This is a genomic window from Aeromonas aquatilis (assembly GCF_054052405.1).
The window spans coordinates 1-54,194 of sequence record NZ_JBSTYP010000012.1 but is presented as its reverse complement, the minus strand read 5'-3'; the positions used below and the strand labels follow the sequence as shown (position 1 = coordinate 54,194).

At 57.0% G+C, this 54,194-nt stretch carries 60 protein-coding genes, 1 tRNA gene, 1 other RNA gene and 1 pseudogene (1 of these 63 running past the window's edge); 49 read left to right on the top strand and 14 right to left on the bottom strand.

Features of this window, described 5'->3' with window-relative positions:
- Positions 1-1,944 carry the 3' portion of a DNA polymerase II gene (locus ACW5W8_RS06485; RefSeq protein ID WP_498626965.1) on the top strand. Its footprint begins 492 nt before the window's first position, so only the last 1,944 of its 2,436 coding nucleotides appear in the window; the start codon falls outside the window, past its left edge; its stop codon occupies positions 1,942-1,944.
- Between the two features lie 74 nt (positions 1,945-2,018).
- Positions 2,019-2,270 (top strand): DinI family protein, encoded by a 252-nt coding sequence (locus ACW5W8_RS06480; protein ID WP_005333426.1) that lies wholly within the window; start codon positions 2,019-2,021, stop codon positions 2,268-2,270.
- 159 nt (positions 2,271-2,429) lie between these two features.
- Here the strand turns inward: ACW5W8_RS06480 and ACW5W8_RS06475 are convergent, their stop codons facing one another.
- The 5 genes from ACW5W8_RS06475 to dcuC all read right to left on the bottom strand — a co-directional run bounded on the left by ACW5W8_RS06475 (position 2,430) and on the right by dcuC (position 8,891).
- Complete coding sequence (locus ACW5W8_RS06475) at positions 2,430-3,293, bottom strand: DUF2927 domain-containing protein (protein WP_498626964.1); 864 nt, start codon at positions 3,291-3,293, stop codon at positions 2,430-2,432.
- Positions 3,294-3,319: 26 nt separating this feature from the next.
- A complete protein-coding gene (locus ACW5W8_RS06470) occupies positions 3,320-3,823 on the bottom strand; it encodes a M48 family metallopeptidase (RefSeq protein WP_042059000.1) in 504 nt (167 codons plus the stop codon).
- 144 nt (positions 3,824-3,967) lie between these two features.
- Positions 3,968-5,611, bottom strand: coding sequence for a hypothetical protein (locus tag ACW5W8_RS06465; RefSeq protein WP_498626963.1), 1,644 nt, complete (start codon positions 5,609-5,611; stop codon positions 3,968-3,970).
- 189 nt (positions 5,612-5,800) lie between these two features.
- The gene (locus ACW5W8_RS06460) at positions 5,801-7,447 is read right to left on the bottom strand and encodes a bifunctional metallophosphatase/5'-nucleotidase (protein ID WP_498626962.1); all 1,647 of its coding nucleotides are present in this window, start codon (positions 7,445-7,447) and stop codon (positions 5,801-5,803) included.
- Between the two features lie 91 nt (positions 7,448-7,538).
- Positions 7,539-8,891, bottom strand: a complete 1,353-nt coding sequence (gene dcuC / locus ACW5W8_RS06455; protein WP_498626961.1) for an anaerobic C4-dicarboxylate transporter DcuC — start codon at positions 8,889-8,891, stop codon at positions 7,539-7,541.
- A 195-nt stretch (positions 8,892-9,086) separates the two neighbouring features.
- On the opposite strand from dcuC, the gene ACW5W8_RS06450 reads away from it, so the two are divergent.
- Together ACW5W8_RS06450 and ACW5W8_RS06445 are read left to right on the top strand one after the other, a co-directional pair.
- Positions 9,087-9,551, top strand: a complete 465-nt coding sequence (locus tag ACW5W8_RS06450) for a hypothetical protein (protein WP_498626960.1) — start codon at positions 9,087-9,089, stop codon at positions 9,549-9,551.
- A 183-nt stretch (positions 9,552-9,734) separates the two neighbouring features.
- The gene (locus ACW5W8_RS06445; RefSeq protein ID WP_498626959.1) at positions 9,735-10,331 is read left to right on the top strand and encodes a DUF922 domain-containing protein; all 597 of its coding nucleotides are present in this window, start codon (positions 9,735-9,737) and stop codon (positions 10,329-10,331) included.
- Positions 10,332-10,439: 108 nt separating this feature from the next.
- Here the strand turns inward: ACW5W8_RS06445 and mnmC are convergent, their stop codons facing one another.
- The gene (mnmC, locus tag ACW5W8_RS06440; RefSeq protein ID WP_498626957.1) at positions 10,440-12,458 is read right to left on the bottom strand and encodes a bifunctional tRNA (5-methylaminomethyl-2-thiouridine)(34)-methyltransferase MnmC2/FAD-dependent 5-carboxymethylaminomethyl-2-thiouridine(34) oxidoreductase MnmC1; all 2,019 of its coding nucleotides are present in this window, start codon (positions 12,456-12,458) and stop codon (positions 10,440-10,442) included.
- 90 nt (positions 12,459-12,548) lie between these two features.
- On the opposite strand from mnmC, the gene fabB reads away from it, so the two are divergent.
- The gene (gene fabB / locus ACW5W8_RS06435) at positions 12,549-13,760 is read left to right on the top strand and encodes a beta-ketoacyl-ACP synthase I (protein ID WP_498626955.1); all 1,212 of its coding nucleotides are present in this window, start codon (positions 12,549-12,551) and stop codon (positions 13,758-13,760) included.
- Between the two features lie 292 nt (positions 13,761-14,052).
- Here the strand turns inward: fabB and ACW5W8_RS06430 are convergent, their stop codons facing one another.
- Positions 14,053-15,738, bottom strand: a complete 1,686-nt coding sequence (locus ACW5W8_RS06430) for an aspartate:alanine antiporter (protein ID WP_498626954.1) — start codon at positions 15,736-15,738, stop codon at positions 14,053-14,055.
- A gap of 536 nt (positions 15,739-16,274) precedes the next feature.
- On the opposite strand from ACW5W8_RS06430, the gene ACW5W8_RS06425 reads away from it, so the two are divergent.
- On the top strand, positions 16,275-16,457 hold the full coding sequence (locus tag ACW5W8_RS06425; protein WP_498626953.1) for a hypothetical protein: 183 nt from the start codon (positions 16,275-16,277) through the stop codon (positions 16,455-16,457).
- Between the two features lie 54 nt (positions 16,458-16,511).
- Here the strand turns inward: ACW5W8_RS06425 and ACW5W8_RS06420 are convergent.
- Positions 16,512-16,587, bottom strand: a tRNA-Asn gene (locus ACW5W8_RS06420).
- Positions 16,588-16,720: 133 nt separating this feature from the next.
- Here ACW5W8_RS06420 and uvrB point away from each other — a divergent pair.
- The 3 genes from uvrB to ACW5W8_RS06405 all read left to right on the top strand — a co-directional run bounded on the left by uvrB (position 16,721) and on the right by ACW5W8_RS06405 (position 19,814).
- Complete coding sequence (uvrB, locus tag ACW5W8_RS06415; protein WP_498626952.1) at positions 16,721-18,733, top strand: excinuclease ABC subunit UvrB; 2,013 nt, start codon at positions 16,721-16,723, stop codon at positions 18,731-18,733.
- Complete coding sequence (locus tag ACW5W8_RS06410; protein ID WP_113739995.1) at positions 18,730-18,987, top strand: YkvA family protein; 258 nt, start codon at positions 18,730-18,732, stop codon at positions 18,985-18,987. The genes uvrB and ACW5W8_RS06410 overlap by 4 nt, the downstream gene beginning before the upstream one ends.
- A 179-nt stretch (positions 18,988-19,166) precedes the next feature.
- Positions 19,167-19,814 carry a DedA family protein gene (locus ACW5W8_RS06405; protein WP_040069761.1) on the top strand — a complete coding sequence of 216 codons (648 nt, stop codon included), beginning with the start codon at positions 19,167-19,169 and terminating at the stop codon, positions 19,812-19,814.
- 78 nt (positions 19,815-19,892) lie between these two features.
- Here the strand turns inward: ACW5W8_RS06405 and dsbB are convergent, their stop codons facing one another.
- Positions 19,893-20,414, bottom strand: coding sequence for a disulfide bond formation protein DsbB (gene dsbB / locus ACW5W8_RS06400; RefSeq protein ID WP_139429851.1), 522 nt, complete (start codon positions 20,412-20,414; stop codon positions 19,893-19,895).
- A 98-nt stretch (positions 20,415-20,512) separates the two neighbouring features.
- Positions 20,513-22,093, bottom strand: a complete 1,581-nt coding sequence (gene nhaB, locus ACW5W8_RS06395; RefSeq protein WP_498626950.1) for a sodium/proton antiporter NhaB — start codon at positions 22,091-22,093, stop codon at positions 20,513-20,515.
- Between the two features lie 333 nt (positions 22,094-22,426).
- On the opposite strand from nhaB, the gene fadR reads away from it, so the two are divergent.
- From fadR to ACW5W8_RS06375, 4 genes and pseudogenes are all read left to right on the top strand, one after another.
- Complete coding sequence (gene fadR / locus ACW5W8_RS06390; RefSeq protein WP_026034983.1) at positions 22,427-23,140, top strand: fatty acid metabolism transcriptional regulator FadR; 714 nt, start codon at positions 22,427-22,429, stop codon at positions 23,138-23,140.
- Between the two features lie 265 nt (positions 23,141-23,405).
- Positions 23,406-23,546, top strand: a complete 141-nt coding sequence (locus ACW5W8_RS06385) for a TIGR02808 family protein (protein ID WP_005345965.1) — start codon at positions 23,406-23,408, stop codon at positions 23,544-23,546.
- A 187-nt stretch (positions 23,547-23,733) separates the two neighbouring features.
- Entirely contained in the window at positions 23,734-24,291 is a 558-nt protein-coding gene (locus ACW5W8_RS06380) for a YaeQ family protein (protein ID WP_005336887.1), read from the top strand.
- A gap of 12 nt (positions 24,292-24,303) precedes the next feature.
- Positions 24,304-24,705 (top strand): annotated as a pseudogene (locus ACW5W8_RS06375) (AEC family transporter); the annotation flags it as partial.
- Between the two features lie 267 nt (positions 24,706-24,972).
- On the opposite strand, the gene ACW5W8_RS06370 reads toward ACW5W8_RS06375, so the two are convergent.
- Positions 24,973-25,719 (bottom strand): LexA family transcriptional regulator, encoded by a 747-nt coding sequence (locus ACW5W8_RS06370; protein ID WP_013723688.1) that lies wholly within the window; start codon positions 25,717-25,719, stop codon positions 24,973-24,975.
- 408 nt (positions 25,720-26,127) lie between these two features.
- Between ACW5W8_RS06370 and ACW5W8_RS06365 the strand changes: the two genes are divergently transcribed.
- The 11 genes from ACW5W8_RS06365 to ACW5W8_RS06315 all read left to right on the top strand — a co-directional run bounded on the left by ACW5W8_RS06365 (position 26,128) and on the right by ACW5W8_RS06315 (position 32,717).
- Positions 26,128-28,341 (top strand): DNA-binding protein, encoded by a 2,214-nt coding sequence (locus ACW5W8_RS06365; RefSeq protein WP_139461450.1) that lies wholly within the window; start codon positions 26,128-26,130, stop codon positions 28,339-28,341.
- 42 nt (positions 28,342-28,383) lie between these two features.
- A complete protein-coding gene (locus ACW5W8_RS06360; RefSeq protein WP_029300291.1) occupies positions 28,384-29,106 on the top strand; it encodes an AAA family ATPase in 723 nt (240 codons plus the stop codon).
- 69 nt (positions 29,107-29,175) lie between these two features.
- Complete coding sequence (locus ACW5W8_RS06355; RefSeq protein WP_498626949.1) at positions 29,176-30,288, top strand: helix-turn-helix domain-containing protein; 1,113 nt, start codon at positions 29,176-29,178, stop codon at positions 30,286-30,288.
- A 56-nt stretch (positions 30,289-30,344) separates the two neighbouring features.
- Positions 30,345-30,593: a Kil protein family gene (locus ACW5W8_RS06350; RefSeq protein WP_005353401.1), complete on the top strand. Its 249-nt coding sequence runs from the start codon at positions 30,345-30,347 to the stop codon at positions 30,591-30,593.
- 19 nt (positions 30,594-30,612) lie between these two features.
- Positions 30,613-30,792, top strand: coding sequence for a hypothetical protein (locus ACW5W8_RS06345; RefSeq protein WP_498626948.1), 180 nt, complete (start codon positions 30,613-30,615; stop codon positions 30,790-30,792).
- Between the two features lie 10 nt (positions 30,793-30,802).
- Positions 30,803-31,423, top strand: coding sequence for a DUF3164 family protein (locus ACW5W8_RS06340; protein ID WP_139461452.1), 621 nt, complete (start codon positions 30,803-30,805; stop codon positions 31,421-31,423).
- A gap of 14 nt (positions 31,424-31,437) precedes the next feature.
- A complete protein-coding gene (locus tag ACW5W8_RS06335) occupies positions 31,438-31,632 on the top strand; it encodes a hypothetical protein (protein ID WP_005345945.1) in 195 nt (64 codons plus the stop codon).
- Positions 31,633-31,639: 7 nt separating this feature from the next.
- Positions 31,640-31,709, top strand: an RNA gene (locus ACW5W8_RS06330) — hammerhead ribozyme type II.
- A gap of 45 nt (positions 31,710-31,754) precedes the next feature.
- Positions 31,755-32,012, top strand: coding sequence for a hypothetical protein (locus ACW5W8_RS06325; protein ID WP_060585863.1), 258 nt, complete (start codon positions 31,755-31,757; stop codon positions 32,010-32,012).
- On the top strand, positions 31,999-32,265 hold the full coding sequence (locus ACW5W8_RS06320) for a hypothetical protein (RefSeq protein ID WP_013723579.1): 267 nt from the start codon (positions 31,999-32,001) through the stop codon (positions 32,263-32,265). The genes ACW5W8_RS06325 and ACW5W8_RS06320 overlap by 14 nt, the downstream gene beginning before the upstream one ends.
- Positions 32,265-32,717: a gp16 family protein gene (locus ACW5W8_RS06315; RefSeq protein ID WP_139461454.1), complete on the top strand. Its 453-nt coding sequence runs from the start codon at positions 32,265-32,267 to the stop codon at positions 32,715-32,717. The genes ACW5W8_RS06320 and ACW5W8_RS06315 overlap by 1 nt, the downstream gene beginning before the upstream one ends.
- A gap of 1 nt (position 32,718) precedes the next feature.
- On the opposite strand, the gene ACW5W8_RS06310 is transcribed toward ACW5W8_RS06315, so the two are convergent.
- A complete protein-coding gene (locus tag ACW5W8_RS06310; RefSeq protein ID WP_139461455.1) occupies positions 32,719-33,012 on the bottom strand; it encodes a hypothetical protein in 294 nt (97 codons plus the stop codon).
- A 113-nt stretch (positions 33,013-33,125) separates the two neighbouring features.
- Between ACW5W8_RS06310 and ACW5W8_RS06305 the strand changes: the two genes are divergently transcribed.
- The 24 genes from ACW5W8_RS06305 (at position 33,126) to ACW5W8_RS06190 (ending at position 49,955) form a co-directional block, all read left to right on the top strand.
- The gene (locus ACW5W8_RS06305) at positions 33,126-33,560 is read left to right on the top strand and encodes a Mor transcription activator family protein (RefSeq protein ID WP_139461456.1); all 435 of its coding nucleotides are present in this window, start codon (positions 33,126-33,128) and stop codon (positions 33,558-33,560) included.
- A 63-nt stretch (positions 33,561-33,623) separates the two neighbouring features.
- Positions 33,624-34,247, top strand: a complete 624-nt coding sequence (locus ACW5W8_RS06300; RefSeq protein WP_139461457.1) for a hypothetical protein — start codon at positions 33,624-33,626, stop codon at positions 34,245-34,247.
- Positions 34,234-35,346 carry an XRE family transcriptional regulator gene (locus ACW5W8_RS06295; protein ID WP_139461458.1) on the top strand — a complete coding sequence of 371 codons (1,113 nt, stop codon included), beginning with the start codon at positions 34,234-34,236 and terminating at the stop codon, positions 35,344-35,346. The genes ACW5W8_RS06300 and ACW5W8_RS06295 overlap by 14 nt, the downstream gene beginning before the upstream one ends.
- A 79-nt stretch (positions 35,347-35,425) precedes the next feature.
- Positions 35,426-36,001, top strand: a complete 576-nt coding sequence (locus ACW5W8_RS06290; protein ID WP_139461459.1) for a glycoside hydrolase family 108 protein — start codon at positions 35,426-35,428, stop codon at positions 35,999-36,001.
- Complete coding sequence (locus ACW5W8_RS06285; RefSeq protein ID WP_139461460.1) at positions 35,998-36,315, top strand: hypothetical protein; 318 nt, start codon at positions 35,998-36,000, stop codon at positions 36,313-36,315. The genes ACW5W8_RS06290 and ACW5W8_RS06285 overlap by 4 nt, the downstream gene beginning before the upstream one ends.
- Positions 36,308-36,529: a hypothetical protein gene (locus ACW5W8_RS06280; RefSeq protein WP_005353373.1), complete on the top strand. Its 222-nt coding sequence runs from the start codon at positions 36,308-36,310 to the stop codon at positions 36,527-36,529. Before ACW5W8_RS06285 ends, ACW5W8_RS06280 begins: the two co-directional genes overlap by 8 nt.
- 21 nt (positions 36,530-36,550) lie before the next feature.
- Entirely contained in the window at positions 36,551-36,778 is a 228-nt protein-coding gene (locus ACW5W8_RS06275; RefSeq protein ID WP_139461461.1) for a TraR/DksA C4-type zinc finger protein, read from the top strand.
- Positions 36,759-37,073, top strand: a complete 315-nt coding sequence (locus ACW5W8_RS06270; RefSeq protein ID WP_005345918.1) for a DUF2730 family protein — start codon at positions 36,759-36,761, stop codon at positions 37,071-37,073. The genes ACW5W8_RS06275 and ACW5W8_RS06270 overlap by 20 nt, the downstream gene beginning before the upstream one ends.
- A complete protein-coding gene (locus tag ACW5W8_RS06265) occupies positions 37,070-37,366 on the top strand; it encodes a VpaChn25_0724 family phage protein (RefSeq protein WP_005345917.1) in 297 nt (98 codons plus the stop codon). The genes ACW5W8_RS06270 and ACW5W8_RS06265 overlap by 4 nt, the downstream gene beginning before the upstream one ends.
- A 2-nt stretch (positions 37,367-37,368) precedes the next feature.
- Positions 37,369-37,944: a DUF3486 family protein gene (locus ACW5W8_RS06260; RefSeq protein WP_498626947.1), complete on the top strand. Its 576-nt coding sequence runs from the start codon at positions 37,369-37,371 to the stop codon at positions 37,942-37,944.
- Entirely contained in the window at positions 37,944-39,503 is a 1,560-nt protein-coding gene (locus tag ACW5W8_RS06255) for a terminase large subunit domain-containing protein (protein WP_139461463.1), read from the top strand. Before ACW5W8_RS06260 ends, ACW5W8_RS06255 begins: the two co-directional genes overlap by 1 nt.
- Positions 39,503-41,086, top strand: a complete 1,584-nt coding sequence (locus tag ACW5W8_RS06250) for a DUF935 domain-containing protein (RefSeq protein WP_498626945.1) — start codon at positions 39,503-39,505, stop codon at positions 41,084-41,086. The genes ACW5W8_RS06255 and ACW5W8_RS06250 overlap by 1 nt, the downstream gene beginning before the upstream one ends.
- Positions 41,086-42,573 (top strand): phage minor head protein, encoded by a 1,488-nt coding sequence (locus ACW5W8_RS06245; protein ID WP_498626944.1) that lies wholly within the window; start codon positions 41,086-41,088, stop codon positions 42,571-42,573. The genes ACW5W8_RS06250 and ACW5W8_RS06245 overlap by 1 nt, the downstream gene beginning before the upstream one ends.
- A gap of 35 nt (positions 42,574-42,608) precedes the next feature.
- Positions 42,609-42,809: a hypothetical protein gene (locus ACW5W8_RS06240; protein ID WP_013723702.1), complete on the top strand. Its 201-nt coding sequence runs from the start codon at positions 42,609-42,611 to the stop codon at positions 42,807-42,809.
- Positions 42,809-43,246 carry a phage virion morphogenesis protein gene (locus ACW5W8_RS06235; RefSeq protein ID WP_498626943.1) on the top strand — a complete coding sequence of 146 codons (438 nt, stop codon included), beginning with the start codon at positions 42,809-42,811 and terminating at the stop codon, positions 43,244-43,246. Before ACW5W8_RS06240 ends, ACW5W8_RS06235 begins: the two co-directional genes overlap by 1 nt.
- A 161-nt stretch (positions 43,247-43,407) precedes the next feature.
- Positions 43,408-44,484, top strand: coding sequence for a hypothetical protein (locus ACW5W8_RS06230; RefSeq protein WP_139461467.1), 1,077 nt, complete (start codon positions 43,408-43,410; stop codon positions 44,482-44,484).
- A gap of 1 nt (position 44,485) precedes the next feature.
- Positions 44,486-44,812: an STAS-like domain-containing protein gene (locus ACW5W8_RS06225; RefSeq protein WP_218972602.1), complete on the top strand. Its 327-nt coding sequence runs from the start codon at positions 44,486-44,488 to the stop codon at positions 44,810-44,812.
- Positions 44,809-45,507: a hypothetical protein gene (locus tag ACW5W8_RS06220; RefSeq protein WP_139461468.1), complete on the top strand. Its 699-nt coding sequence runs from the start codon at positions 44,809-44,811 to the stop codon at positions 45,505-45,507. The genes ACW5W8_RS06225 and ACW5W8_RS06220 overlap by 4 nt, the downstream gene beginning before the upstream one ends.
- Positions 45,508-45,561: 54 nt before the next feature.
- The gene (locus ACW5W8_RS06215; protein WP_498626942.1) at positions 45,562-46,782 is read left to right on the top strand and encodes a phage protease; all 1,221 of its coding nucleotides are present in this window, start codon (positions 45,562-45,564) and stop codon (positions 46,780-46,782) included.
- Between the two features lie 80 nt (positions 46,783-46,862).
- Positions 46,863-47,771 carry a Mu-like prophage major head subunit gpT family protein gene (locus ACW5W8_RS06210; RefSeq protein ID WP_498626941.1) on the top strand — a complete coding sequence of 303 codons (909 nt, stop codon included), beginning with the start codon at positions 46,863-46,865 and terminating at the stop codon, positions 47,769-47,771.
- 103 nt (positions 47,772-47,874) lie between these two features.
- Complete coding sequence (locus tag ACW5W8_RS06205) at positions 47,875-48,336, top strand: Rho termination factor N-terminal domain-containing protein (protein ID WP_498626940.1); 462 nt, start codon at positions 47,875-47,877, stop codon at positions 48,334-48,336.
- Positions 48,302-48,763 carry a gp436 family protein gene (locus tag ACW5W8_RS06200; protein ID WP_498626939.1) on the top strand — a complete coding sequence of 154 codons (462 nt, stop codon included), beginning with the start codon at positions 48,302-48,304 and terminating at the stop codon, positions 48,761-48,763. The genes ACW5W8_RS06205 and ACW5W8_RS06200 overlap by 35 nt, the downstream gene beginning before the upstream one ends.
- Positions 48,760-49,206, top strand: a complete 447-nt coding sequence (locus ACW5W8_RS06195) for a phage tail terminator protein (RefSeq protein ID WP_376890483.1) — start codon at positions 48,760-48,762, stop codon at positions 49,204-49,206. Before ACW5W8_RS06200 ends, ACW5W8_RS06195 begins: the two co-directional genes overlap by 4 nt.
- Positions 49,206-49,955 carry a phage tail tube protein gene (locus tag ACW5W8_RS06190; protein WP_333563163.1) on the top strand — a complete coding sequence of 250 codons (750 nt, stop codon included), beginning with the start codon at positions 49,206-49,208 and terminating at the stop codon, positions 49,953-49,955. Before ACW5W8_RS06195 ends, ACW5W8_RS06190 begins: the two co-directional genes overlap by 1 nt.
- 38 nt (positions 49,956-49,993) lie before the next feature.
- Here the strand turns inward: ACW5W8_RS06190 and ACW5W8_RS06185 are convergent, their stop codons facing one another.
- On the bottom strand, positions 49,994-51,178 hold the full coding sequence (locus ACW5W8_RS06185) for a putative phage abortive infection protein (RefSeq protein ID WP_376890482.1): 1,185 nt from the start codon (positions 51,176-51,178) through the stop codon (positions 49,994-49,996).
- 93 nt (positions 51,179-51,271) lie between these two features.
- Positions 51,272-52,192, bottom strand: coding sequence for an AbiTii domain-containing protein (locus ACW5W8_RS06180; RefSeq protein ID WP_257124855.1), 921 nt, complete (start codon positions 52,190-52,192; stop codon positions 51,272-51,274).
- A 162-nt stretch (positions 52,193-52,354) separates the two neighbouring features.
- Between ACW5W8_RS06180 and ACW5W8_RS06175 the strand changes: the two genes are divergently transcribed.
- On the top strand, positions 52,355-54,194 hold a 1,840-nt coding region (locus ACW5W8_RS06175), incomplete at its 3' end, for a tape measure protein (protein ID WP_498626937.1).

Sequence of the window (54,194 nt, the reverse complement as noted above, 5' to 3'; positions counted from 1 at the left end):
GAGGCACGCTGCGCGCCGCAGGCGGTGATGCCCACCCTCTCCTGGGTGTCGCTGGACGTGGAGTGTGCCATGGACGGGGCGCTGTTCTCGGTGGGGCTCTACAGCGAAGAGGATGCGCGGGTCATCATGATTGGCACCCCGGAGGCCGATGCCGAGAGCTGGGGCACCCAGGTCCAGTGGGTAGAGGACGAGAGCGCCCTGCTGAGTGCGCTGGAGAACTGGTTCAGCCTGCATGACCCCGATCTGGTCATCGGCTGGAACGTGGTCAATTTTGATTTTCGCCTGCTGCTACGCCGCGCCGAGCTTAACAAGCGGCGGCTGCGGCTCGGGCGGGGTCGTGAGCTCTGCTTCTGGCGCTCGTCACGGGGCGATCCCCAAACCGGCAACGTCATCATTCCCGGGCGCATGGTGCTCGACGGCATCGATACCCTGAAAAGCGCCACCTGGCAGTTTGCCAGCTACAGCCTGGATGCGGTGGCGAGCGAACTGCTTGGCCGTGGCAAGGATATCGAGGACGTGGCCAATCGGGGGGAGAAGATCACCGAGCTGTTCCACTCCGACAAGGAGGCGCTGGCCCGCTACAACCTCGAAGATTGCAAGCTGGTGTGGGAGATCTTCGATTACTGCCACCTCATCCCTTTTGCCATCGAGCGCGCTTCCCTTACCGGCCTTGAGCTGGACAGGGTAGGGGGCTCGGTGGCGGCCTTTACCAACCTCTATCTGCCGCGGCTCCATCGCGGCGGCTACGTGGCCCCCAATCTGCCGGCCGACGGTGGGCTCGCAAGCCCTGGCGGCTATGTGATGGACTCCAAACCCGGCCTCTATCGCCACGTGCTGGTGCTCGACTTCAAGAGCCTCTATCCCAGCATCATCCGCACCTTCTGCATCGATCCCATGGGGCTCATCGAGGGACTGCAGCATCCCGACCACGCCATTCCGGGGTTTCGTGGCGCCATGTTCTCCCGCGAGCGCCACTTCTTGCCGGATCTCATCGCTACCCTCTGGGCGGCGCGGGATCGGGCCAAGGCCGCCAGCAACAAGGCGCTCTCCCAGGCCATCAAGATCATCATGAACTCCTTCTACGGCGTGCTGGGGTCGGGGGGCTGCCGTTTCTATGATCCGCGCCTAGCCTCGTCCATTACCCTGCGTGGCCACAGCATCATGCAGCAGACCCGCGAGTGGATTGAGGCGAAGGGGTTCGAGGTGATCTATGGCGACACCGACTCCACCTTTGTCCATCTGGGGCGCGCGACCAGCCCCGATGAGGCGGACGAGATTGGCCAGCGACTGGCTCAAATGATCAACGATAACTGGGCTGCACTGATCAGGCGCGAGTTCGATCTGCCGAGTTATCTCGAGATCCAGTACGAGACCCACTATCGCCGCTTTCTGATGCCCACCATCCGCGGGCTGGAGAAGGGCAGCAAGAAGCGCTATGCGGGGCTGGTTGGCAAGGCCAGTGAGGGGAGTGAACAGCTGGTATTCAAGGGGCTCGAATCGGTGCGCACCGACTGGACCATGCTGGCCAAGCAGTTCCAGACCCGCCTCTATGAGCTGGTGTTTCACGATGAAGATCCCAGCGGCTATGTGCGCACCATGGTGGATGAGACTCGCGCCGGTCGTCACGACGATCTGCTTATCTACCGCAAACGGCTGCGCCAGAAGCTCGAAGAGTATCAGAAGAATGTGCCGCCCCATGTGCGGGCGGCGCGGCTGGCCGATGAGGAGAACCTGCGCCGCGGGCTTCCCCAGCGCTATCAGCATCGGGGCGCCATCGCCTATCTGATGACCCTCAATGGCCCCGAGCCGCTGGAGTACAGGCGCAGTGCCATCGATTACGAACACTATATCGACAAGCAGTTGCGGCCCATTGCCGATGCCATCCTGCCCTTTATTGGCGAGTCGTTCGACCGGATCTGTGGTCAGCAGCTGGATCTTTTCTGATTGGTGCAAGTTGGCACTTTACTTCCCATGAATACTGGATAAAAATACAGTTATAAATCATGGAGAAGTTTCCTATGCGTCTTGAAATCATCATCGACAGAAAACATCAGATCCCGACCTCGACCATGGAGGCGCTGCGTCAGGAGCTGCTCAAGCAGCTTGGTGAAAAATTCCCCGACATCCATGTGCGGGTCGCGCCGGGCAGTGCCATGGCCCTGACCGTCAGCCGTGCCAGCAAGGAAGACAAAGAGCTGGCCGAAGCCATGGTGCAGGAGGTGTGGGAGAACGCCGAGAGCTGGATGCCGGAAGAGAACGTCGCCTCCTGATCCCGCACTGTCAGTGGATAACTCGGGCGTTGGATAAATGGGCATGCCCGCTCACGCACTGCTGATCCCCGGACAACAAAAAACGCAGCCAGGTGGCTGCGTTTTTTGTGGGTGGTGAGAGGCTCGCGGTGGTTTCTGGCTCTGGTTGAGCTAGGCCCGTTACAGCCCTGCCCAGCTTTTCAGGCTCTGCTGTTGCACCCGGCGATTGGCTTCGCGGATCTCCCCCCTAGCGCGCAGATCGGCCAGTGCGATAGGCAGTGCGGCGCGGATCTCGGCACTGCTCATTCCGGCTTTGAGGGCCGGGTGATAGGCCATCTTGAGCAGCACATAGTCCAGCCCGGTCAAAAAGCTGTCGATGCTGTTGTCATTGAAGATGGAGGGAAACACCTTGTCTGAGTCGTTGGGCAGCCCCATCACCTGGGTGAACTCCTCCACCACACAGTCGAGAAAACGCCCCTTGGCTCTGCTGTAGTCTACCGGGATGATGATGGTGGCACGGCTGATCTCGTGTTTCGCATTGGTTGCGAAGTTGGCAAGGCAGAGCCCCTCCTTGAGCGCCATCTTGACTGATGGATCGCCCCCCATGGTGCGGTTGGCCCAGCTCTTCATCTTGCTGTAGTCGGTCATGATCAGGGTCAGGTTGGGCTTTGCGGTCACCATGCTGATGGGGTGGCCGGTGATGCGGGCCAGATGGGCTGCCTGTACCTTCACCACGTCTGCCTGCAGTAGCTTGTCACCCGACTCGTTGATAAGTTGCAGCCGGATCGGCTGCTGCCAGCGGGCAAAACGGGTCTGCCTGGCTTCGCCATACTCCCGCTCCATGGCGATGGCCATAAAGCTCTCTGTGAGATAGCTGTCGCTCTGCCAGCGCTCATCGGCACGGGCGCTGTGGCCCGCGAGCAGAAGCAGCAGGGCCAGCAGCCCGCGTGACGCGCGGCGGGGACGGATAGTGCGGCCCATGTTGGCCATTACCAAAGTGGCAATAAAGTGCGTGGCACCAAAGGGGATGGCGGCAAATGACATGTTTCCTCCCTGAAACGGTTGTCAGCCTAGCGGTTGGCCTTGTCGATATCACGCCAGGTGAGCCAGAGCCTGAGATCAAACTCCAGTTGATGATAGTCGGGCTCCATGTGCTGGCAGAGCTGATAGAAGCTCTTGTTGTGATCCTTTTCTTTGATATGGGCCAGCTCGTGCACCACGATCATTTTCAGGAACGGGGGCGGCGCCTCCTTGAACAGGGCGGCGATGCGGATCTCGTTCTTGGCCTTGAGCTTGCTGCCCTGCACCCGGCTGACGTAGGTGTGCAGGCCGAGGGCATCCTTGATTACGTTGATCTTGCCATCGAACACCACCTTTGACAGGGGCGCCGAGCTCTTGAGGTAGCGGTTCTTCAGCTCCATGGTGTAGGCGAGCAGCGCCTTGTCGCTCTGGATCGGGTGGCTCTCCGGATAGCGTTTGGCTAGCATCTCCCCCAGCTTGCCCGCCGCAATCAGCTGCTGTACCTGTGCCTTGAGAGGGTCGGGATAGCCGCCCAGATAAGTCAGTTCCGCCATGGTGTCACTCGTTACATCAAAAAGAGCGTCATTGTAGTTATCTCGGGCGGGCTTGCCTACTGCGGGCCGCTGCTGCAAGGGGCTCTGGCGCAAGAAAAAGGGCTGCCATTGCAACAATGGCCGCCCTGCAGGGCGTATTGACGATCAGCGTCGGCGATAGAGACCCGGATCCACCTCTTCATAGTGGCTGGTCAGGTATTGATAGAAGGCGAGATGGGAAGGGGAGCTCGGTTTTTTCAGCTCCTCGCTCACCCGATCCGGCTTGGCGATGATGAACTTCGGGCTCTGGTGCTGGATATCGGCCAGCACCCGCTCGCGCACGTCATAGGGCGGATTGACGTTGGCAAAGAAGAGGTAGGCGGAAGCCGGCTGGCGATCGGTCCAGAGATAATATTGCGGCTGAATGCCATCGACCCAGATCTTGTCGCTCGGGCTGGTCTCGGCCTTGATGCGATCGACCCGTACCTGCGCCGCCGGATTGAAGGGGCGACCCTTGAGGGTCCCTTCCCAGGCGTTGTTGATCATCAGCAGCAGCATGGCCAGGGTGGCGAGCCAGGGGGTGGCACTGCGCACATCCCAGGCGCGCCAGAGGGGGATGAGGATCAGCACCGGCAGCGCCCACAGCAGGCTGGTGCCGAGCACCTCGTTGACCCGCTCGAGGGACCACTCCTTGGTGCTCCAGCCAAAGGCGAGCTGCTGGGCCAGCAGCCAGCTGGCGGTGAACACCACCAGCGAGATGCAGAGCAGGCCGATGGCATCTGCCTGCTGTTCGCTGCGATCCAGCAATACCGCCAGCGGCAGCACCGCCAGTTGCAGATAGAGCACGTCGTAGTGATCGAACACATGGCCGGAGACCGAGTTGGCGATCAGAGTAAACAGCACGCCAAAAAGGGTTGCCAGCAGGGCGGGCAGATACCACTCCTGACGGCGGCTCAGCATCAGAATAATGAAGGCGGGCAGCAGCATCACCAGGCCGGTGCGCAGCAGGCCGACGGCGCCCACCATGGGGGAGAAGCCGTTGCCGTAGCTCCCTTCGAAGAAGATGTCGAAGGCGTAGTATTTGAAGGCCGCCAGCAGATCATGCTGCTGGAAGTAGGCGTAAAGCGGGCCGCCAATCAGCGCCAGCCCCAGCAGGCTGGAGATGAGCAGCAAGATGGCGTCACGCCACTTTTCGTGCAGACACCAGTGGCAGAACAGCACCAGATACCAGGCGCCCCAGAAGGCGCCGTTGTTGGTGCGCATCCAGGCAACGATGGCGAAGGTAAGGGCCGCCACCAGTGCCGGCCACCAGCGAAATCCCTTGTCCAGCAGCAGGGTAATGAAGGCCCACTGGGCGATGAGGGCGAGGTGGAAGGTCCAGTCCTCGGTCATGTTGCCGTAGTAGTAACGGGTGCCGTACAGAGCCAGCACCGCCAGCATGGCGCCGAGACGCGCCTTGAACGAGAGGCCAAGCTGGGCAAAGGCCTGCCAGCTGGCCAGCAGTCCGAGCCAGCAGAGCACCCACTCCAGCGCCCAGATCCCGACAAATCCCCCCATTCCATAGCCCAGCGCATCGAGGGCGAAGATCATCGGCCCCTTGATGTCGATCATGTCGCGATAGAGCACACCCCCTTCGCTCCACATCTTGCCCATCACAGCGAACAGCGAGGCATCAAAGCCCGGCGCCATGGCGTGGAAGAGCGGGTTGCGCAGACAGAAGAGCAGCGCCAGCAAGGCGGTCAGCAGCACAATGGCTGGCTTGATACCCGGGTTGACGCGAGGGGGAGTGAAACGGATGGAGTGATTCATGAAGTCGCCTGTTCCTGCAGCTGGTCTTGAAAGCGGGCCTATCTTGCCGAGCTAGTGAGTGTGATGCAATGGGGCGGGCCCGTGTGGGGCAAATATTCTCGAAAAAGCCCGGTTCTTGCAGGGAACCGGGCGCTGGCTGTGGCAATTTTGGCCGTCAGGGGAATGTGGCAAAGCCATTCCCCCTCTGCATCAATGGATGTACTCAACCAGGGGGGGCTGCGCTTCCAGTGTCGGCAGGTGGCGAGCCCAGCGGATAAAGGCGTCGGCCAGGGTGATGCCGAGCTCCTGATTGTGCTGGGTCAGGGTCCGCGCCAGTGCGGTGTAGCCCTCCTTGCCGGAGGCGGTATAGGCGCTCGACACTCCGCGATAGACCTGTTCGGCATTGACCGCTTGCCACTGGCCGGGGGCGGCTTCCCACTCCAGTCGGGTGATGCGCTGGCCCTTGGGCCGATCGGCCTGATAGGTGAATCGCACCCCTGCGGTGTAGGGGAAGCTGCCGTTGCCATTGCCGACCACACCGTTGTTGGTGGCGTTGTCGATGGCATTCTCCAGCGCTTCCGCCAACTCGTGACCGTGCACCCGATAGAGGGTGAGGGGAATGGCAAACGGCAGCAGACGACCGGCAATATCTGCTTCGCTCAGGGGGCCCGGCTCCAGCGAGCAGCGCACGCCGCCAGCATTGTGCAGGGCAAAGTCCACCTCGCCTACCTGTTCACGAGCGGCGGTCAGCATGGCGCGGGCCACCAGCGGGGCGAGCTGGCTGCCGTGGGGCTGGGTGGCATCCGGCAACCGTTGATGGGGCAGTGGCGCTGCCAGCCGGGTGACGATGCGCTGGCTCATGGTTTCAATCTCCGGCCGATAGCGTTTGGCCAGATGTTGTTCAAGCTGTGGGTCCGGCTCACAGAAGGTGAGCCCGACAGGTGGCGTGGAGGCAAATGGCCAGGGCTGCCAGGGGAGCCACTCCAGCTGTCCCTGACTCTGCACGACGCGGCCCGACTGATCGAAGGTGAGCTCGCAGACACCGAGGCAGAGGGCGCTGTGGCCAGCATGCAAAATGGCCACCCCGTTGTTCATCAGCGGATAACTGCCTTCACTTGGCAGACCCAGCGGTGCGAGATCGCCGAGCAGGCTGTGGGTGTGGCCACCGATGATGAGGCTGAGCTCGGGGAATCGCTCGGCCAGCAGCTTGTCCTGATCCAGCCCGAGGTGGCTCAGCAGTACGATATGCTGGATCCCTTCGCGCTTGATCTCCCGCAGCACCCGGGTGAGGGTATCGGCGACCGCGTGGAAACGGGTGTGGGGATCCGGGTTGGCGATGGCGGCCATCTGGGCGAGGGTGATGCCGAGCAGCGCAAAGGGAACCCCGTCGATCACCCGGCGATGCCAGGGTTGATGGGCATCGTAGAGGTGGGGGATATCCCACAGCCCGAGGGTTGTGTCGGCAGGCTCCTGACTGTTGTCCAGATTGGCGGCCAGCACCGGAAAATCGAGCTGGCGCAAGAACTCCACCAGCGGGCCGTTGCCCAGATCGAACTCGTGGTTGCCGAGCACCATGGCATCGGGGGCGAGCATGGCGAGCAGGTCGGCGTTGGCGCGCCCTTTGAAGCGGTTGAAATAGAGAGAGCCCTGAAAGGAGTCGCCACCGTGCAGAAACAGAAAACGCTGGCCGGCTGCTGCGACTTGGGCACGCAGTTGGGTCAGTCGGGTCAGGATCCGGGCATAACCGCCGCACTGGGTACGCCACTGGCCTTCACCGACAGGGGAGAAGCTCATGGGCGCGCCATCGAAGTGGGAGTGGCAATCACTGAAATGGGCAAGTTGAACCGTAATACTCATCTCGGTCCTCCTTAGGGGGGAAATGAGCACCGAGTCTACTGCAAAGGGGGGGGAGGATACCAGCCCGGCAGAGTGCCGGGCTGGTCAGCGATCAGGCGAGAACCATGATCTGGGTGGCGATGATCACCACCAGCAGGCCGACGGCGACCGGCATACTGGTGCGCTTGACCACTTCGAACGGCGAGAGCTTGCCCATCCCGGCACAGGCGACCACCACCCCGGAGACCGGAGAAATGGTGCGACCCAGGTTGGAGGCTTGCAGCATCGGGATCACCAGATAGGCCGGGTTGATGCCAAGGCTGCTGGCCAGGTTGGGGATCAGCTCTACGAAGGCGTAGAAGGGGGCATTGCCCGAACCGGTGGTGAAGGCGGCCAGGGTGGTGATCACCACTAGTGACAGCATCATGATCAGGCCGCCGGAGCCGAGATCCTGCGCGTGAGCCAGCAGGGTATCGATAAAGCCGATGGTCATCAGACCCTGGGCGAAGACACCGGCACCGACCAGCAGCATGACCACACCGGCAAAGGCGTCAGCCATGTTGCGCCAGCAGACCTGCAGACCGTCCAGCAGCTCCTTGCCATTGCGGATCCGCACGAGCTCCAGCAGGCTGGCCAACACCATGCACATGACGATGATGGTGACGATATCCAGTTGTGGGCCCCATTTACCGTCAAACACCAGCACCCCGATGATGGGGGTAAAGGGCAGGATGGCGTAGAAAGCGGGGGCGGTAGTCACCAGATCACCCGGTGCGACCGGCTCGTTGTGTTCACTGGATTTCTGGTCAAGGTAGCGTTGCCAGAAGAAGTGGGTCACCGCCATGCAGGCGATCGCCACCAGCGAGATGGGCAGGGTCAGCTTGAAGGCAAAATCCAGCAGCGGCATGTTGGCGGCCTGAGCGGCCATCACCACGTCCCCTGAGGTCGGTGCCAGAATGATAGCGGCTGGCGAGGCGCACACGGCCGCAGCCGCGCCACGGGAGATCCCCATGTTGACCATCAGCGGGAACAGGGTGGCCATCAGCAGCACGCCGAGGCCGGTAGCGGAGCTGACCGCCAGCGACATGGCGCAGGCCACCAGATAGGCAGCCACCAGCAGGATATAGGGGGACTTGATGATGCCGAGCGGTTTGCTGGCCAGCTTGACCAGAATGGTGTTGGCGCCGATATGGCTCATGTAGCCGGCGAAGCCGCACAGCACCATGATCAGCATCCCCAGTCCACCGCCACGGTCATTGAGCAGGAAGCGGACGTATTCGAAGATATCGGTTGCGATATAACCGGTGCTGACCACCTTGCTCGGCAGTACCGGCTTGCCCATCATGGCGGTGATGACCAGCAGCAGCAAGCCGCCGCTCAGCAGCACCCCGGTCGCGGAGTATCCTTTGAAAATGGCACGACCGACCACCAGGGTGACCAGGGTGCCAACGATGAGTTCCAGCATATGTTGCCTTCTGATTGGATGAGAGTGGAGGGAGTCTATTCCGATAGGGGTAGAGTGGCGACTGGAAACAGGATGTTGTGTGAGCTAAATCAACGTTTAACCCCATGAACAGAATTAAAGAAAGGTAAAGGTACTTTACCCCGCGGGTTTGGCTACCTACCCTTGCCAGCCTTGGCTGTCTTTTTAGGCTTTTATATGGCTATTGGTGGCTTTTTAGGCGCTAAACGCTCTATTTTCCTGCTTGCGATGCTATTTTCACCTACTTGCGTGTTTGCGGTGACCAATGACGGTTTTCATCAAACCGGCCCCCATCAGGCGGTCGCCATGCGGCGTCTCATGGCTCCTCACTCTTACGGCGTACTGGTGGTCGCCGAGGGGAACACCCCCCGTTTTGCCGCGCTGGCATCCAAAACTACTGAAGCGGACTGCCTGGCTCGTCACGCCATTCGGGTTGATGGGGTCGCGTTGCTGGCTACCTCCCGCTTTTATGCCAAAGAGGGAAAATTGGGTCTTTGCGAGCAGTGGCTTAACGAGGGGGCAGATCAGGACTTTTTTGCCAACCGTCTCAAAAATGATCATTTTATTCAGATAGATGGTCACGACATCAATGTGAAAAACTACCACCTCAACTGGCAGCGCATCAGCCGTCATGCTCAATAAAAATACAGTTTTGGCCTTGTGCCATACTTGGCTCACGTAACCTGTGAGCGTGCTCTGATTTCTGGGCCCATCATGGTATTGCGCCGCCTCGTCGTCACACATAGGCTATACCCGTCATCGGTGTGGCGGTGGGTTTCACCAAGGTTGGTACTCCGCCCGTGCAATCAAGGAAGGTAGTCTGGCATGGTCAGCAAGGTCTATGGAGTAGTAGGGGTCGGGTTGTTGCTGTTGCCCCTGATGAGTCAGGCTCAGCCGAGCCGGCCGCAAGTGGTGCCAGAGTCCCGCATCAACGTCCGTTTTTATGAGGTCAATGCAACCAGCCCGGATCAGCTTGCCCGTGCGATTGCCCAGAGTGCCCCCAAAGTAAATGGCAAGCCAGTGCTCGGCAAGGCGAGTTATCAGGTGGACTGGCAGCTGGATACCGAGCAGTTGCCGGGGCGCTGCCAGCTCAACCGGGTGACGGTCACGACCAACGCCACCGTGTTGCTGCCCCGCTGGCGTGAGAGCGCGAGCAGTAACGATCCTGCCCGTCAGCGCTGGGGCCGGTTGCTCTCCAGCATGTTTGACTACGAGTCCCGCTTCAAGGAGATGGTGCTGCAAGGGGCCAATCAGGTGGGCGGGGCGATTGCTGCGCTACCCGACCATGCAGATTGTCAGGCGCTGCGCTATGCCGCGTGGGCGGCGGGCAGCGGTGAGCTGAGCAGGGTCAAGGGGCGACTCGATGATTTTCAGCGTCAGACCGGTTATGGCGAACAGCTCGGGGTGCATTGGCCCAAGTGAGCACTATAGAGGGACCGATATCCTGCCAACACGCCTTTATATTGCATGATTTGATAAATAGAATGGCCGCCCGATGGGCGGCCATTCTATTTGTTTGCAGAGTCCGGTTTAGACCAGTGCTTTGCCCTTGAGCAGTTTACGTACCCAATAACGGGCAGGATGGAGTGCCTCCAGCAGATCGGCAGCTAGCGGCAGGGGATCGCAGCAGATCTCGCTGGCGAGCAGCTCGCCACAGAGCGGCGCCGAGCAGAGACCCCGTGAGCCGAGCGCCCCCAGCACATAGAGGCCGGGGTGAAGAGGCAGCGGCTGGGCGTTGTGCTGATCATGCTGCAGATGCGCATAGTGATCCTCTAGGCCTGCCAATCTGACGATTGGCCCCACCACTGGCAGGTGATCCCGACTGGCACAACGTACCCCCACGCGTGCCTCGTTGTCACTCACATCCACCTCGGCGGGCCAGGTTTGCTCCGGCAGGCAGGCTTGCAACCGCGCCTGATTCTGGATTTGCTCCTCGGCACGAAACTCAAGGCTGCTCTGGTTACGCCCATAGCTGGCGCCAATGCAGTGTTGATCGTTGTGCATTGGCGTGAGGTAGCCATCGTAGCAGAGCACGGTCTTGAGCTGACGCAAGCTGGCTGTGGTCGGCAGATGGCTCACCTGACCGCGCACCGGATAGAGCGGTAGCTCGGCAAAGGGGAGCAGCGCGGGCAACTGGTGACCGGCGGCGACCACCAGATTGGGGACCTGCCAGTGGCGGCCATCCTGGCTTTCTACTTGCCAGCCATCGGCCTGCTCGGCAATGGCGACTACCTCGGTCTTGAACACGACCTCCAGCAGGCCGCTGGCTTGTGCTTCTTTGATAGCGGCGCGGGTGAGATCGGCCGGACAGAGCCAGCCGCCCAGCGGGTAACTGACACCGCTGTGGCCGCAGGGCAGGCCAACCACCTGCTCTACCTCTGCTGTAGAGAGGGGATGCATCAGCTCGGGTGGGAAGGGGCCCTGGCTCATTTTCGCCAGCTTGGCTACCGATTTGTCGTCATAGCCGAGCTGGGTCACTCCACATAATTCGAAAGCGATAGGATGGCGTTCGGCCAACGCTAGCAGCCGTTGGCGGGCATAGCCAAAGGCGAGCGAATAGAAGCGTGACAGTGCATCGTGCTCGCCGTTGAGCAGGGGATAGAGGGCTCCCTGGCGGTTGCCTGAGGCGCCGGTGGCCGGTTCGCCATTTGCACACAGCAACGTCACCTTGCGACCCCGCTCCACCAGAGAGAGCGCCGTCATGGCCGAGGCGATGCCGCCGCCGATGATCACCACCTCGCCAGCGCGTCCGGCAGGACGGGCATACCAGGGGGCGATGGTCTGCTGCGGCTGCTTGTCGGTGCGATCCCCCACCAGCATCTCCCGCTTGCTACCGTGGCCCTTCACCTTCTTCATGGCAAAACCGGCGGCAATCAGGCCGCGACGGACAAAACCGGCACAGGTAAAGGTGGCGATGGAGCAATCGGGACGGGCGAGGCGAGCGAGACCGTCAAACAGCTCCTGTGTCCACATCTCCGGGTTCTTGGCTGGGGAGAAACCATCCAGATACCAGGCATCCACCAGACCTTCAGCCCGGTGAGGCACCTGCGGCAGCATATCCTTGATATCGCCAAACCAGAGATCGAGGCGAATGCGGCCGCCCGCAAAATGCAGGCGGTGGCAACCGGAGACCGGCAGCGGCCATTGGACGATAAGGTCCTGACTCAAGTGGCCAAGTTCAGGCCAGGCCGCCAGCGCCTTGCGCAGATCGTCTTGGGTCAGGGGGTATTTCTCGAAACTGATGAAGTGCAGACGGGAGCCGTTGCCGGATTGGGGCGCCTGTTCCAGGAAGGCTTGCATTGTCGCCAGAAAGTTAAGGCCTGTGCCGAAACCTGTTTCACCTATCACGAAACTGTCGTTATCGTGGTGCGAAAATCGCGCAGGTAGCCGGTTTTGCTGCAAAAAGACGTAGCGGGTTTCACTTAGACCGTTATCATTGGAAAAGTACACATCCCCGAAGTCACTGGAGACCGGAGTTCCCGCTTCATTCCAGTCCAATCGGGCATGATGTAAGGATGTTTGACTCACGTTTTCCTCGGCTCGCGTCACAAAATCGCGGGCATTCTACGTGAAAGCAGACCAGTTTGGCAGCCGAAAGCGGGTAGACTTGGCGCCAGTTTTTCCAGACGAGATGAATTAATGAGAAGAGCAGTGATCACCGGTATCGGCGTCATCTCCAGTATCGGCAACAACAAGGAAGAAGTGCTGGCCTCCCTGAAAGCAGGTAAATCCGGCATCACCTATTCCGAGCAGTTCGAGCAGCACAACCTGCGTAGCCGTGTCTGGGGTAACATCAAACTCGATCCGTCTGAACTGATCGACCGTAAAGTCATGCGTTTCATGGGTGACGCTGCGGCCTACGCCTACCTCTCCATGCAGCAGGCCATTGAAGATGCCGGTCTGGCGGAAGATCAGGTCTCCAACGAGCGTACCGGCCTGGTGGTCGGTTCAGGTGGTGCCTCCGGCAAGAACACCGCGGAATCTGTGGAGATCGCCCGTGAAAAAGGGGTCAAGCGTGTGGGCCCTTACATGGTGCCGCGCACCATGTCCTCCACCACTTCCGCTTGCCTCGCGACCCCGTTCCAGATCAAGGGTGTCAACTACTCCATCAGCTCAGCCTGCGCCACCTCTGCGCACTGCATCGGTCACGCGCTTGAGCTGATCCAGCTTGGCAAACAGGATGTGGTCTTCGCCGGTGGCGGTGAAGAGCTGGACTGGTCCTCTACCATCCAGTTTGACGCCATGGGCGCGCTCTCTACCAAGTACAACGATACGCCGGAAAAAGCGTCCCGTACCTATGATGCGAACCGCGACGGTTTCGTTATCTCCGGTGGCGGCGGTATTCTGGTAATTGAAGAGCTGGAACATGCGCTGGCCCGTGGTGCTCACATCTATGCCGAGTTAACCGGTTACGGTGCCACCTCCGATGGCTACGACATGGTCGCCCCGAGCGGTGAAGGCGCGGTGCGTTGCATGAAGATGGCAATGCAGGATGTGGGCAAGGTTGACTACATCAACACCCACGGCACCTCCACTCCGGTGGGTGATACCAAAGAGCTGGAAGCTATCCAGACGCTGTTTGGCGCCAACGGTCCCAAGATCTCTGCCACCAAGGCGATGACCGGCCATGCGCTGGGCGCTGCGGGCGTGCACGAGGCTGTCTACTCCCTGCTGATGATGGAACACGGCTTTATCGCCCCCAGCATCAACATCGAGACCCTGGACGAGAAGGCAGAAGGTCTGCCCATCGTGCGCGAGTACGAAGCGGCCGAACTCAACACCGTCATGTCCAACAGCTTCGGCTTTGGCGGTACCAACGCCTCCTTGGTGTTCAGCAAGTTCAAAGGCTGATATCCGGTTGATATGAAAAAGCGCCTCAGGGCGCTTTTTTTGTCTTCGGGATCTGCCATCACTCATTGCAGAGCAGAGCAGAGCAGAGCAGAGCAGAGCAGAGCAGAGCAGAGCAGAGCAGAGCAGAGCAGAGATCGACCATTGTGGAATAGGGGGGCAGATTTCAGTGCAGATGGTGGGGGGGAGGTGATACCACACCAATGAGCCGGGTCTACATCTCTCTAGTGGAGTAGATAGCAAGAAGGGAGCCTGAGGCTCCCTTCTTTGTTAGCGGTAATGTGATGGCGGCTGGCTAGAACCAGAAGCCGATGATAAAGGAGCCCGCCAGGGTCAGCATCACGTTGGCCACCGCATAGGTACCGGCATAGCCAAGCGCCGGAATGGAGCTGTTGGCTGCCTCGTTGACCACATCCATCGCCGGGGCACAGGTCCGGGCACCTGTGATGGCGCCGAGCAGCAGCGCCGGGTTCATCTTGAGCACCCAGACCCCGAACAGATAGCCAACCAGCACCGGCAAGGTGGTCACCAGCATGCCGGAGAAGAGCACTACCATACCCACTTCGCTGAGGTGGTCGAGGATGCCGCCACCGGCTTTCAGGCCCGTGCTCACCATAAAGACCGCCAGACCGAGATCTTTGGCCAATCTGAGCGCGCCGGGCGGCACATAGCCTACCGTCGGGTGGTTGGCCCGCAGATACCCCATCAGAATGCCTGCCAGCAGCAGACCGACCGCGTTGCCGAGGCCAAATTCAATCTGGCCGAACACCAGCGAGACGGAACCGATCAGCAGCCCCAGCACGAAGAAGGTGGTGAAAGCCACCAGATCCGTGGTCTGGCTATGGATGCTGATAAAGCCGATCTTGTTGGCCAGCAGTTTGACCCGCTGCTTTTCGCCGCTGATCTGCAGTACGTCGCCTTTTTGCAGCATGATGTTGCGATCGAACGGCATCTCGATCTGGGAGCGCACCACCCGGTTGAGGAAGCACCCTTTCTCGGTGAGGTTGAGCTCCACCAGATGGCGACCGACTACGGAGTCATTCTTTACCACTATCTCTTCGGTGACGATCTGCAGGTCGAGCAGGTTGCGATCAAACACCTCTTTACCGTTGCGATAGTTGACGTCCAGCTTCTCGTGGCTCTCGGGATAGCCCACCAGAGCGATCTCATCCCCTTCCTGAATAACGGCATCGCCGTCGGGACTGGCCAGAATGCCGTTGCGGCGGATCCGCTCTACATAGCAACCGGTATGGGGATAGATGCCGGTCTCTCGCAGGGTACGACCACCAATCCATGCCGCCAGCTCGGGGCCAACCCGATAGGCGCGGATGATGGGCAGATAGGTCTTGCGACTCTCGCTGTCGGAGAGCCCACGCTCGCGGGCGATTTTTTGTGCCTCGGTATTGAGGTCGAGGCGAGCCAGCGAGGGGAGGTAGCGCACCACCAGCATCAGGCCTACCAGACCCACCAGATAGGTCAGGGCGTAGCCGATGCCCATATTGTCGAGCACCGCCTGCATATCGGTCTGATGGGGCAGGTTGAGCAGACCACTGCGCAAGGCATCCTGGGCACCCACCAGCGCCGGGGTCGAGGTGAGGGAACCCGCCAGGATCCCCGCCGCCATACCAGGTCCCAGATTGAAGAACTTGGCCAGCCCCACCGTCAGCAGCAGGGCGGTCAGCAAGATCACCAGGGTCAGGGTGATGTAGTGGATGCCGTCGCGCAGGAAGACGCTGAAGAAGTGAGGGCCAGCCTCGATCCCTACACAGAAGATGAACAGCATAAAGCCGACGTTTTCTGTGGTGGCAGTAAACTCGAAGCCCATCTGGCCGAACAGCAGGGCGGTAAACAGCACACCTATGGTGTTGCCAATCTGGAAGTTGCCAATTCGCACCTTGCCAAGCAGCAGGCCGAAGGCCAATACCACGAACAGCAGCAGGGAGTCGCTTTGATGTAGCAGTGTCACGAAATCTATGGTCATGCCCGGAAAAACCGAGGAAAAAAGTGGGGTCGATATTGTGCCGGATCTATCCCCAATAAAGAAGCGCAAGGGAGCGATTAATCTGACGTTATCGGACGCTATTTGCGGGCCCGGCGGCGGGATAGGGAGACAATCAGATGAAATCAGGGAATTTTTGCTGCCACAGCGCATGTCAATTAGTGAAAAATGCTACTTGCTACCGAAGCGCTTGGGCGCTGGCCGATATTTTAGATTCTGCTGTATAGCCGGTCACCGGAGCGCCGTTTCGGCATATTCAACCACAGATGAGCCGCCGTGCTAACCATGCAAATATCGCTTGATTTTATCCGCTTGCTCACGGGAAAAGGGCTGGCAAAAAGATGCCTCAGGAAAGTGCCAATAGAGCCTGTTGTCGGTCTGTTACAGCGTCCGTGGCAAAACAGCATAAAATCAGGTTTGCCGGCAAAACGGACTCTTGCCGATGACAACAACGGGCAATCCCGCGTCCTGACAGGGCTTGCTGCACTTACCCACAGAATCTGTGGATAACCCTGTTTATGAAACTTGTTCATTGCCCTGAAAGCCGCGCCAGTACTGGGATGCAAGGGCTGTTCAAAAAATACCGGAAGAAAAATGTTTGTATAAAAATCAAATGGTTAGGTGCGACAGGAGAAAACTCTGTCGAGCCGGAACGGGTTACAAAAGGGAGCATCAGCAGCAAGAAGGATCTTGTGCATTAAAATTGGCAGGAGAGGGCACTAAAGTGGATAACTTGCACCGAGATGGTGAGGAATTGGCTCCCCCGACTGGACTTGAACCAGTGACATACGGATTAACAGTCCGCCGTTCTACCGACTGAACTACGGGGGAACATCAGGCAAGGAGGAGCATCATACAGAAGGTGTCCGGGGTGGTCAAGCCATTCGCGGGATGATGGCACGGGTGTACCGCTGCCAAACCCTCGGTTACACTGCTCCTCTGCTGTCTTGTGTCGGGAGTGTTCATGAGCAAATTGTTCAAGTTAGCCAGCCAGTTTCAACCCGCCGGGGATCAGCCCACGGCGATTGCCCAACTGCTGGATGGCATCGAGTCGGGGCTGGCCCACCAGACCCTGCTCGGGGTGACCGGTTCGGGCAAGACCTTCACCATGGCCAACGTCATCGCCACCCTGAACCGCCCGACCATGATCCTGGCTCCCAACAAGACCCTGGCCGCCCAGCTCTATGGCGAGATGAAGGAGTTCTTCCCCGACAACGCGGTGGAGTATTTCGTCTCCTATTACGACTACTACCAGCCCGAAGCCTATGTGCCAACCACCGACACCTTTATAGAGAAGGATGCCTCCATCAACGATCACATCGAGCAGATGCGATTGTCGGCCACCAAGGCGCTGCTGGAGCGGCGCGACGTGGTGATCGTTGCTTCGGTGTCGGCCATCTATGGTCTGGGGGATCCCCAAGCTTATCTGAGCATGATGCTGCACTTGAAAGTGGGGGATGTGATCAACCAGCGGGATATCCTGCGTCGCCTTGCCGAATTGCAGTACACCCGCAACGACATGGCGTTTCAACGCGGTACCTTCCGGGTGCGTGGTGAAGTGATCGACATCTACCCTGCCGAATCGGACAAGCTGGCGCTGCGGGTGGAGCTGTTTGATGAGGAGGTGGAGCGCCTCTCCCTGTTCGATCCTCTGACCGGCGCCATAGAGCAGACGGTAGTACGCTATACCATCTATCCCAAGACCCACTACGCCACCCCGCGCGAAACCATTCTGGGTGCTATCGAGCATATCAAGGAGGAGCTGCGCAGTCGCCGCGAGCAGCTGTTGTCCCTCAACAAGCTGGTGGAAGAGCAGCGCATCAGTCAGCGCACCCAGTTTGATATGGAGATGATGCAGGAGCTGGGTTACTGCTCCGGCATAGAGAACTACAGCCGCTACCTCTCCGGCCGTGCGCCGGGGGAGCCGCCGCCCACCCTGTTTGACTACCTGCCGGGGGATGGTTTGCTCATCATCGACGAGTCCCACGTCACGGTGCCGCAGATCGGCGCCATGTTCAAAGGGGACCGCTCCCGCAAGGAGACCCTGGTGGAGTACGGTTTCCGGCTCCCCTCTGCGCTGGACAACCGGCCGCTCAAGTTTGACGAATTTGAAGCGCTGATGCCGCAGACGGTGTTTGTCTCGGCGACCCCCGGCCCCTACGAGCTGGAGAAATCTGGCTGCGATGTGGTGCAGCAGGTGGTGCGCCCAACCGGCCTGCTCGATCCACAGATCGAGGTGCGTCCGGTGACTACTCAGGTGGACGATCTGCTCTCCGAGATCCGCAAACGGGTCGCGGTGGAGGAGCGGGTGCTGGTCACGACCCTGACCAAGCGGATGGCGGAAGACTTGACCGAGTATCTGGCGGAGCACGACGTCAAGGTGCGCTACCTCCACTCCGATATCGACACGGTCGAGCGGGTGGAGATCATCCGCGATCTGCGCCTCGGCAAGTTCGATGTACTGGTGGGCATCAACCTGCTGCGGGAAGGTCTCGACATGCCGGAGGTGTCGCTGGTGGCGATTCTGGATGCGGATAAAGAGGGCTTCCTGCGTTCGACCCGCTCGCTGATCCAGACCATCGGCCGGGCGGCGCGTAACCTCAACGGCAAGGTCATTCTCTACGGCGATACCATCACCAACTCGATGAAGGTAGCCATTGAGGAGACCGAGCGGCGCCGCGCCTTGCAGCATGCCCATAACCTCAAGCATGGGATCACCCCCAAAGGGCTCAACAAATCCATTGGCGATGTGATGGACATGGGGGGCAGCCGCACGGCAGGTAAACCAGGCAAGGGGATGCGCAAGGCAGCCGAGCCGCAAGGGGAGTACCATGTCCGCTCTGCCAGCGAGATTGCCAAAGAGATCAAACGGATGGAGGAGCAGATGTTCCAACATGCCCGGGATCTGGAGTTCGAACAGGCGGCGGCACTGCGGGATCAGATCCAGCGGTTGCGTGGCGAGTTGATCGAATCATGAGCCGTAAACGCTGGCTTGTTTGGCAACGACTTCGTCGTCTCTATCAGGGCTTTCGCCATCCCGGTACTCCCTGGTGGGCGAGGGGCCTGGTGATCCTTATCCTGCTCTATGGCATCAGTCCGGTGGATCTTATCCCTGACGTGGTGCCCTTGCTGGGTTGGTTCGATGATGTGACCCTGCTGCTGGTGTTGCTATGGGGCTGGGAGCGTTGTCTTCCCCCCGCAGTGCGCAGCGATCTGGAACAGGCCCCTTAGTTCACCTTTTCAAGACCATGCTCGATATCTCTCTTTGTGCCCTCACCCTCGAAGGAAGCGGAAAAACGGTTTCATTTGAAGGTGGGGGCTGCGGGACAAAAAAGAGGCTGCCCCGGTGATTGTCGCCCGGATGGCATTGGCGTAGACTCCACGCCGTTCACTTTATGGGTATGGAAAAAATGGATCTGATCCTCTTTGCAATCGACTTTATCCTGCACGTTGACGTGCATTTGAAAGAGCTGTTCGAGAACTATGGCGTCTGGGTTTACGCCATCCTGTTTCTGATCATCTTCTGTGAGACCGGGTTGGTAGTGACGCCGTTCCTGCCGGGTGACTCCCTGCTGTTTGCCGCCGGTGCGCTTACCGTGGGCAGCGTGCTGGATGTCCATACCCTGGCGGCCGTGCTGATCATCGCTGCCGTGCTGGGCAACGTGGTCAACTACACGATTGGCCACTTCTTCGGCGAGCAGCTGTTCCGCAACCCGGATTCCAAAATATTCCGCCGCGACTATCTGGAGAAGACCCACGCCTTCTATGCCAAGCATGGTGGCAAGACCATCATCATCACCCGCTTTCTGCCTATCGTGCGTACCTTTGCGCCGTTTGTGGCAGGGATGGGGGCCATGACCTATCCGCGCTTCCTGGCGTTCAACCTGGTTGGCGGCCTGCTGTGGGTACTCTCCTTCGTCTATGCCGGCCACTTCTTTGGCAATCTGCCGGTGGTGCGTCATAACTTTACCCTGCTGATCTTCGGCATCATTGGTATCTCCCTGTTGCCCATGGTAATTGGCGCGGTCAAGGCCAAGATGAGCACAGCCAGGGCGTAACCAGAAGTACGGTCAACCAGAACGAGAAGGGGGAGCCATCATGGCTCCCCCCTTTTTATCTCCTCACGGGCATGACACTCAGTTGCAGCAGCGCCCTTTCACCAGATTGCCGATGGCCACCACGGTGAAGACCAGCAGGTAAGCGGCGAAGATGACGACCAGCCACTGGGGCATGGAGTAACCGAGGAACTGCCAGGTGATCTGGGCACAATCCCCTTCCGGCATAAAGAGCCAGGGGAGCCACTGATCGAGCGGAGCCCAGCTCGGGAAGTCGGCAAACGGGCTGCAGACGTTGAACGGGGAGGGGTTAACCTGATAGTCCACATGCTTGAGGGCCAGCTGGAAGCCGCGAAAGGCACTGTAGCCCCACAGCAACATGGCACTCCAGCGAACATACCACTTATCCGGCGCCACCATGCCGAGCAGGCCGGCGGCCAGCACACCCAGGGTCGCCAACCGTTCGTAAACACACATCACGCACGGGGAGAGGCCCAGCACATGCTGGAAGAAGAGGGCGCACAACTCGAGGAACAGGGCTGATGCTGCCAACAGACCCCAGGCCAGCCGATGGGCGGCGATACGGCGGAGAAACTCGATCATCTCTTTGATCTCTCAGAAAAAACAGTGGCTGAATTAGAGCAGAGCGGGGCAGAAAAGAAAAGGGCCCTGAAAGGGCCCTCGGAAACCATCTCAATGGATTAATGCAGCGCTGGCTGTACCGCTGGCAGCGCACTCTCCATCACCAGCCATCCGTGCTGATAGAACCACTCGGTGGCAGGGCCAAGCAGTAATTCGACAGAGAAAAAGCCGACCAGCCCCAGCACCAATGTGTAGGGCAGCGCCATCCAGACCATGCGGCCATAGGAGAGGCGCAGCAGCGGCGCCAATGCCGAGGTGAGCATAAACAGGAAGGCGGCCTGACCATTGGGGGTGGCGACCGATGGCAGGTTGGTACCTGTGTTGATGGCCACCGCCAGCAGATCGAACTGGGCGCGGTCAATGGCGCCATTGAGCAGGGCAGTCTTGACTTCGTTGATGTAGACGGTCCCGACAAAGACGTTGTCACTGACCATGGAGAGTAGACCGTTGGCTACATAGAAAAGCGCCAATTGTTGCTCTTGTTCCGCCGAAAGAACCCACTGGATCACCGGCTTGAACAACTGCTGATCGATGATGACGGCGACCACGCTGAAAAACACAGCCAGCAGGGCGGTAAAGGGCAGCGCCTCTTCAAAGGCCTTGCCCAGAGCATGCTCTTCGGTAATACCGGTGAACGAGGTTGCCAGCACGATGACCGAGAGGCCAATCAATCCTACCGCTGCAAGATGCAGAGCCAGGCCGACGATCAACCAGATGGCGATCAGAGCCTGTACCATCAGCTTGGCCTTGTCCTGCTGGGTGCGTTTGGCATTCTCATGCAGGTTGTACTCCTCCATGATAGCGCGCACCGACTCCGGCAATTTGGCACCATAACCGAACCATCCCATCTTCTCGACCAGCACACAGGTAAGCAAACCGCAGATAAAGACGGGGAGCGAGACGGGGGCCATGCGAATGGCAAACTCGCCAAAGTGCCAGCCAGCTTGCTCGCCGATGATGAGGTTTTGCGGCTCGCCCACCAGGGTGCAGACACCACCCAGCGCGGTACCGATGGCGGCATGCATCATCAGGCTGCGCAGGAAGGCGCGGAACTGCTCGAGAGCCTGATAGTGGTCTTCCTTTACTTCCTGATCATGGGTGTGGTCATGTGCATGCCCGAATCCCTTGCCGGACGAGACCTTGTGATAGATGGCATAGAAACCGGTGGCAACGCTGATCACCACGGCAATGACCGTCAGTGCATCGAGAAAAGCCGACAGGAAGGCGGAGACCAGACAGAAGGAGAGGGAGAGCAGGATCTTGGAGCGCACCCCGATCAGCAGCTTGGTGAAGACATAGAGCAGTAGCTGCTTCATGAAATAGATGCCTGCCACCATGAACACCAGCAACAGCAGCACTTCGATATTGGCAACCAGCTCATGCTTGACCTGATCGGCGGAGGTCATGCCGATCAACACGGCTTCGATCGCGAGCAGGCCACCCGGTTGCAGGGGGTAGCACTTGAGGGCCATCGCCAGGGTGAAGATAAATTCAACGACCAGTAACCAGCCCGCAATGAAAGGATCAAGGTGGAAGGCGATCGGATTGATCACCAGAAATAGCAAGATGGCGTTTTTGTACCACTGTGGTGCATTGCCCAAGAAGTTCTTGGCGAATGCCTGCCCTAGGCTTATTGGCATGATAATGGGTCTCAACTTTGTTGTTAGGATCTGCTTCTATGCAGTCAAGGATGATTCGACCTGTGCCTCCGGATGTTGGCCTTTATCTGTCTGATTCCTCGTGATTTTAATCAAAAAGCGTGACGATTATAAATGATAGCCGATGGATCTCTGCCCATGTGTCTGTTTTATAACCACCTTGTCGGGGTTGGCTGGCTCCCTCGTGGCGATTAGATATATATTCCCAACACTATATTTGCCATATGTGAGCAGAGGACTGACCTTATGCTTGCCAGCCATCATCGCTTTGATATCATTCGTCAGCCTTTTTACGCATTACAACAGAGTCAATTCATGGTTATAAAAGCGCAGAGCCCAGCAGGGTTTGCCGAGGAATACATCATCGAGTCCATCTGGAACAATCGCTTTCCTCCCGGATCTATTCTGCCCGCCGAGCGTGAATTATCCGAGTTGATCGGGGTGACGCGGACGACCTTGCGCGAAGTGCTGCAGCGACTGGCCCGTGATGGCTGGTTGACCATCCAGCATGGCAAGCCGACCAAGGTGAACAATTTCTGGGAAACCTCCGGCCTCAATATTCTGGAGACGTTGGCTCGTCTGGATCAGGACAAGGTACCTGATCTGATAGCTCAGCTGCTCTCCGCCCGTACCCACATCTGCACTATCTTTATCCGCGGGGCGATCCGTCACAATCCTGAACAGGCCGCCGAGATCCTGCGTGGCGCCGATGGGGTCGAGAACAACGCCCAGGCTTATGCCGAGTTCGATTATCGCCTGCACCACCAGCTGGCGTTTGCTTCCGGCAATCCGATCTACGCTTTGATCCTGAACGGTTTCAAAGGGTTGTATAGCAGAGTCGGCAGCTACTACTTCTCCGACAAGCAGGCCCGCGAGACCGCAGACGCCTACTACAAGACCCTGCTCAATCTGGCCGAGACCAAGAACCACGAAGCTGTGTTCATGACAGTGCGTCAGTACGGTATAGAGTCCGGCAAGCTCTGGACCCGCCTGCGTCAGGACATGCCAAGCGATCTGTGCGACAACTGATCCCTTGCCTGTGCTGTCCAAGAAACGCGCCATCCGGCGCGTTTTTTTATTCTGCCGAGTTTGTGTCTATCCTTGATTGGCGGTGGTAATTGCTTGAACTGCATGGATATTTGGCCAAAAAGCTTGATCCAGCGCAAATGAACCCTGCATTTATCACTTTGGTGGCATAGGACCCAACCGCTGATTGAGGTCAAATGGAGGCATCAAGAGCGGAGCCAATATCCGCCAGAAGGAACACACCTTTCACCGGATGAAGGACACAACAATGAGTCTTCTTGAACACACCATCTGGACAGTACTGGGATACGGGGCCATGCCCTTTATCTTTCTGAGCGGATTCGTGGCGGTGGCAGTGACCTGTTGCATGCTGCTGAACGCGTTCGGGGTACAGTCCGCCGAGAAGTGAGTCGCTTCTCATGCCGCCAAATGCCAGTCTTCGGACTGGCATTTGTTTTTTGTGTCTTTTAAAGCACTTATCCCGGCAGGGAAGGGGAAATCTTTGGTCAGGATGGTCGAACCTGCCGCCGATTTTGATTACACTGGCGCCCGTATTTCCCACTCACCCTTCTCTTATCAGGTGTTCAAGGTTTTCTATGGCTCTCAAGGCAACCGTATTCAAGGCCCAGATCAGTTTGTCAGATATGGATCGCAATCTGTATCAGGACTTCTCCCTCACGCTGGCGCGCCACCCCTCCGAAACCGATGAGCGGATGATGATCCGGCTGGCTGCCTTTGCCTGGCACGCTGCCGAGCGACTGGAGTTCACCAAGGGATTGAGCGCCGATGACGAACCCGAGCTCTGGTGCAAGAACTACTCGGACGAAATAGAGCTCTGGATCGAGCTGGGCCAACCCGATGAAAAACGGCTCAAAAAAGCCTGCAACCGCGCCCGTCAGGTGGTGCTCTATCTCTACGGTGGTCGTGGCACCAGCGTCTGGTGGAAGCAGAACCAGGGCAAGCTGAGCCAGCATGACAACCTCAGCATCATCGAACTCTCCGACAGCCAGACTCTGCCGCTGACCGCCATGGTCGAGCGTACCATGCAGCTCACCTGCACTATTTCCGATGGTCAGCTCTGGGTCAGTAACGGCGCACTGGAAGTGACGCTGGATCCGGTGGTGCTGATGGGCAAACCGGCCCGCGAACTGTAACGGACGCCGCCCATGTTCAGCGCCTTGCTCAATATCGTCATTCCGGTGTTCGGTGTGGTCGGGCTCGGCGCACTCTACGGGCGATTGCGACCGGGGGCCGCTCTCGGTTACGTCAATCGGGCCAATATCGAGCTGTTTACCCCGGCGCTGGTCTTCTCCGCGCTGGTCAAATATCCGCTGGCGCTGACGGAGCATCTGCCGCTGATTGCGGCGGGGGCGCTGGTTATTCTGTTACCCGGTCTGCTGCTCGCACTGCTCAAACTCAAAGGGATTGAGCGGGCAGCCCTGATCTTGCCCGCCATGTTCCGAAATACCGGCAATCTTGGTATCCCCTTGATGGTGCTGGCATTTGGCGAGCAGCAACTGGGGGCCATCGTGATCCTCTTTGTGCTCTCCAATCTGCTGCACTTCTCGTGTAACCCACCACTAAGAATGAAAAACCGGGAGCTGGTGAAAACAAGTGGGAGATGGCGGGACAAACTCAGGAATGGCGGGGCTTGTGGCGTGATGCGGTTAAACAAAGCCGTTTAACCGCAAAATGAAAACTTTCGAGTCAAGCTGCTAGCCAATGCGCTGAAAATGAAAAACTAGGCGTGATGCCTAGTTTTAATTGGGATTGTTTAATCCCTTTGTAAGCAGGTCACGAAATCCTAACTGGCGGAGTTGTTAGGATGCTTTTGGCTAAAAGAAGTCGTGCCCGGCCCAGACTACCTTGCCGATCACGGCCAGGTTCTCCAGCTGGTTGGCTGGAACGACCTGCAGGGGGTAATCATCGCGGTTGTCGCTGATGATGGTGATCCCGCCATCGAAGTTTTTCTGCAGGCGCTTGGCGTAGAGCTCTTCCCCCAGGCGCAACACGAAGATGGATCCGTCTTCGATCTGATTCTTGCTGATATCGACCAGGATAGAGTCACCAGAGTGGATGGTGGGCTCCATGCTGTCGCCTTTGGCGAAGACCACCACCAGGTTATCCGGGTTTAACTTGCGAAACGTGAGCCATTTACGGCGAAAGGCCAGCTTGCGTTTAACCTCATGATCATCATTAAACGCACCATGGCCGGTACTGACGGTGACATGGTAGCCATCGATCAGCGCGTACTCTTCATCAAACTCCTCACGTTGCACCATCTGCTCGGCCGTTCCATCCGGGTGTTTTGGGCCCTGACCGGTGGCCAGCCACTCCAGATTCACATTGAACGTCCGCGCGATGCGCAGCGCCTTGTCGATGGTGGGCAGTGAATTAAACGGGGGGAAGTATTTGCGCATCCCCGACTCACTCATCCCCACCAGTTCGGCAAATGCCTTGTAGCTCAGGCTCCCGCGCAGCTCATCCAGACGGTCACTCAAAGTATCCATTCCCGCCGTCAGAAAAGATACCTCACCGTCTTTTTGTACTGCTTGTGGTTTTTCTTCATAACGCTCTGACATACAAGGAATTCTCGGCTAGTGGCTAATGCTGGTGAGTCGATAGACAAAAAATTCCGCACAAAAAGACTTGTCAATCTTTTTGGGGTGATCAATCATTCATATGTGACGCGCTGCGACATAAAATCATTCTTTTATGAATGACAAAGATACGCACTGCGACACTTGATGATACCGAAACGGGGTGAGTATGTCAGGGAAAACACCAGAGTGGATCAGGGCTGAGCTCATAAAATGCGGATATTCCCAAGCTGCTTGGGCCCGCGCTAAAGGGTTGCACCCCCGAGCCGTACAGCGTTGCATCAAACACTATGCTCCGGCCAGAGGGATTAGCCCCAAGCGTCGGGAAAGCCGCGCCATCATGGCCCTGCTGTCCGAATCGTTGGGGATCGATCTGCTGGGAGGTGACCAATGAGCACCTGGTACACCGCCCAGGCACTGGCCGGATTGGTTGGCATGCCCGCTTACCCCGATGGTGTGCGCAAAAAGGCCGAGCGTGAAGAATGGCAAAGCCGCAAGCGCGAGAAAGGCAAAGGGGCTGAATACCACATTGGCTCACTGCCGATTGAAACCCGCCGTTACCTGGCAGAACAAGCTGTGGCCGCACAAGGTCATGCGGTGACCGATCATGCGGCGGGTGGCAAGGCTATGGCCAAGTTGCTGGCGCGTGAGGTGCCGGTCAAACCGGAGGCAGGCCGCAAATTGCTGACTTTGGGGGAGGGGGCTCGCCAGAAGGTCGATGCCAGACTGCTGATCCTGCAGGCCGCCGATATCTTCCTGGCCCCCTATCACGCCTGCCAGCAAGGGGAGGTGGGTCGCCGCGCCTTTATCGAGGCATACCGTGCCCGCACTCTCGCCCTGCCTGTCAGCGTTTATGAAAGGCAAAAGCCATTCAGTCTGATCACCCTGCGCCGCTGGCAAAGTGCGCTGGCGGATGAAGGCCCCGCAGCTCTGGCTGGCAACTATCAGCGGGAGCGGCCATCAACCGTCGAGCAGAGCCCGGATCTGGCCCAGTTTCTCACCGCACTGGTCACCACCAAGCCCCATCTGGCCAACAAGTGGGGGGCGCTGCACGAACTGGCCAGCCAATACAGCGAAATGAATCAGCTGGGATGGCAGATCCCCAGCCAATCCTCCTTGCGTCGCTGGATGGTGAAATGGTTGGCAGAGAACAAGGTGGCCTTTACCTACACCACCAACCCGGATGCCTACAACAACAAATATCGCAGCGCGATCGAGGAGATGTACCCCTGGATGGCCCAGCCCAACGACGTATGGGAGTTCGATAGCACCCCGGTCGATGCCATGTTGGTGGATGGTCGCCACAGCATCATCGCGGTGATCGACGTGTATACCCGTCGCGTTCGTCTGCTGGTGGCCAAGAGCTCATCGAGCGAAGGGATCTGCCTGCTGTTGCGCAAGACCCTGCTGGCCTGGGGCACGCTCAACGATAACGGCGTGATGCGCACCGATAACGGCTCCGACTACGTGAGCCAACGAGTCATGTCCATCTGCACCCTGCTTGGTATGAACGTCAGCCGCTCCAACGCCTACTCGGGGTGGGAGAAACCCCATATCGAGCGTTTTTTCCGCACCCTGAGCCACGGCCTGATCGAGCTGTTGCCCTCCTATATCGGCCACTGCGTGGCAGACCGTCAGGTGATCGAGGCGCGCAAGAGCTTTGCCCAGCGGCTGGAAGAGAAGCGCAAACCGGATGCGCAAAAAGAGATTTACGAGCTGGCCATGACGGCAGCAGAGCTGCAAACTCTGCTCGATAACTGGCTCGATGCCCGTTACCACAACCGCAAGCACAGCGCCCTCGGGGTCAGCCCCAATGAAAAGTATCAGCTGGCCCGTTATCAGCGCCGTGCCATTCCCGATGAAGCTGCGCTGGATCTGCTGCTCAACCATATCGGTGAGGCGACAGTCTCCAAAGGCTTTATCAAGGCCGGTGGTCTCAAATACAGCGCCCCCGAACTGCTGGAGCACAACTGGAAGAGCCAGCGGGTCAGCGTGTTTCTCGATCCGTGCGATGTGGGCCGCGCCATCTTGTACCGCACCGGCGACTGGAACGAGCGGATCGAGGCCATCAACATCGACCTGCTGGGCAATGGCATCAGTCCCGATGCCTTCCGGGCGGCCAAAAAAGCCGATGCCAAGGCGCTGGCCAGTTTTCGCCGCGAGATGCGCAACCTTGCCAAGACCTTTGGCATCGACCAGCTCCATCAGGATGTGGTGCGCCACTTCGTCGATCAGGCCAAGGGTATTGAAGCGTTCAGTCGGCGCGATCTCACCCTCGATAACCCGGCATTGGCCGCGCTCACCGGGGTTTCAACCACCGCTGAACCCGCCCGTTTCAATGCGGCAGAGCTGGCCGCCATAGAAGCCAGACGAGAAGCGAAAGCGCAGCGGGCGCAATCCATCGCAGGGCAGGAATCGAGAGCACTCAAGACCGAGTACGAGCAAGCGATCTATCTGGCAGAGCGGGAGCTGGATACCCCGCTGACAGAGCGGGAGAAGGAGTGGCTGACCCGATACCTCTACAGCCACAAGCTGATGGCAAAACGCATTAACCGCCATCTGGATGAAGTTCGGGCTACCCGCCGCACCCAGGCAAAAGGTTAGCGAATAGCCCGAAAAGGCCCAAAAACAAAGGACAAACCCACTATGAAACACAAGATCGTTGAAGTCAAAAACATGATCAAGACCGAGCAGCTGCTCGACAACTTGCTCAACCGCTCCAGCATCGTGCCGGGCATTGGTCTGATCCATGGCCCCTCCGGCTTTGGCAAGACCACCGCCGTGGAATGGCTGTTCAACCAGGACGAAGTGAACGGCATCTATGTCCGCTGCTACAAGGCCGACACGGTGACCAGCCTGCTGGAGCAGATTGCCAAAGAGATCGGCATTCCCCAGCGCCACAACCTGCGTGCTCAGGTCGATAGCATCATCGAATCCGTGCGCGCCGAAGAGCTGGCCATCTTCGTGGACGAGGCCGATTACGTGGTCGGCAATGCCCGCATCATGGAGACCCTGCGCGATATCTACGATGCCACCGAACAACCCCTGATCCTGGTCGGGATGGAAGAGATTGCCCGCCGCATCAGCCAGCGCAAGCAACTGTTTAACCGCATCTCCCAGTGGATCGAATTCAAACCGGCCGATCTCGATGACGTGTCCCTGATTGCCAGCGAAATGCTGGAGGTGGACGTGGAGATCGACGATGCACTGCTGGATCTGATCCGCAAGCGTTCCAACGGCGTGGTGCGCACCATCGTCTCGGCCCTCGACAAGATTGAAAAAATGGCGATGGCCTCTGATGCCCGGATTATCCGGCTGGAGGACGTTGATGCCAGCGAGCTGCTCCATGACGTGCGTCGCAGCCGCTAGCCGTCAGGCTACAGCCAATAAAAACAAAGCACGGGAGGGATTCCAGTGGTTGATACAAAAGCAACGCTAATGACGTTGCAAGCCTGGGAATGGATGTGCCAGCAAGAGACTTTTCTGATCAAGGACGTGATCGCCGTGACGGGAATGTCGGAGGCACATATCTACAAGGTCGTGCGTGACTGGTTGGCCGCTGGCCACCTCATTAAACACCCGGACGGCGTGGTATCCCGCCCGGCCTATTTCAAAGTGGTTAGCGCCCAATACGTGCCACCGATTGGCAAAAGTAGTGGCCAGAAGCGGCCAAAATGCCGGAACAAGCGCAAAACCAATCAACAGAAAATGTGGAACACCATGAAGATCAGCCGCTTCTTCACCCTGACAGACCTGATGCTGACGGCAGAGACAGGTCAGAAACAAGCCTGGTTTTACACCGATAGGTTGGTGAAAGCCGGTTACGTCAAAGTGCTGTTCAAAGTTGACAGTTTGCTGCCTGTACCCGCCAGACACGGCCTGACAGGACGCTATCAGCTGGTCAGGGATACAGGCCGTTATGCCCCGCTGTGTCGTGACCATGGTTGCTGGGATCAAAACCAGCAGCAGTTATACCCGTTCCAACGGAGGAGGAGACACATGGAAACGTGGCTTGAGGTGTTGCAGGCCGAAGTGGCGGCCAGTTCGCTGGCCCAGGTGGCCGAGAAGCTCGGGCTCTCTCGCACCACCATCAGCCAGGTCTGCAACGAAAAGTATCCCGGCGATATGGCAAGGGTACAGACCCTGGTGGAAGGGGCCCTGATGGGCAACAAGGTGAGGTGCCCCATCCTGGGGGATATCCCGGCGCATCAGTGTCTCGCTCACCAGCGCCGTGGCCCCAGCGAAGTGGGCAGCAGTCCGATGGATATCAAGCTCTGGAAGGCATGCCGCAGCGGTTGCCCCCATAGCCAGCTGACCGAGGCGCAGCAACTGCGTCGCCCGATGCGGTTATCTGTAGAGCAGGGCAAAGGGGCGCAGAAAACGGCTCGCTATGACGCCGAGGCAACCCTCTCCAGATTGCGCCGACAGGCCAAAAGCGATGGCGACAATGCCAGCAGCAGCCTGCGCATTCTGAGTGAGCTGCTGGCCGAAGAGCTGAAAATCATGGCCATCAAATACAACCGGCTGCTCGACAAGCAAGAAGGCAAATAAGGGTTGGTGGGGCTCTTTCGCGGTGGGCCCGGTGACGAGATCACAAGGAGAACGGGATGAAAAAGCATCTGCACAGCAATTTGCAAAAGACCGCCGAGCAACTCAGCCACTGGCTGACGGCCAAGGGATATGACGTTCGCACCAGCCGGGTTTGCCATACCCCGCTGCTGGCGGTTACCGGGCCACTGCCCAAAGAGATGCAGGCGCGCGCCGTGTTGAGCCGTGAATGTCTGGCGGGCGTGGTGCGTGAAGTTGCCCTGGTGCGCTTTGGCGGGTGCCTGCTGCACTGGCGCCAAGAATCCTGAAACCGGCAAGGGGGATGAGATGAGCAAGATCCAGCTTGAGATAGAAGACGAGGCGCTGGCGCGGGTGGTACTGCGCCAGTTACCCAAGTTTCTCGAATTCTGCAGCGCGACCCACCAAGAGGAGCTGGCGAGCGCGACAACAGAGCAGTTCAGCGCCGTGATGTGCCCTCCGGTGCCTGGCAGCAACAAGATCCATTAAGGAGAAGCCCATGCAAGAAGCACAAACCAGCAGTACCACCCCGATGCGCCAGAACGCTCAGGGGCACTGGGTACCGGAAAGCCTGATCGCCCCGGCAGACAAGCTGCGCGATGAAGTGGTGCTGGCCATTATCGCTGCTGCCCGCGAGCAGCGCGCACAGCTGGCTGCCTTCAAGATTGGCGCCATGCAACAGATCGCCGACTTTGTTGATCTCTCCGCCGAGCAGTACGGCGTGGCATGGGGCGGTACCAAGGGCAACGTGACCCTGCTCAGTTTTGATGGCCGTTACAAGCTTATTCGGGCGGTGGGGGAGCACCGCAAATTTGATGAACGGATCCAGGCCGCCAAAGCGCTGATTGACCAGTGCATCGCCCGCTGGAGCGATGGCGCTAGCAGCGAGATCCGAGCCCTGGTAGACCATGCCTTTCGGGTATCCAAGAGCGGTCATATCGACGTAAATCAGGTGCTCTCCCTGCGCCAGCTCAATATCGATGACCCGGATTGGCTGTTGGCCATGCAAGCTGCTGTCGATGCCATCCAGGTGACCGGTACCAGCCAATATCTGCGGCTCTATGAGCGTGACGCCCACGGGCGTTACATCCAGATGAGCCTGGATCTGGCCAAGTTGTGAAGGAGGAATACGCGGTGGAAATCAACGTGGAAAAAGCCGAAGAGCAACTGCTGCTCTGTGAGCAGATCACCGAAACCGAGGGCACCTGTTACCCCGACGACACCTATGAAGATGGCATCAAGGCCGCCCTGCTCTGGGCGCTGGGGCTGGGGCCTGCCCCCCTCAATGCCGAGGAGTATCAAGGGGTGACGCCACTGCAGTTCGAGTAATGGCCCGCTGCGAAACAGGGCGGCAATGCCGCCTTGTCTACCCGGTGTGGTGGCCGGGTACTGATGAGCAACCAAACGATCTGGGCCCAGGTCTTCACCGTCTTGATACAAGGAGCACGGCGATGACCAAAACAGAGATGGATATTCGACTTACCAAGATATTCAGCAGCGCAGCCATTGCACTGGTTGCGGCTGAGAAACGGGCTGTGTGCAAACAGCTCAAGCAGTTTGATAAAGAGGCGCGCGCCCGTGGCTTTCATGCACTGGCCGGAGAAGCCTGCCAGATGCGCTGGCAACTGGTGGCCGAACTGCAGCAGGCCAAATCGGCCAGAGATGGTGGTGGGGTACACGAAACCGGGGATCGCCATGGCCATCTATAGCCCCCTGCTGGCCCCCCATATTCTGGCTCGCCGCCTGCAAAGCGGTCGGGCCTGCATCACCGAACTGGGGCTGGAGCAGCGCTGCCCCCGTTGTGGCGAGTTCTGGCCATGGGATACCGAGTTTTTCGGTGTGGCGAGCGATGCCACCCGGCTCTCCAGCTGGTGTCGGGGGTGCCTCAATGAGCACTACCAACAGCTGAGAGTGGCCGGGCAGCACCATGACAGCAAGGCAGAACGGGGAGGGGATAGGTGATGGATAAACGCAGCAGACTGATCCGGTTGGTACAGGTGGGGCGCCGTGCGTTGGCGCTCGATGACGAGTGTTACCGCGACTTGCTGGCCAGCCACACCGGCAAGCGCAGCGCCGCCCTGTTGAGCGAACAGGAGCTGGAACAGGTGTTGGCAGCTTTCAAGGCGGCGGGCTTTATTCCCAAGCCTGCTCGCCATGCAGCCAACAGACGGCTGAGTCCGGCGACCGGTAGCCACGTCAGGGTCAATGAAATTGCCAAGATCAGAGCCATCTGGTGCGAGATGGCTCGTCTTGGCATCGTCAGGGATGGTTCGGAAACCGCATTAAACCACTGGGTGCAACGGATGACGGCCCGTTTAAACGGTGGGGTAGGGGTGGCCGAGGTGGGCTGGCTGGATGCGCCTCTGGCCGTCAAAGTGCTGGAGGCGCTGAAAAAGTGGAACAGCCGTACCTGAGTTAATCAGGAATACGCCCTGCTTTTTCTAGCCGAGCTAGAGTAAGCATTACCCCTTTGGCTAAAATGATCAGGCCAACTACTGCCGAGGCGACCCAGATGATTTGCAATATATCGATCATCCCATCTCGCATCGGGCCTTGAGCTGGAAGGTTGCTGATTAAGAACGCAGGGAAAATAGCCAACCCAAAGGCAATGATAAAAGCAATGACCGCAGGCCATAGAGCATTGGGGTCTCGCTGGCTTTTCACCGTTAGATCCAGCAGCCATTCAACTAATCGTTCGCTCCATTTCATTCGTCTCAATCTCCCTTTGATAACGAGGGACTCAGTATGCGCTAAAAAATGTGCGCATAAAATGGCCTGTGTTCTAATCGGCGCACCGCTTTTTCTGTTTTGCCGGGGGAGTCATGGAACAAAATCTGGATCTCTTTGCCGATGATCACGCCTCACTGGGGCAGCTGGTCGATCGCCTCGACCAGATCCCGGCCTCCGAACTGACGGCCAAATGGCCCAAAGCCCTGAGCGAGCTGGTGGATGTGCTGGCCTGCGAACTGGCAAGAGGGGGAATGGGGCTCGAGCAGGCCAAGGCTCAGGCCCGCAAGTTGGCGCTGGTTCAGGCCCACTATATGGGGGGCCGCGCCTACTACATCCCAACCGGGGAACATCTCAAAGCCGCGCTGCGTGACAGGGCGATCTGGGATGAGTTTAATGGCCGCAATATTGACCAGCTTGCCCGTAAGCATGGCCTCTCGGTTCCGCAGACCTATGCAGTGGTGGCGGATCAGCGAAAGTTAACGAGGCGTAAGGTACAGGGGGATTTTTTTACACAACAGCCTGATTGACAAAATGGCACTTTCCCGAAGATAATAGGTTTACAAAATCCAAAAATGCCGAAAAGGTGACGAATGGAAAACCAGTACCCTGTTCCTCAACATGTACAACCCCTTCTTGACCAAGATACGGTAAACCAACTTTTGGGCGAGATTGCATATGCTCTCAATGAGCATCAAGATTATTGCCATCCGGAGCTGGATTGGTCTTGGACAAAAGGGACGGGTCTTTATGGCCGTGTTATGCAGTACATTCGACTGATGCATAAGAGGAAAAAGTACGATTGGTTGAATTTCGTCTCCCCTAGAATGGATTTTGTTTTCTCTGTTAACAATGTTCCGATGCAGTTTTCTAAGGATACGATTTCGAATCCTGCCAAAAAACATCGGTTATTAATGAATGCACCTGAGTTCGAGCAGCTTCGACTTTTTTCTAATACTGAACCTGAACTTGAACTCAAATGGCGAGTTATGGTTGAGCCTCATATTGAAGATGAGGATTTAGCTCCATCATGGACAATTGCGTTGGTCGGATTTAATCAATATCAAGCAATTGTTGCAATGCAGAGCATTGATAGTTCTGTGGCTATCATCCCTGCAACATCAACCCATGTTGAACTCCCAGAAGCAAAAGATATTGATGTCGCGCCTGTATTCAGACGCCGCACCGATGAGCAAAAAGATAATGGATCTGTTTAGTAATAAATCACTTGGTCAGGAATCATATAGGGGCGACAAACTGAAAGTCGCCCGTATGGCAAAAGGATTCTCTTTGGAGGAAATTGCTACCGCTATTGGTAAGACCAGACAATCGATCAGCTTGTATGAGAAGGGAATGCAACCAACAGAAGAGGCTTTGGATGCCATATGTTCTCTTCTTGGCATTGAGAAAAACTTCCTCTTTTCACAAAGAGCATATCCTATTGAAGCCGAAGTTTGTCATTTCAGAAGTTTGCGTTCTCGTACACAAACAATGACAAAAAGTGTAATGGCGAGAGCCGAAATTTTTGAGGAAGTCATAAGATGTGTTGAGCGTGAGATTGTCTTCCCTGATGTAATGATGCCAGATGTCTCAGCGTTCAACATAAATAATGTTAATGAAATTGAACGAGTTGCAGAACAATGTCGTAGAGAATGGGACTTAGGTCTAGGCCCAATATCATCAATGGTTAATCTTGTGGAAAGATTAGGTGTTGTAGTAACTACGATTCGTGGTGTTGATGAAAAAGTTGACGCATTTTCAGTTCCCCATCAACGACCTTTTATTATTCGAAATGATGCTAAAAAGAGTGTGTGTCGTTTCAGATTCGATATTGCTCATGAACTAGGACATTTGGTTTTACATGATGGCATTACTACTGGTGATACGATCACAGAGGCTCAAGCAAATCGGTTCGCAAGTGCATTCTTAATGCCAAGGGTATCATTCTCAAAAGAGTTTCCTGCCCTCAGAGGTAGACAATTTGACTGGAGTAAGCTTGTCGAGTTTAAGTCCCGTTGGAAAGTGAGCTTAAAGGCGATCATCTATCGGGCATCATCATTGGGCTTGATTACACCAGAGAAGGCTCGAAGCGGTTTTCTTTTTTTGAATACTAAAGGTTACACAAGGGAAGAACCTGGTGATGAACTGATTCCTATGGAGGCACCGACACTTCTGAATCGGGCGATTGAGGTTTTACCTCATAGAGAGTGGTCAGCAATTTTGGCGTCCATAGGGGTAACGGAAGAGATTGTCTTTGAACTTTTTGGAATTAGGCACTTTGGAGCAGAAAAAAAACCACTACGACTAGTGATGTAACTCTTCTAACCCACCATAAACCCATGCCATAGAGGCCCCTCGGTACGCTGCTGATAACGCAGTTCACCGAGGGGCCTTTATGTTATCACTCGCACTTAAATGGCTGCTTCGTCCCGATGTGGAAGGGGGCGAAGTCAACCATCACGCTGACCGTGGTGGCCATACCAAGTACGGCATCGCCGATGCCGCCGATGGCAAGAAGGACGGCATGGCCGACCTCGATCGGGATGGGGTACCCGATATCGCTATCGGTGATCTGACCCCGGCCCATACCGAGCCCTTTTACCGCCAGAACTACTGGGCTCCCGCCCGCTGTGACCTGATCGCCAGCTTAAGCCCGGCCCTCTCTATCGCCGTGTTTGATGCAGCGGTGCATCACGGGCCGAAACGCGCCATCCAACAGCTGCAGCAGGTCTTGGGGGTGATGGCAGATGGCCGCCTTGGCCCTGTGTCGATTGGCAGGCTCAAGCAGCAACTGGGCGCAAAGGGTGAGACCTCATTCCTGCTGGCGCTGATGATGCAGCGGGCCAGCTTCATGCACGGCATTGTGCGCAAAGACCCGAGCCAGTGGGCCAATGCCGATGGCTGGATCAACCGACTGCTGCGTCTGCAGAACTACCTCCTTTCCGACGTAGTTGGCGAGGTGGTGGCATGAGCGTGCTGACCATCAAGCAACAGAAGGCAGCGGCCGCGATCCAGGCTGCGGGCTGCTTTGGCATCCCTGAGCTCAAGAACCCCCGTTATCTCGCTTGCTTCAAGGATGGGCGCAAAGCCCATCTCAAGGCCGCTTTGGCCAATCAGATCGCTGACCCGAAGGCGATCCCGCTCTATAGCCACCACCAGACCCGTCAATCCCTCTTTGAGAAGGGGTGGCGCTCGGTGACCGAACTGGATCGCCTGCGGGCCCGTGCCCGTCATTCCCAACCTCCGTTATTTCAACCCAAAAAGAAGGAAGTCCATCATGCCTGATTCCCTGTTACCTCAAGCGAAGTCTGCTTTCAAAAGCCGCACTGTGATCGGTGGTGTGATTGCCGTGGGGGCCGGTATTGCGGGCCTGTTCGGTGTGCCGGTCGATGCGGGTACCCAAGCCAGCTTGGCATCCACCCTGGTGGATCTGGCCAGTGCGGTGGGTGGCCTGCTCGCCATCTGGGGCCGCATCAAGGCGACCCATACCGTCCGTTAGTAGCCATACGAGAGAGGTCATGTGACAAACCTCATAGACCGCGCCCAGCAGGCCGATGCCGATCGAACTGGGCGCATTATCGAAGCCCACCAGAACAGGGCAAGGCCACACGGCGATGGTATCTGTTGCGATTGTGACGAAGCCATCCCAACCTCCCGCCTTGCAGCCGAGCCTGGTGCCGAGCGCTGTATCGAGTGCCAGACCCTGTATGAGCGCAAGGAGGCGACCCGTGTGGGATTTCATCGTTAAGAACTGGGGACCGCTCTATGCGTTGGCCAGCCTGGTGGGTCTGGTGGTCATCATCTTGCTCTCCAAGACCTACGCCAAGCGCGAAGACCTCACTGCTCTGGTGCAGAGAGTCCAGCGGGTGGAGCAGGTACTGGCTGATCTGCCGAGTGAGCGTGAGCTGCACAAGTTGCAGCTGGAGATCAGCGAGCTGCGGGGGGAGTTGCGGGAGGTGAAGCCGGAGCTGCGCCAAGCCCGTCGCCTTGCCGATCTGCTATTGGAAAATGAGCTCGCCGCTGTACAGAAGGAGAAGCCATGAGCATTCAACAAATATTGGACGCACAGCAGCGGCTGGTGATCCTGCGCTCCCTGCTGGATATCGGTGGTGCCGCCAACGAGTCAATCCTCAATGACTGCCTCGACCAGCTGGGTACCGGTCGGGTGACACGGGATCGGGTGAAGACCCTGCTGGCCTGGCTGGAAGAGCAGGGGCTGGTGCGCATCGAGCGACTGGCCACGGTGCAGGTGGCTCACTTGACCGGTCGGGGCCAGGACGCGGCAGAGGGCCGGGCAACGGTGCCCGGCGTCAAGAAGCCCAGGGCGGAGGATTAAGCATGGCCGAGAAACCGACCCGAGGCCGCGCCAGCAAGGTGTGGCTGCTGCCTGAGTCCATCCGCAACGCGCTCAACGAGATGCTGCGGGACAAGGGCAACAGTCAGGCCGCCATCCTGGATGAAATCAACGGCCTGATCGAGGAGGCGGGGCTGCCCGATGAGCTCAAGCTCTCCCGCTCCGGGTTAAGCCGTCATGCCAGCCAGGTTGAACAGGTCGGCCAGCACCTGCGGGATTTGCGAGAAACCACGGCCGTCTTGACCTCCCAGCTTGGCGACAAGCCGATGGGGGAGACCACCAAGCTCATTCTGGAGCTGGGCCGCTCTCAGCTGTTCAAGGCGATGCTGGCTCAGGTGCAGAACCCGGAGGAGGCGGTGGATATCGACATGCTGAAAAACGCCATGCTGGCGGCCCAGCGGCTCGAATCGACCGCGATGCAGAGTCATAAGCGGGAGAAAGAGATCCGCCAGGCATTTGCCGAAGAGATCGCCGCCAAGACTGAAGCCATCGTGACTCAGGCGGGCTTGAGCTGTGAAGCCGCCGCCGAGATACGCCGCGAAATCCTGGGGATTGCCTGATGACCGCCCTTGCTCAGACCCCTATCGCCCAACAGTTAGCCCAGACCCTGGGTACCGAATACAACCCCGACGAGGTGTTGCTGCCGTACCAGCGCATATGGATTGCCGATGAGAGCCCGCTCAAGATCGCCGAGAAGAGCCGCCGTACCGGTATCACCTGGGCAGAGGCTGCTGATGCAGCCCTGACGGCCGCCAAGACCAAGACGGCCGGGGGTTGCCACCACTTTTATGTGGGCAGCAACAAGGAGATGGCCCGCGAGTTTATCGATGCGGTGGCGATGTGGGCCAAGGCGTACAACAAGGCGGCCGGTGAGATCCAGGAGGAGGTGTTCACCGACGATGAGGATAAAGCGATCCTCACCTTCGTGGTCTATTTCGCCTCTGGCTTCAAGGTGCAGGCGCTCTCCAGCAACCCCTCCAACCTGCGGGGCATGCAGGGCAATGTGACCATCGACGAGGCCGCTTTCCACGACCGACTGGCCGAGGTGTTGAAGGCCGCCATGGCGCTGACCATGTGGGGCGCCAAGGTGCGGTTGATCAGTACCCATAACGGCGTCGATAACCTGTTTAACCAACTCATCAACGACAGCCGAGCGGGCCGTAAAGCGTATTCCATCCATACCATCAGCCTGGACGATGCTTGCCGCCAGGGGCTCTATCGCCGGATCTGCCAGGTCAAGGGCGGCCTTTGGACACAGGAAGCCGAGGACGCCTGGAAGGCGGGGCTGCTCAAGGCTACCGCCACTGAAGAGGATGCTCTGGAGGAGTATTTCTGCGTACCCAAGCAGAGCAGCGGCGTCTATATCAAGCGCACCCTGATCGAGCGGGCGATGCAACCGGATATCCCTATTCTGCGCTTTACCGCCCCCAAAGACTTCGAGCTCTCGAGCGAGGAGACCCGCAAAGCAGTGGTGGATATCTGGTGCGAGGAGAACCTCAAGCCCTGTCTGGAAGCGCTCGATCGCAATTGTCGCCATGTGCTGGGAGAGGACTTCGCCCGCAAGGGGGATTTGTCGGTGTTTGTGCCGCTCTCCCTTGCCACCAACTTGCGCAAACGAGTGCCCTTTGTGGTGGAGCTGGTCAATGCCCCCTATGAGAGCCAGCGCCAGATCCTGTTTTATTTGCTGATTGGGCTACACCGTTTCACGGCGGCGGCCTTCGATGCTACCGGTAACGGCGGCTATCTGGCAGAGGCGGCCCGTTTGCGCTGGGGAGCCGGGATGATCGAGTGCGTGATGCTCAATGACCCCTGGTATCGGGAGTGGATGCCCAAGCTCAAAGCAGAGTTTGAGGATGGCAACCTGACCATCCCGCGCCATGCAGACGTGCAGGATGACTTGGGGAAAATCCAGGTCATCAACGGCATCCCCAAGATCGACAAAGGCAAGAACACCGGCCAAGGGGGCCAACAGCGCCACGGTGACTTTGCGGTGGCCTTGGCCATGGCGGTGCGAGCCAGCTGGATGGAGGGGGGCGCTATCGAGTTCACTCCACTGCCTAACAAGCGCGATGAAGCAAGGGGCGATAACCATCATTCGTTCGAGAGAGGGGCCTGGTAATGGGCAGGATCATCGATATCAACGGCAATCCCCTGCGGCTTGAAAAGGAGCCGCAGACCGAGAACTCGGCGGCGCTTGCCCAGTTGCGCCGTCACTACAGTGAACACCCCACGGTGGGGCTCACGCCGAGCAGGGCGGCAGCCGCATTGAAGGAGGCAGAACAGGGCAACCTGATCGCCCAGTGCGAGCTGGCCGAAGACATGGAGGAGAAAGACGCCCACCTGCAGAGTGAACTCGGCAAACGTCGCCGCGCTCTGCTGGGGGTGAGCTGGACAATCGAGCCGCCTCGCAACGCCACCCCGGCGGAGAAGCGCGACAGCGAGATGATCCGCGAGCTGATAGAGGACTTTACCTGGTTTGATGATGCCATCTTTGACGCCACCGATGCGGTACTCAAGGGGTTTTGTGCCCAGGAGTTCTGTGGCTGGGAGCTGGTGGAGGGGTTGCAGCTTCCCAAGGGCATCATCTGGCGCGATCCCGCTTGGTTTCAGACCCACCCGGACGATCGCAACCAGTTGCGGCTGCGGGATAACAGCCACGAAGGGGTTGCCCTCAACCCCTTTGGTTGGTTGCTGCACAAGGCCAAGTCCAAATCGGGATATCTGGCCCGCACCGGCCTTGTCCGTACCCTGATCTGGCCGTTTCTGTTCAAGAACTACAGCGTGCGCGATCTGGCGGAGTTTCTGGAGATCTACGGCCTGCCGGTGCGCCTTGGCAAATACCCGGAAGGAGCGACCGAGAAAGAGAAGGCCACCCTGCTGCAGGCGGTGCTCTCCATCGGGCATAACGCCGGGGGCATTATCCCGCGCGGGATGGAGATTGAGTTCCAGAACGCCGCTAGCGGTCAGGCCGATCCCTTTGTGGTGATGATGGAGTGGTGCGAGCGCTCCATGAGCAAGGCCATTCTGGGGGGCACCTTGACCTCACAGGCCGATGGTAAGAGCTCGACCAATGCTCTGGGCAATGTCCATAACGAGGTGCGCCAAGAGGTACGGGATGCTGATCTCCGCCAGCTGGCCGCCACCCTGACCCGCGATCTGGTCTATCCGCTCTATGCCCTGAACGGCAAGAGCTATCAGGGCCCGCGCCGCAGCCCCCGGCTGGAGTTTGATGTGACCGAGCCGGAGGATATGCAGCAACTGGCAGGGCCGCTGCGCACTCTGGTCTCTATCGGCATGAAGATCCCGACCCAGTGGGTCTATGACAAGCTGCAGATCCCGGTGCCCACCGCTCAGGAAGAGGTATTGACCATTCAGGACAATCGAGGGGCAACAGGGGAGGCGGAGCTCAAGGCTCGGCTGCCCCGTCAGGGACTGGCGACCCTGGCCGCAAATAAAGCTGCGCAGAGAGATAACAACGATGCCCAGTTGGCCCGGTTGCAGGCCGAGGCCGCCCCTCTGCTGGCGGGAATGACCGATGCTGTCCAAGCGCTGGTGATGCAGGCCACTACTCTGGAAGAGATCCGGGATGGCTTATTGGCACTGGAGCCTGAACTCAGCCATGACGAACTGGGGGCGCTGATGGCACAAGCCATTGCCGCCAGCGAGCTGCTCGGCATGCTTGAGATGGAGGAGGGCCGCTGATGCCCGTTCGCTCCTCACCAGTCAGATATGGCTCCTTGCCCTTTACCGAGGCGATCGCCTTCTTTCGCCAGAAGCTCGATATGCCGAGCGAACGCTGGGCCGATGTGTGGCGCGATGCCCATAACCGCGCCTTTATGGTGGCGGGGGCCACCAAAACGGATCTGCTGGCTGATTTGCGCGGGGCGGTAGACAAGGCGATCAGTGAAGGGCAATCCATCGGGGCCTTTCAGAAGGCGTTCAAGGAGATTGTGGCCCGCCACGGTTGGGAGCATACCGGCCCGGCGTCGTGGCGCTCCCGCGTCATCTTCGAGACCAACCTGCGCCAAAGCTACAACGCCGGGCGTGAAGAGCAGATCCAGCGTATCAAGCACAAACGCCCCTATGCGCTCTATCGTCATGGGGACTCCGAGCACCCCAGGGAGTTGCACCTCAAGTGGAACAACCTGGTGCTGCCGGTTGATCACCCCTGGTGGGAGACGCACAGCCCGAGCAATGGCTATGGCTGCAAGTGCAAGAAGTTTCTGCTCTCAGAGGCCGATCTCAAGCGGCGCGGCTTGGTGGTGGGCAAGGCCCCGGACGATGGCGAATATGAGTGGGTGGACAAGGCCACCGGGGAGTTGCACAAAATCCCCAAAGGCATCGACCCCGGCTTTGATTATCGTCCCCAGACTCCGGCAGACCTGACCAAGGCGGTGGCCAAGCGCGAAGCAGCCAAGCCTGCGTTGGCCGAGCGACTGCCAGAGCGGATAGTGGGGAGCGCCTTCTCCAGCGTTAAAGGTGTCACTGCACAGGGTTTGAGTGATCTGCTGGCCAAGTTGCCAGCCCCCCAGCGCGAACCGTTGGCGGCGTACCTCAAGGCGCATCCGGTCAAAACCCTGTTTATCAAGCAGACCGAAATGGGGAAGGGGGCGGCCGGGCTCAAGGTTGCCCCGGCTATTGCTGATTACCTGGGCAAAGATCCCTATCTGGTGCGCTCCTTTTACTATTCGCGCCGGGCCAGCAGGGTCAACGGCTTTACCGCAACCAGCTGGGATCATCTGGTTATCAAGGTAAAGGGGGGCGATACTTTGAAGACGGTGGATATGCAGGCAGTGCAAGCGGCGGCTGCCGATGTGTTGGCTGATGCCCACGCTAATCGCGGCCCGCGCCAATTACTACCAAGAGGCGCCAGTGGTGAAGCCTTGCGCCGTCATTGGAGTGTGTCGGCCATTGTAGGCGATAAACTGGGGGAATCGGCCCAGCGGATCTCGACCTGGTTGCATGAGCTCGGCCACCAGGTTCACTTCTGGGCCGGGGAGCCCAATCTCAACGGTATCGGCCTGATTACCGAATATGCCGGAACCAATGGCAAAGAGATGGCGGCCGAGGCGTTTGCCGCCTGGGTGCTGGCGAGGGAATCCATGCTGGAGCACTTTCCCGAACTGGCCAAGAGAGTGGAAGCCATGTTGGCCAAAGCTACGGCTGCCACTACCAAGGGCGGCCGCTAGTAGCCCCGGAGATCAAAACATAAAGGAGCGAGACAATGACCTTGCTGGAACAAGCCAGCGCCCTGCTGGCACAGGATGGCCCCTTTACCCTGGCGCAAGCCAAGGCGCTGGATGCCCTGTGTGAGCAAGCCCGTGATGAGGAGGCTGACCTGATGGGGGATCTCTGGGAGGCCGCGATGGCTAATGCAGATGAGGAAGCGCTGCACTATATGACCACCTTTGAGGATGAGTTCTGATGGCCGGTAGCTTTATTGCCATCAGCCACCACGGGGTGGCCGACGCCCACAAGTTACTGGCAAAGCTTTATCAGAAAACCGGTGACCTGAGCGAACCGCTGGCAGATATTGGGGAAGGGCTGCTGCTGTCGCACCGGGATCGCTGGGATGCCCAAGAGAGCCCGGAAGGGGAGCCCTGGGCCCCGCTCTCGGAGAAGTACCGTGCCCGCAAGCCCCGACATGCCGATGAGGTGCTGCGTCTGAACGATGATCTGCGCGATACCCTCGACTATCAGGTCGATCCCCAGACCCTCTACTTCGGTACGCCCATGGTATACGGTGCCGCCCACCAGTTCGGGCGCCCAGAGATCAACCTGCCAGAGCGCCGCGCTCTGGGGCTGTCGGATTCAGACCATGAATTCGTTCTTGTGACGCTTGAGATGTATCTGCAAGGATAGGTCTATAGGGATGCCTTTAGCCTTGTCCTAGCGGTGTTCTGGGGTTGATTTAAACATGATTAAACACCATCTAATGACTTAGGTTGGATAGATGGTGTCGGCATTGGTTGTACTTTGCATGATGCTTCTATAACATCTGAGCATCTTGCGGAAGGGTAAAAATGAAGAAAATACAAACAGATGAAGCATACTGGCATGGTCGCCGAGCCCAGCAGAAGTGGGTAAAAGGCTTAGCTAGACAAGGAGTAGAAAGAAAGCACTTTAGTGTGAGGACTCCTAATTTATCTGTTTTTGGTCGTTTAATTATCCGTGCGCCTCGTTTTTTGAATGTTTTTAATGAAGAACATTGCGTTGAGTTTTTACTTTTTTTGGATGATTTGCATAAGAAATGTGTTGAGCAAAAGAAGAGAGTTCTTATTGACTTGCAGGACACCGTGTCGTGTAAGATATGTGCGGTTCTAGTTTTGTTTGCTCACATTCATTCCATTCAATTTGAAACTGGCTCACCATTTGTAATATCCATTACAAAATCTGGGTTAAGAGAAATTGATATTGTATTCAGAGAGACAGGTTTTTTTAACTTGTTGAGTGGGAATATAAATTATGGACCGCATCAGATATTGACCGCAGTGAGTGGTGAGTCATTAGATGATCTGGATGATTCAATTCGTACATGTGTTAAATATGTTAGTGAGTCAATCACTGAGGCCGGATTAGATGATGATATACATGATGCTATGTATGCAGCGGTTACCGAATCCATAATAAATGTTGGAAATCATGCTTATGAAGAGCCTGATGTGGCCCTTCAAAATTTTGTTGATAAAGTTGGTAAACGTTGGTGGTTTATCACTAGAAGAATTCAAGATCAGCTTTTTGTTGCCATATATGATATGGGCGAGACCATACCCAGAACTATCCCGAGAAGACCATTTTATGAAGAGATCACAAGTATGATAGCTGGTCTTATAAATGGAAATCGTGATTCTAATTTGATAAAGGGTTCGATGGAATATGGTCGTAGCCGCTTTAAGCAAGAGAAAAGAGGGAAGGGCTTAAGTGATATCAAAGCTTTTGTTGAGGCTAACCCTGATGGACAATTGATGTTATATAGTCGTTATGGTAGATATAATTACCATACGAAAAATGATGTTGAAGAATTAAATGATAGTAAACGTCCGTTACAAGGTACGTTAATACAATGGAATATCCAACTTTCAAATAACGGTGGTAGTTAAAATGGCTGTTATTACTAAAGAATTCATTAGAATCGCAGATGATTTCTCAGACATGCCCTATGGGCGTGACGAACTTGACGGCCCATTTAATGGTAAGGTCTTTAGGGAAAAGATACTAACTCCGTCACTAAAAGCTTATCCAATCGTTCATATCGACATGAATGGAACTATGGGATATGGCTCTTCCTTTTTGGATGAGGCATTCGGTGGCTTGGTTAGAGACGATGGCTTTAGTGCTGATGAACTTAAGTCTAGATTGAAACTGGAGCATTCTAGGGCAACAGTTTTAAATAGAGCTTGGAATTATATAGAAGAAGCGAGTAATTGATTGTGGAAGACCTATCTAAATGGCTTCCTCCTATGCTTGTTGTTATTGGATGGGCGTTGGTTTTCACTAATAATGACAGGTATGCAAAGCGTTCAGAAATCCGAGGGCTTTGTAATGATATAGATAAGCTCCTTACGGAGCTATCTCAAGGGGCGATTGAGTTTTGGCTAAAGGGGAAGGATAGAGATAAATCTGATATTCAAGCTTATATTTTTGGTGCTGATGCTGATTTGGAAAAACTAGAGTTTAAATTAAAACTTCTAGGCGAGAGAGGTACGCATTGCAATATATCTTTATCACGAGTTAATGAACTCTTGGTAGATTTGCTTGATGCGGTAACTTTAGACGCAGAGAAAATAGCGACCTTTGAAGACATAGACAGAAATAAAAAAGCATTCAATGCAATGAAAATAGCTGGTCTCTGTATCAAAGAGGTTGAGCTTGCATTTTCAAAGGTTGCAAATCAATCGTTTGCTCGCTTTGTTTATACACGTTTGCTTCAAAAAACAGCAATTTGTCCTTTAGTCTTTGTTAAATGTGTAGGAAAGTGTAGAGCTTTTTTTATACAAGTAATTAAATGGCTTCTTGTTATGCTCATAGGGGCAGGGGTGACTTTAGGTATAGTTCATTCAACAGATGAGCCACTTACTAAACTAAAGGACGTGCTTAATTTTAATAGCAGTGAGTCTGAGTAGTTCAAATCAGATATATTGATGCATTGTAAGGCACCATAAACCCCATCCCCCTTCATGCCGCCGCACTATGGCGGCATGAACATATCCAAGACCCCATACTCCGTGCCCTTCGTGGCCATCCTCCAAGCTAACCCCGTCAGCGGGGAACGGCTGGCGGTGCTCGATGCGCAGCTCACCCCCCAAGGCGATGGCTGGTACCAGCTGCTGCCGGTCGGCCCGTTCAAGGCCCGTGATGGTCGTCCGTTCGATGTGGCGAGTGGTCACTGGCAACTGGACGGACAGATCGCTGCTGCCCTGATTGCCCGAGCCAAAGCCCTTGGGCAAGACATCCTGATCGATTACGACCACCAGACCCTCAAGACTGACCAGAATGGCCAGCCAGCCCCTGCGGCAGGTTGGTACAACAGTGACGAGATTGCATGGCGCGAAGGGCAGGGGCTCTTTATCAAGCCGCGCTGGACGGAGCGGGCTGCGGCCCTGGTGGCTGCCAAAGAGTACCGATTCCTTTCTGCCGTCTTTCCCTATGACGCCCAGGGCCGCCCACTGGAACTGCGGATGACTGCCATTACCAATGATCCCGGTGTGGTGGGCATGCAGGCGCTTGCCGCTTTGAGTGCGTTACCCGCTTCAAGCCTTATGTCTACCCAACCCGGCCAGCTGGCCATCTCATCCCATGTTGCACAACAGGAGAAATCCATGAACGAACACCTGATCGCGCTGCTCGGCAAACTCGGCATCCAGCCGGGTGCCGATGGCCAGTTTACTGCCGAGCAGGGGACTGCTGCTCTGGCTGCTCTGGATACCCTGCAGGCCATTGCCAAAAAGGCGCCGGAGCTGGAGGCAGCTCTCACTGCTGAGCGCACCTCGCTGGCTGCGCTCAAGGCGACCGTCTCCACAGGGCAGGGTGGCCAGATTGACCTGGCCAAGTATGTACCGGTGGAGACCTATAACGCCCTGGTGACGGAAGTGGCCACCTTGAGCGCCAAGGTTGAGACCACGGATGCCGCGACCTTGATCAAGGACGCCCGTACCCGGGGCAAGGTGGTGGCCGCCGAAGAGGAGTATTTGACCGCCTATGCCGCCCAGAAGGGGGTGGCTGCTCTCAAGGCTTTGCTGGAGCCCCGTCCGGCGATTGCGGCACTGGCCGCCAGTCAGACCACCCAGGTGACCCTACCCGAGAAGAAGGGAGAGGCAGTGCTCTCGGCGGATGACAAGTATGCCGCCGATCAGCTCGGCATTTCCTATGAAGAGTTTGCCAAGGCAAAAGGCCGGTAGGTTCGCTTAGCCGCGCAGCGGCGTAATCGGACGAACGTGACCGCCAGACCAACCTGTTTAACCAGAGAAGGAACACCCGTATGGCCATTGTTACTCCCGCGCTGTTGCAGGCCCTCTTCACCGGCTTCAAGAAGAACTTTGAAGACGCCAAGGGTGAAGCGCCTGCCCAGTACACCAAGATCGCCACCGTGATCAAATCGACCACCAAGTCCAACACCTATGGTTGGTTGGGCAAGTTCCCCAGTCTGCGCAAGTGGGTCGGTGATCGGGTGATCGAATCGATGAAGGCGCACGGTTACCAGATCGTCAACGAAGACTTCGAGGCCACCGTGGCGGTCGATCGCAACGATATCGAAGATGACGAGTTGGGTATCTATGCCCCCCTGTTTCAAGAGATGGGTCTGGCGGCAGGGATCCACCCCGACGAGCTCTGCTTTGGTCTGCTCGGCGCTGGCTTCACCACGCCTTGCTATGACGGTCAGTATTTCTTCGACACCGATCACCCTGTCTATCCCAAGGCCGATGGCACCGGTACCCCTGTTTTGAGCGCCAACGTGGTGGTGGATGCCGGTTATCAGGGGGAGCCCTGGTTCCTGCTCGATACCAGCCGAGCCCTCAAGCCTGTCATCTTCCAGGATCGCAAGTCGCCGCAGCTGATTGCCATGACCAAGGTCGATGACGAGGCGGTATTCACCCGCAAGGAGTTCCGTTACGGGGTCGATTGCCGTGATGCCGCAGGCTTTGGCTTCTGGCAGCTGGCCTTTGCCAACAAGCGGGCGCTGACCCCCGACAACCTGTGGGATGCCTTCTCCAAGATGCGGGAGTTTCAGGCTGATGGCGGCCGCAAGCTTGGGGTGAAGGCCACCATGTTGGTGGTACCGCCCTCTCTTGAGAAGTTGGCGACCCAGATGCTGGAGCGAGAGCTGGATAGCAGCAGTAGCAACGAGCTGAAAGGCAAGTTGGAGCTGGTGGTGGCTGACTACCTCTAACCCTGCGTTATGCCTGTTTAAAGCGGGGTTAAACAGCTGCCAGGCACTGTTTAACCCCCGGTTTAAACAGCCTCTCTATCAGATACGACGAGGAAAACATGAGATGGAACAAGAGATGGAACTGGCTATTCGAGTGGGGATTACGTCAACAGTTCGTCAGGTCTACTTTCGCGCGGGCCTGCCGATTGTACCGGGCAAGTCTGAGATGGTTGTGTCGCCTGAGCAGTGCGCGACCCTGGAGAACGACCCGCGTCTGGTGGTCGTCCGGTTGGCTGAAAACGCCAGCCTTCAGGCAGGTGATGCACCATCGGCGCCTGGGGATCTGGACGCAACACTGGGCGTCCTGACCGGTTCGGGCTATCTGGCAGGGGTTGCCACCTTGGCTGGCAAGGTTACGCCGCTGGCCGAGATGAAGGTCGATGAGCTGCGCGAGCTGGCGCTGCAGATGGGTATCTCGGAGGCGGCCAAGCTCAAGAAGGCCGAACTGGTGACAGCGATCGCCGCGACCGAAGTGCAATACCCGGTCAAGGATGAGCAGTCATCTGGTCAGAGCGGAGAGCAGTGATATGTATGCCAGCGTCAATGACATGGTGATCCGCTTTGGTGAGGCCGAGTTGCTGCGCCTGGCCATGACGCCGACCGGCGAGCTGGATCAGGCGGCCATCACCATCGCCCTGCAGGATGCAGGCGCCTTGATCGATGGCTATCTGGCGGGTCGCTATCCCTTGCCGCTGGCCCATATCCCGAGTGCCCTGGTACCTATCTGCGCAGATATCGCCCGTCACCGTCTCTATGGTGAACAGGCCCCGGAGCAGATAGCCAAGCGCAACGAGGCTGCCCTGGCCTTTCTGAAATCGGTTGGTAAGGGGGAGCTGGCGCTGGGGTTGGCATCCGATGGCGCCACCCTGGAGAGCCAGAACCTGGCTCAACTGCAGTCGGATGGGCGCGTCTTTGGCCGGAGTCAGGGGCGCGACAAGGGGGGCTTTCTATGAGCCAACCCGCCAACCAGTCTGGTACCGAACTCGACTACCTGCAGGCTGGCGAGCGGCTGCGTGAGCTGCTGGCCCCCCTCAAACCTGCGGGGCTCAAGGAGGTGTTTGTGGCCACCGATGTGGCGGCCATCGCCAATCTGGGCCAGCACAGTCCGGCGGTACATGTGGTCTATCAGGGCGAACGTGAGAGCGAAGGCACCCAGTCAGGCCGGGCCAGCAGCTTTGATCAGCTCTGGTTGCTGGTGCTGGTGCATCGTGCCAGCCCTAGGGAGGTCAGTGCCGGAGTGTGGCTTGGCCGCATCCTGCAGGCCGTCAGTGGGCGAGCATGTGGTGACAGTACCTTTCGCCGGGTCACCCCACCGGCCAAACCCAGTTACAGCGGCGGTGCGGCTTATTTGCCGCTTGCCTTTACTACCCGAGTGAAATTCAAAGGAGAGCGATGATGAGCGAAACACTGCACCTGGAAGGGGATCTCTTTATCGAGACCTTTACCAACGGGGTCTCGGCCGGGGTGATTGGCCCCATCGATGTGGATAGCCTGGAAGTGAAACCCGACAGCCAGAAGATCTCGATTCCCAGCAAGCGCAAGGGGCAATACGGTCAGGCGCGGGAGAACTACCACATTCCCAAGCCTGCCATGGTCACCATCAAGACCACCGAGATCCCGCCCGTGTTGCTGGCCGCCGCCTTTATGGGTCTGGAGAGCCCCATCAATCAGGGGGCCGGTACGCTGACTGATCTGCCGGTGACCCTGCCCGCATATCCTAAGTGGGCCCAGCTGGGCAAGAGCAATATTGCCGCAACGGGTTTGGCCATCAAGGAAGGGGCCACGGCGCTGGTGGTGGGTACCGATATCGAGGTTAACTATGCGCTCGGGCTGGTACGGGCGATCAAGGGGGGCTCGGTAGCGGATGGCGGCAGCCTGACGGTCAGCGGTACCTATAACGCAGTGACCGGTACCCGCATCGCAGGCAACATCCAGCCGGAGATCAAGGCGCGGCTGCTGCTCGATGGCCGCAGTATCGTCAGCGGCGAGGCCATCAAACTGACGGTGCCCCGTGCCAGCTTGTCCCCCAAGAAGGCGGTGGACTTTATGAGCGACAAGCCCATCGAGATCGAGCTGGAGGGGGAGCTGCTGGCCGTGGATGGTGAGACCGCCCCTTTCTATGTGGATCGGCCGGTGACTGTATGATGGGTAATATAAAACGGCGGGGAGACCCGCCCTTAATTTTAACCTACAGATGGGAGGTAAAAATCGCGTTTTCCTAGTGCACCATTATTTTCATTAGAAAGATATTCTTTTATTGTTTCAATGTCAGCAATTATGAAGTTTTTTGACGTGTAATATTTTTCATTGTCGTCCTCGTGATATGAAAGTGGCATATGCTCAAGCATGTGGTATTTTACCAAGAATGCTCTAAATTGCCCATCATCAACCATATCTCCTGAACAATTAATAAAAAGAGCTATAAGCTCATCGCTAGAGAGTTGTGCTCTTAATATACTCATGTATTTTTTCTTATCATCATCATCAATAGAATTGTTGTTAACAATAAACTTCATTATTTGATATAAGCTTCTAAAGTAACTTCCAAAGTGGTGGTTATGATGGTTTTGCACAACTTTATAAAGGGAGAATGTCTTTTCCTTTTGAGTTCCACATTCAATTACTGACAATAGTCTCGAGAATGCCTCTGCTCCTTGGCATGCTTTCTCCCCTATAAGGGATGGCGTATTATCTGAGTTGGGGTGGTCTAGGAAATCCAAGGTGTAGTTGAATCCAGTAGCATTGAAATTTATTTTTTCAACAATCTTGTGATGTAGTGATAACATGTTGAAAAATGTATTTTCTATAGCTTGTGTACCAAGAGCATTAGCTGATTTGGTATATTCTTCTCTTGCAGCTTTTAACTCTATTTTTTGGAGCACTATTGTAATAATTACACCAAAAAAGGTCATAAAGGTAAAGATTGGATTCAAAACCCCACCAAGGAAATCACCAAACGCACCTAATTCGGCATCATGCCAAATGAAATTTATAATGAAACATGCCACCATAAATAAAAAACCAATTAAAAGCATGCCGTGAAGTATTCCAAGCAAACGGTCTTTGTTATCGTCATCGTTTTCCTTGACGCTGTCATTAAAAATCTCTTTGAGTACACTAAATAATGTGTATTTTTTAAGGGTTATGAAAAATTTCTCTTTAAAATTCCTTTTGGGGTTGTGTGTATATAATTCCTTGCAAAAAATATATAAGTACACAATGAAAACACCTAAAAAAACTTTTAGAAATGAATTGATAAAGTCACTAGGTGCGAAGGAGAATAAAGTTATGTCTGATAAGGCCATACCAACTAAAGCTCCGATGCTTAATAAGCCCAGGACTGTTATTATTATTGGGTGATCTTTCATTATATTTTCTCTGTGATATAAAGTTTAAGACTTGAGATTTTTATCGAATCTTACAATGAATTTTAGGAAGATTAGCAATCTGGTATTAGCTGACTACTTAAAACCATAATATTTTAACAATGCTTCCTTGATTACGTCTGTCGCAACTGATAGTCCAATTTTCCAAGTGCCTGATGCTGCTTTCTTAAGGTTGTCAACTAGCCAGCTTTTAACCTCTGCCCCCATGGGCTCAATATTGCTGTCAGGTTGTTCTAATGCCGCTAATCGAGCAAGCTCTAGCGCATCCTCTTCTGCCATACCTGAATGAGTTAGATAGTCTGCCAAGCTCTTTTCATTGTGTGGCACTACAGTTACTTGGATTGTCGCGCCGTTTCCAGTAGCTGCGATTGAGGTATAGTTACCGTAAATGATTTGTTGGGTAATTTGAGTCGCTGCGGCTGCATTGGGCGCAGATGGTAAAGCTGCTGGGCCCAAGATGACGCTTGTAGCGTCTGGGACAGATTTTTCGAGTTCAAGTGTCAGTTCTAGAACACGGCTGCGGACTGCATGGCGAATTGATGCTAAAGATGAGCAAGAAATATTTCCTGTCACCGAAAAACATCTATAAGTCGGATATATTTTTCCTTGAAAACGGAGTATGAGGTCTGCTGCATCGATACCAAGTTCGCCATCATATTGGTTGGTGAGTAAATTATCAATGGCTGCAATGCTCTCGCGTATTTGAAAGCGGACCCAGTGTTCCCCTGCAAAGTGTTCTACTAAGTGAGGAGGAATGGGGGCATTCTCAATTTTTGAGCCATAAGCTCCAGTAAAACTTGCCCTGTAGCTCACAGGAACATGTCGATATTCTGGAATATCTGTATCAAGCGGGTAGCCTTCCGACTCATGCCGTACCCATTCTGCTAGTGGTTGACTACCTATACGAGCAGCTAAGAGCCGTAGCTTGAGAAGTATTGGGCCGAGATCTACATTTTCCTGAAGAATTGCAGATTGGATCTCATGAAGAAGGCTCATGAATGTTCCTCTTTTGATGCAAAGTTGGGCAATAAACTGATTCTACAAAAATAATCACAAGTTTTGGTGGCTGCAGCGAGATGTCTCAGTAACCGCCCATAAACCCTCCTATTCTGCCATTTCTCCACAATAGGGCATATCTGAATCTGATCGGAATGCCCCATGTCCACCTCTACCACCCTCAAACTTGCCCTGGAGCTGGCGGCCAAGGTCACCGGTCGGGAAGACTTGGCCGCCTTGGTGGGTGAGGTGCAGGAGCTGGGCCCGATCTCGGATGAGACGGCCGCCGAAACGGCGCAGTTAGCCGAGAGCCTCGAATCGTTAAGCAGCCAGCAGGCGCTGATCCAGCAGTTCAATGACTCCAAAGCCGCCCTGACCCAGCTCGAACTGGCGACCGTGCTCAGCCGTGACAAGCTGGAGCAGTTGCGTCGCGAGCAGCAAGCAGGCAGCGGTGACGCCAAGGCGCTGGCAGAACAAGAGCGGTTGCTGACTTCCGAGGTCAAGCAGCTGGAGCGCCAGCTGGTCGCTCAGTCAGCCAGTCATACCCGCCTGCATGCCGGGCTCAAGCAGTCCGGGCTCGATACCAAGAACCTTGCCCAGGAACAGCAGCGCCTGCAGCGTGAGCTGACCAAAAGTGTCGCCCAGACCGAACGGCTGGGGCGCGAGTTTAGCCAAGGCAGTCAGCAGGCCGGTGGCTTGCAGGGGGCCATCGGCAGTCTGACCGGGCGCCTGGTGGCGCTGGCGGGTACCTGGTTCGGTATCCAGACCCTGACTACCCAATTGCTCGCCATGTTCCAGACCGGCGATCAGGCAGAGCGCCTCGATGTGCAGCTCAAGGCGGTGATGGGTTCGATTGCCGGTGGCAAAGAGGCGTCAGTCTGGATCCAGGACTTTGCAAAGAACACCCCCCTGCAGCTCAGTGAAGTCACCCAGGTATTCGTGCGCCTTAAGGCGTTCGGCATTGACCCCATGGCGGGTGCCATGCAGGGCATTGTCGATCAAGCGTTCAAGTTGGGCGGGGGTTTTGAAGAGGTGCAGGGCATCTCCCTGGCACTCGGCCAAGCCTGGGCCAAGCAGAAGCTGCAGGGAGAGGAGATCTTGCAGCTGATTGAGCGGGGCGTGCCGGTCTGGCAGATGCTAGAGCTGGTGACCGGCAAGAATACTGCCGAACTGCAGAAGCTCTCTGAGGCGGGCAAGTTGGGCCGCGAGACCATCTCTGCCCTTATGAACGAGATTGCTGCCCAATCGCGCGGTGCCGCTGCCGACAACATGAGCCTGCTCTCCAGGCTTATCTCCAATGCCCAGGACAACCTCGCCAAGTTTTACCGGATGGTGGCAGAGAACGGGGCGCTGGCCTGGCTCAAAAACCAGCTGGCCAACCTTAATGCCGAATTTGAGGCGATGGCCAGGGATGGCCGCCTGCAGGAGTGGGCCAAGCGCCTATCCGATGGCTTTATCACCATGGGGGAAACCCTCAAGTCGCTGATCCAAACCCTTTATGAGTGGCGCACCGCGCTGACCGTGCTGGCCCAAGCTTGGGTCGGCCTGAAAATCGCGGGTTGGATTGGTGATCTGCGCAGCCTCTACGCCCAGTTTATTGCCATGCCTATGGCGTCAGCGACAGCAGCAGGCGGCATGACGACTGCGGGCACGGCTGCAGCCGGTGCGGCGATAGGGGTCAGGGTGCTGGGCGCCGCCGTCAAGGGACTGCTGGCCGCCATGGCGGTCGAGTCCATCATCCAGATCACCCAGTTTGCCTCTGCCCTGCGCCAGCTAGTGCAGGCTGAGCTGGCACTTCGGGAGGCGCAAGGGCTGCGCTCCGAGACTCAGGCCCGCCTCAATGGTCAGTTTGCCGCCCTGTCAGGCGAGCTGGGTTTTGCCATCACCAGCATGGCGGATCTCGATCGCCTGGTCGCCGAGGGCAAGGTGCATTACGACGAGGCCACTGGAAGCTGGCGACAAGGCGCCGCAGCCGTTAAAGCGCTGGGTGATGAGGCCAAGA

What these genes read in the sequence shown, in the direction of transcription:
- ACW5W8_RS06480 (WP_005333426.1), top strand. Translation starts at nt 2,019, where the DNA reads ATGCGTCTTGAAATCATCATCGACAGAAAACATCAGATCCCGACCTCG.
- ACW5W8_RS06475 (WP_498626964.1), bottom strand. Translation starts at nt 3,293, where the DNA reads ATGTCATTTGCCGCCATCCCCTTTGGTGCCACGCACTTTATTGCCACT.
- ACW5W8_RS06470 (WP_042059000.1), bottom strand. Translation starts at nt 3,823, where the DNA reads ATGGCGGAACTGACTTATCTGGGCGGCTATCCCGACCCTCTCAAGGCA.
- ACW5W8_RS06465 (WP_498626963.1), bottom strand. Translation starts at nt 5,611, where the DNA reads ATGAATCACTCCATCCGTTTCACTCCCCCTCGCGTCAACCCGGGTATC.
- ACW5W8_RS06460 (WP_498626962.1), bottom strand. Translation starts at nt 7,447, where the DNA reads ATGAGTATTACGGTTCAACTTGCCCATTTCAGTGATTGCCACTCCCAC.
- dcuC (WP_498626961.1), bottom strand. Translation starts at nt 8,891, where the DNA reads ATGCTGGAACTCATCGTTGGCACCCTGGTCACCCTGGTGGTCGGTCGT.
- ACW5W8_RS06450 (WP_498626960.1), top strand. Translation starts at nt 9,087, where the DNA reads ATGGCTATTGGTGGCTTTTTAGGCGCTAAACGCTCTATTTTCCTGCTT.
- ACW5W8_RS06445 (WP_498626959.1), top strand. Translation starts at nt 9,735, where the DNA reads ATGGTCAGCAAGGTCTATGGAGTAGTAGGGGTCGGGTTGTTGCTGTTG.
- fabB (WP_498626955.1), top strand. Translation starts at nt 12,549, where the DNA reads ATGAGAAGAGCAGTGATCACCGGTATCGGCGTCATCTCCAGTATCGGC.
- ACW5W8_RS06430 (WP_498626954.1), bottom strand. Translation starts at nt 15,738, where the DNA reads ATGACCATAGATTTCGTGACACTGCTACATCAAAGCGACTCCCTGCTG.
- ACW5W8_RS06425 (WP_498626953.1), top strand. Translation starts at nt 16,275, where the DNA reads ATGAAACTTGTTCATTGCCCTGAAAGCCGCGCCAGTACTGGGATGCAA.
- uvrB (WP_498626952.1), top strand. Translation starts at nt 16,721, where the DNA reads ATGAGCAAATTGTTCAAGTTAGCCAGCCAGTTTCAACCCGCCGGGGAT.
- ACW5W8_RS06410 (WP_113739995.1), top strand. Translation starts at nt 18,730, where the DNA reads ATGAGCCGTAAACGCTGGCTTGTTTGGCAACGACTTCGTCGTCTCTAT.
- ACW5W8_RS06405 (WP_040069761.1), top strand. Translation starts at nt 19,167, where the DNA reads ATGGATCTGATCCTCTTTGCAATCGACTTTATCCTGCACGTTGACGTG.
- dsbB (WP_139429851.1), bottom strand. Translation starts at nt 20,414, where the DNA reads ATGATCGAGTTTCTCCGCCGTATCGCCGCCCATCGGCTGGCCTGGGGT.
- nhaB (WP_498626950.1), bottom strand. Translation starts at nt 22,093, where the DNA reads ATGCCAATAAGCCTAGGGCAGGCATTCGCCAAGAACTTCTTGGGCAAT.
- fadR (WP_026034983.1), top strand. Translation starts at nt 22,427, where the DNA reads ATGGTTATAAAAGCGCAGAGCCCAGCAGGGTTTGCCGAGGAATACATC.
- ACW5W8_RS06385 (WP_005345965.1), top strand. Translation starts at nt 23,406, where the DNA reads ATGAGTCTTCTTGAACACACCATCTGGACAGTACTGGGATACGGGGCC.
- ACW5W8_RS06380 (WP_005336887.1), top strand. Translation starts at nt 23,734, where the DNA reads ATGGCTCTCAAGGCAACCGTATTCAAGGCCCAGATCAGTTTGTCAGAT.
- ACW5W8_RS06370 (WP_013723688.1), bottom strand. Translation starts at nt 25,719, where the DNA reads ATGTCAGAGCGTTATGAAGAAAAACCACAAGCAGTACAAAAAGACGGT.
- ACW5W8_RS06365 (WP_139461450.1), top strand. Translation starts at nt 26,128, where the DNA reads ATGAGCACCTGGTACACCGCCCAGGCACTGGCCGGATTGGTTGGCATG.
- ACW5W8_RS06360 (WP_029300291.1), top strand. Translation starts at nt 28,384, where the DNA reads ATGAAACACAAGATCGTTGAAGTCAAAAACATGATCAAGACCGAGCAG.
- ACW5W8_RS06355 (WP_498626949.1), top strand. Translation starts at nt 29,176, where the DNA reads ATGACGTTGCAAGCCTGGGAATGGATGTGCCAGCAAGAGACTTTTCTG.
- ACW5W8_RS06350 (WP_005353401.1), top strand. Translation starts at nt 30,345, where the DNA reads ATGAAAAAGCATCTGCACAGCAATTTGCAAAAGACCGCCGAGCAACTC.
- ACW5W8_RS06345 (WP_498626948.1), top strand. Translation starts at nt 30,613, where the DNA reads ATGAGCAAGATCCAGCTTGAGATAGAAGACGAGGCGCTGGCGCGGGTG.
- ACW5W8_RS06340 (WP_139461452.1), top strand. Translation starts at nt 30,803, where the DNA reads ATGCAAGAAGCACAAACCAGCAGTACCACCCCGATGCGCCAGAACGCT.
- ACW5W8_RS06325 (WP_060585863.1), top strand. Translation starts at nt 31,755, where the DNA reads ATGACCAAAACAGAGATGGATATTCGACTTACCAAGATATTCAGCAGC.
- ACW5W8_RS06320 (WP_013723579.1), top strand. Translation starts at nt 31,999, where the DNA reads ATGGCCATCTATAGCCCCCTGCTGGCCCCCCATATTCTGGCTCGCCGC.
- ACW5W8_RS06315 (WP_139461454.1), top strand. Translation starts at nt 32,265, where the DNA reads ATGGATAAACGCAGCAGACTGATCCGGTTGGTACAGGTGGGGCGCCGT.
- ACW5W8_RS06310 (WP_139461455.1), bottom strand. Translation starts at nt 33,012, where the DNA reads ATGAAATGGAGCGAACGATTAGTTGAATGGCTGCTGGATCTAACGGTG.
- ACW5W8_RS06305 (WP_139461456.1), top strand. Translation starts at nt 33,126, where the DNA reads ATGGAACAAAATCTGGATCTCTTTGCCGATGATCACGCCTCACTGGGG.
- ACW5W8_RS06300 (WP_139461457.1), top strand. Translation starts at nt 33,624, where the DNA reads ATGGAAAACCAGTACCCTGTTCCTCAACATGTACAACCCCTTCTTGAC.
- ACW5W8_RS06295 (WP_139461458.1), top strand. Translation starts at nt 34,234, where the DNA reads ATGGATCTGTTTAGTAATAAATCACTTGGTCAGGAATCATATAGGGGC.
- ACW5W8_RS06290 (WP_139461459.1), top strand. Translation starts at nt 35,426, where the DNA reads ATGTTATCACTCGCACTTAAATGGCTGCTTCGTCCCGATGTGGAAGGG.
- ACW5W8_RS06285 (WP_139461460.1), top strand. Translation starts at nt 35,998, where the DNA reads ATGAGCGTGCTGACCATCAAGCAACAGAAGGCAGCGGCCGCGATCCAG.
- ACW5W8_RS06280 (WP_005353373.1), top strand. Translation starts at nt 36,308, where the DNA reads ATGCCTGATTCCCTGTTACCTCAAGCGAAGTCTGCTTTCAAAAGCCGC.
- ACW5W8_RS06265 (WP_005345917.1), top strand. Translation starts at nt 37,070, where the DNA reads ATGAGCATTCAACAAATATTGGACGCACAGCAGCGGCTGGTGATCCTG.
- ACW5W8_RS06260 (WP_498626947.1), top strand. Translation starts at nt 37,369, where the DNA reads ATGGCCGAGAAACCGACCCGAGGCCGCGCCAGCAAGGTGTGGCTGCTG.
- ACW5W8_RS06255 (WP_139461463.1), top strand. Translation starts at nt 37,944, where the DNA reads ATGACCGCCCTTGCTCAGACCCCTATCGCCCAACAGTTAGCCCAGACC.
- ACW5W8_RS06250 (WP_498626945.1), top strand. Translation starts at nt 39,503, where the DNA reads ATGGGCAGGATCATCGATATCAACGGCAATCCCCTGCGGCTTGAAAAG.
- ACW5W8_RS06245 (WP_498626944.1), top strand. Translation starts at nt 41,086, where the DNA reads ATGCCCGTTCGCTCCTCACCAGTCAGATATGGCTCCTTGCCCTTTACC.
- ACW5W8_RS06240 (WP_013723702.1), top strand. Translation starts at nt 42,609, where the DNA reads ATGACCTTGCTGGAACAAGCCAGCGCCCTGCTGGCACAGGATGGCCCC.
- ACW5W8_RS06235 (WP_498626943.1), top strand. Translation starts at nt 42,809, where the DNA reads ATGGCCGGTAGCTTTATTGCCATCAGCCACCACGGGGTGGCCGACGCC.
- ACW5W8_RS06230 (WP_139461467.1), top strand. Translation starts at nt 43,408, where the DNA reads ATGAAGAAAATACAAACAGATGAAGCATACTGGCATGGTCGCCGAGCC.
- ACW5W8_RS06225 (WP_218972602.1), top strand. Translation starts at nt 44,486, where the DNA reads ATGGCTGTTATTACTAAAGAATTCATTAGAATCGCAGATGATTTCTCA.
- ACW5W8_RS06215 (WP_498626942.1), top strand. Translation starts at nt 45,562, where the DNA reads ATGCCGCCGCACTATGGCGGCATGAACATATCCAAGACCCCATACTCC.
- ACW5W8_RS06210 (WP_498626941.1), top strand. Translation starts at nt 46,863, where the DNA reads ATGGCCATTGTTACTCCCGCGCTGTTGCAGGCCCTCTTCACCGGCTTC.
- ACW5W8_RS06205 (WP_498626940.1), top strand. Translation starts at nt 47,875, where the DNA reads ATGGAACAAGAGATGGAACTGGCTATTCGAGTGGGGATTACGTCAACA.
- ACW5W8_RS06200 (WP_498626939.1), top strand. Translation starts at nt 48,302, where the DNA reads ATGAGCAGTCATCTGGTCAGAGCGGAGAGCAGTGATATGTATGCCAGC.
- ACW5W8_RS06195 (WP_376890483.1), top strand. Translation starts at nt 48,760, where the DNA reads ATGAGCCAACCCGCCAACCAGTCTGGTACCGAACTCGACTACCTGCAG.
- ACW5W8_RS06190 (WP_333563163.1), top strand. Translation starts at nt 49,206, where the DNA reads ATGAGCGAAACACTGCACCTGGAAGGGGATCTCTTTATCGAGACCTTT.
- ACW5W8_RS06185 (WP_376890482.1), bottom strand. Translation starts at nt 51,178, where the DNA reads ATGAAAGATCACCCAATAATAATAACAGTCCTGGGCTTATTAAGCATC.
- ACW5W8_RS06180 (WP_257124855.1), bottom strand. Translation starts at nt 52,192, where the DNA reads ATGAGCCTTCTTCATGAGATCCAATCTGCAATTCTTCAGGAAAATGTA.